Origin of the sequence: Actinomadura spongiicola (genome assembly GCF_003432485.1) — a bacterium.
GTDB classification, from domain to species: Bacteria; Actinomycetota; Actinomycetes; order Streptosporangiales; family Streptosporangiaceae; genus Spirillospora; species Spirillospora spongiicola.
The window spans coordinates 1-56,526 of record NZ_QVNQ01000004.1 but is presented as its reverse complement, the minus strand read 5'-3'; the positions used below and the strand labels follow the sequence as shown (position 1 = coordinate 56,526).

51 protein-coding genes and 1 rRNA gene (1 of these 52 only partly in view) are annotated in these 56,526 nt (G+C 72.4%); 28 read left to right on the top strand and 24 right to left on the bottom strand.

The features are described 5' to 3' along the window. On the bottom strand, window positions 1–1,235 hold the 5' portion of the coding sequence (locus D0T12_RS13055; protein WP_117399843.1) for an aldehyde dehydrogenase family protein. It extends 196 nt beyond the left edge of the window; 1,235 of the gene's 1,431 nt are visible here — the first part of the coding sequence; the start codon lies at window positions 1,233–1,235; its stop codon lies beyond the left edge, outside the window. A 2-nt stretch (window positions 1,236–1,237) separates the two neighbouring features. After that, window positions 1,238–2,167, bottom strand: a complete 930-nt coding sequence (deoC, locus tag D0T12_RS13050) for a deoxyribose-phosphate aldolase (RefSeq protein ID WP_233526022.1) — start codon at window positions 2,165–2,167, stop codon at window positions 1,238–1,240. Between the two features lie 95 nt (window positions 2,168–2,262). Between deoC and D0T12_RS13045 the strand changes: the two genes are divergently transcribed. From D0T12_RS13045 to D0T12_RS13035, 3 genes are read left to right on the top strand one after another with little or no spacing between them, the layout of a single operon-like run. Continuing rightward, window positions 2,263–2,667, top strand: a complete 405-nt coding sequence (locus D0T12_RS13045) for a GntR family transcriptional regulator (RefSeq protein WP_199487437.1) — start codon at window positions 2,263–2,265, stop codon at window positions 2,665–2,667. Next, entirely contained in the window at window positions 2,664–3,545 is an 882-nt protein-coding gene (locus D0T12_RS13040) for an ABC transporter ATP-binding protein (RefSeq protein WP_117399841.1), read from the top strand. Before D0T12_RS13045 ends, D0T12_RS13040 begins: the two co-directional genes overlap by 4 nt. Next, window positions 3,542–4,594, top strand: coding sequence for an ABC transporter permease subunit (locus D0T12_RS13035; protein ID WP_117399840.1), 1,053 nt, complete (start codon window positions 3,542–3,544; stop codon window positions 4,592–4,594). The genes D0T12_RS13040 and D0T12_RS13035 overlap by 4 nt, the downstream gene beginning before the upstream one ends. A 75-nt stretch (window positions 4,595–4,669) precedes the next feature. Here D0T12_RS13035 and D0T12_RS13030 read toward each other — a convergent pair whose 3' ends face one another. Further along, window positions 4,670–5,428: an IclR family transcriptional regulator gene (locus D0T12_RS13030; RefSeq protein ID WP_117399839.1), complete on the bottom strand. Its 759-nt coding sequence runs from the start codon at window positions 5,426–5,428 to the stop codon at window positions 4,670–4,672. 199 nt (window positions 5,429–5,627) lie between these two features. Here D0T12_RS13030 and D0T12_RS13025 point away from each other — a divergent pair, with 199 nt between their 5' ends. Continuing rightward, entirely contained in the window at window positions 5,628–7,637 is a 2,010-nt protein-coding gene (locus D0T12_RS13025; RefSeq protein WP_117399838.1) for an acyl-CoA dehydrogenase family protein, read from the top strand. Window positions 7,638–7,767: 130 nt separating this feature from the next. Continuing rightward, entirely contained in the window at window positions 7,768–8,592 is an 825-nt protein-coding gene (locus D0T12_RS13020; protein WP_117399837.1) for a class I SAM-dependent methyltransferase, read from the top strand. Between the two features lie 283 nt (window positions 8,593–8,875). On the opposite strand, the gene D0T12_RS37150 is transcribed toward D0T12_RS13020, so the two are convergent. Next, entirely contained in the window at window positions 8,876–11,821 is a 2,946-nt protein-coding gene (locus D0T12_RS37150) for a helix-turn-helix transcriptional regulator (protein ID WP_325050786.1), read from the bottom strand. Window positions 11,822–12,010: 189 nt separating this feature from the next. Further along, window positions 12,011–12,748: a hypothetical protein gene (locus tag D0T12_RS13010; protein WP_117399835.1), complete on the bottom strand. Its 738-nt coding sequence runs from the start codon at window positions 12,746–12,748 to the stop codon at window positions 12,011–12,013. 125 nt (window positions 12,749–12,873) lie between these two features. On the opposite strand from D0T12_RS13010, the gene D0T12_RS13005 reads away from it, so the two are divergent. The 9 genes from D0T12_RS13005 (at window position 12,874) to D0T12_RS12965 (ending at window position 19,839) form a co-directional block, all read left to right on the top strand. Further along, a complete protein-coding gene (locus D0T12_RS13005; RefSeq protein WP_117400397.1) occupies window positions 12,874–13,701 on the top strand; it encodes an endonuclease/exonuclease/phosphatase family protein in 828 nt (275 codons plus the stop codon). Between the two features lie 36 nt (window positions 13,702–13,737). After that, complete coding sequence (locus D0T12_RS13000) at window positions 13,738–14,166, top strand: MerR family transcriptional regulator (protein WP_117399834.1); 429 nt, start codon at window positions 13,738–13,740, stop codon at window positions 14,164–14,166. Window positions 14,167–14,214: 48 nt separating this feature from the next. Further along, window positions 14,215–14,583 (top strand): ArsR/SmtB family transcription factor, encoded by a 369-nt coding sequence (locus tag D0T12_RS12995; protein ID WP_117399833.1) that lies wholly within the window; start codon window positions 14,215–14,217, stop codon window positions 14,581–14,583. After that, a complete protein-coding gene (locus tag D0T12_RS12990; RefSeq protein WP_117399832.1) occupies window positions 14,580–15,083 on the top strand; it encodes an SRPBCC family protein in 504 nt (167 codons plus the stop codon). The genes D0T12_RS12995 and D0T12_RS12990 overlap by 4 nt, the downstream gene beginning before the upstream one ends. 141 nt (window positions 15,084–15,224) lie before the next feature. Then, on the top strand, window positions 15,225–15,758 hold the full coding sequence (locus D0T12_RS12985; protein ID WP_117399831.1) for a 2,4'-dihydroxyacetophenone dioxygenase family protein: 534 nt from the start codon (window positions 15,225–15,227) through the stop codon (window positions 15,756–15,758). Window positions 15,759–15,761: 3 nt separating this feature from the next. Next, window positions 15,762–17,075, top strand: coding sequence for an MFS transporter (locus D0T12_RS12980; protein ID WP_117399830.1), 1,314 nt, complete (start codon window positions 15,762–15,764; stop codon window positions 17,073–17,075). Beyond that, window positions 17,072–18,088: a 2,3-butanediol dehydrogenase gene (locus tag D0T12_RS12975; RefSeq protein WP_117399829.1), complete on the top strand. Its 1,017-nt coding sequence runs from the start codon at window positions 17,072–17,074 to the stop codon at window positions 18,086–18,088. The genes D0T12_RS12980 and D0T12_RS12975 overlap by 4 nt, the downstream gene beginning before the upstream one ends. Further along, window positions 18,085–18,819: an SDR family NAD(P)-dependent oxidoreductase gene (locus tag D0T12_RS12970; RefSeq protein ID WP_117399828.1), complete on the top strand. Its 735-nt coding sequence runs from the start codon at window positions 18,085–18,087 to the stop codon at window positions 18,817–18,819. The genes D0T12_RS12975 and D0T12_RS12970 overlap by 4 nt, the downstream gene beginning before the upstream one ends. A gap of 60 nt (window positions 18,820–18,879) precedes the next feature. Continuing rightward, complete coding sequence (locus D0T12_RS12965) at window positions 18,880–19,839, top strand: helix-turn-helix domain-containing protein (protein WP_117399827.1); 960 nt, start codon at window positions 18,880–18,882, stop codon at window positions 19,837–19,839. Here the strand turns inward: D0T12_RS12965 and D0T12_RS12960 are convergent. From D0T12_RS12960 to D0T12_RS12950, 3 genes are all read right to left on the bottom strand, one after another. Then, window positions 19,823–20,968, bottom strand: coding sequence for an acetyl-CoA C-acetyltransferase (locus D0T12_RS12960; RefSeq protein WP_117399826.1), 1,146 nt, complete (start codon window positions 20,966–20,968; stop codon window positions 19,823–19,825). The two genes, D0T12_RS12965 and D0T12_RS12960, sit on opposite strands and share 17 nt — an antisense overlap. Window positions 20,969–21,033: 65 nt before the next feature. Next, a complete protein-coding gene (locus D0T12_RS12955) occupies window positions 21,034–23,052 on the bottom strand; it encodes an MFS transporter (RefSeq protein WP_117399825.1) in 2,019 nt (672 codons plus the stop codon). A 65-nt stretch (window positions 23,053–23,117) separates the two neighbouring features. After that, on the bottom strand, window positions 23,118–23,519 hold the full coding sequence (locus D0T12_RS12950) for a hypothetical protein (protein ID WP_233526021.1): 402 nt from the start codon (window positions 23,517–23,519) through the stop codon (window positions 23,118–23,120). A gap of 108 nt (window positions 23,520–23,627) precedes the next feature. On the opposite strand from D0T12_RS12950, the gene D0T12_RS35900 reads away from it, so the two are divergent. Both D0T12_RS35900 and D0T12_RS12945 read left to right on the top strand, forming a co-directional pair. Beyond that, complete coding sequence (locus D0T12_RS35900) at window positions 23,628–23,789, top strand: hypothetical protein (protein ID WP_199487436.1); 162 nt, start codon at window positions 23,628–23,630, stop codon at window positions 23,787–23,789. A gap of 162 nt (window positions 23,790–23,951) precedes the next feature. After that, the gene (locus tag D0T12_RS12945) at window positions 23,952–24,800 is read left to right on the top strand and encodes a class I SAM-dependent methyltransferase (RefSeq protein WP_117399823.1); all 849 of its coding nucleotides are present in this window, start codon (window positions 23,952–23,954) and stop codon (window positions 24,798–24,800) included. Between the two features lie 27 nt (window positions 24,801–24,827). Here the strand turns inward: D0T12_RS12945 and D0T12_RS12940 are convergent, their stop codons facing one another. From D0T12_RS12940 to D0T12_RS12930, 3 genes are all read right to left on the bottom strand, one after another. Next, a complete protein-coding gene (locus D0T12_RS12940) occupies window positions 24,828–25,823 on the bottom strand; it encodes a zinc-dependent alcohol dehydrogenase family protein (RefSeq protein WP_117399822.1) in 996 nt (331 codons plus the stop codon). A 6-nt stretch (window positions 25,824–25,829) separates the two neighbouring features. Further along, entirely contained in the window at window positions 25,830–28,202 is a 2,373-nt protein-coding gene (locus tag D0T12_RS12935; RefSeq protein WP_117399821.1) for a SpoIIE family protein phosphatase, read from the bottom strand. 324 nt (window positions 28,203–28,526) lie between these two features. Then, entirely contained in the window at window positions 28,527–29,228 is a 702-nt protein-coding gene (locus D0T12_RS12930) for a metal-dependent transcriptional regulator (protein ID WP_117399820.1), read from the bottom strand. 98 nt (window positions 29,229–29,326) lie between these two features. On the opposite strand from D0T12_RS12930, the gene D0T12_RS12925 reads away from it, so the two are divergent. Further along, complete coding sequence (locus tag D0T12_RS12925; protein ID WP_117399819.1) at window positions 29,327–29,980, top strand: UdgX family uracil-DNA binding protein; 654 nt, start codon at window positions 29,327–29,329, stop codon at window positions 29,978–29,980. Between the two features lie 3 nt (window positions 29,981–29,983). Here D0T12_RS12925 and D0T12_RS12920 read toward each other — a convergent pair whose 3' ends face one another. Both D0T12_RS12920 and pdxH read right to left on the bottom strand, forming a co-directional pair. Next, complete coding sequence (locus tag D0T12_RS12920) at window positions 29,984–31,309, bottom strand: MFS transporter (RefSeq protein WP_233526020.1); 1,326 nt, start codon at window positions 31,307–31,309, stop codon at window positions 29,984–29,986. Next, complete coding sequence (gene pdxH / locus D0T12_RS12915) at window positions 31,306–32,001, bottom strand: pyridoxamine 5'-phosphate oxidase (protein ID WP_117399817.1); 696 nt, start codon at window positions 31,999–32,001, stop codon at window positions 31,306–31,308. Before pdxH ends, D0T12_RS12920 begins: the two co-directional genes overlap by 4 nt. Before the next feature lie 128 nt (window positions 32,002–32,129). On the opposite strand from pdxH, the gene D0T12_RS12910 reads away from it, so the two are divergent. From D0T12_RS12910 to serC, 3 genes are all read left to right on the top strand, one after another. Beyond that, window positions 32,130–33,242, top strand: coding sequence for a citrate synthase 2 (locus D0T12_RS12910; protein WP_117399816.1), 1,113 nt, complete (start codon window positions 32,130–32,132; stop codon window positions 33,240–33,242). 115 nt (window positions 33,243–33,357) lie between these two features. After that, window positions 33,358–33,630 (top strand): hypothetical protein, encoded by a 273-nt coding sequence (locus D0T12_RS12905; protein WP_147339490.1) that lies wholly within the window; start codon window positions 33,358–33,360, stop codon window positions 33,628–33,630. A 10-nt stretch (window positions 33,631–33,640) separates the two neighbouring features. Beyond that, a complete protein-coding gene (gene serC / locus D0T12_RS12900) occupies window positions 33,641–34,777 on the top strand; it encodes a phosphoserine transaminase (RefSeq protein WP_117399814.1) in 1,137 nt (378 codons plus the stop codon). A gap of 45 nt (window positions 34,778–34,822) precedes the next feature. On the opposite strand, the gene D0T12_RS12895 is transcribed toward serC, so the two are convergent. Beyond that, entirely contained in the window at window positions 34,823–35,758 is a 936-nt protein-coding gene (locus tag D0T12_RS12895; RefSeq protein WP_158581485.1) for a class II glutamine amidotransferase, read from the bottom strand. Between the two features lie 213 nt (window positions 35,759–35,971). Here D0T12_RS12895 and D0T12_RS12890 point away from each other — a divergent pair, with 213 nt between their 5' ends. Both D0T12_RS12890 and D0T12_RS12885 read left to right on the top strand, forming a co-directional pair. Next, window positions 35,972–37,030: a hypothetical protein gene (locus D0T12_RS12890; RefSeq protein WP_147339489.1), complete on the top strand. Its 1,059-nt coding sequence runs from the start codon at window positions 35,972–35,974 to the stop codon at window positions 37,028–37,030. Between the two features lie 171 nt (window positions 37,031–37,201). Beyond that, complete coding sequence (locus D0T12_RS12885; RefSeq protein ID WP_117399811.1) at window positions 37,202–39,373, top strand: hypothetical protein; 2,172 nt, start codon at window positions 37,202–37,204, stop codon at window positions 39,371–39,373. Here the strand turns inward: D0T12_RS12885 and thpR are convergent. The 3 genes from thpR to D0T12_RS12870 form a co-directional block, all read right to left on the bottom strand. Beyond that, entirely contained in the window at window positions 39,313–39,933 is a 621-nt protein-coding gene (gene thpR, locus D0T12_RS12880) for an RNA 2',3'-cyclic phosphodiesterase (protein ID WP_117399810.1), read from the bottom strand. The genes D0T12_RS12885 and thpR overlap by 61 nt on opposite strands. A gap of 52 nt (window positions 39,934–39,985) precedes the next feature. Beyond that, window positions 39,986–41,257: an MFS transporter gene (locus D0T12_RS12875; RefSeq protein WP_117400396.1), complete on the bottom strand. Its 1,272-nt coding sequence runs from the start codon at window positions 41,255–41,257 to the stop codon at window positions 39,986–39,988. Between the two features lie 347 nt (window positions 41,258–41,604). Further along, window positions 41,605–42,144 carry a MarR family transcriptional regulator gene (locus tag D0T12_RS12870; RefSeq protein WP_325050785.1) on the bottom strand — a complete coding sequence of 180 codons (540 nt, stop codon included), beginning with the start codon at window positions 42,142–42,144 and terminating at the stop codon, window positions 41,605–41,607. Between the two features lie 129 nt (window positions 42,145–42,273). On the opposite strand from D0T12_RS12870, the gene D0T12_RS12865 reads away from it, so the two are divergent. Continuing rightward, window positions 42,274–42,534, top strand: coding sequence for a DUF2530 domain-containing protein (locus tag D0T12_RS12865; RefSeq protein ID WP_117399808.1), 261 nt, complete (start codon window positions 42,274–42,276; stop codon window positions 42,532–42,534). Here D0T12_RS12865 and D0T12_RS12860 read toward each other — a convergent pair. Both D0T12_RS12860 and D0T12_RS12855 read right to left on the bottom strand, forming a co-directional pair. After that, window positions 42,531–45,491 (bottom strand): sacsin N-terminal ATP-binding-like domain-containing protein, encoded by a 2,961-nt coding sequence (locus tag D0T12_RS12860; protein WP_117399807.1) that lies wholly within the window; start codon window positions 45,489–45,491, stop codon window positions 42,531–42,533. The two genes, D0T12_RS12865 and D0T12_RS12860, sit on opposite strands and share 4 nt — an antisense overlap. A gap of 2 nt (window positions 45,492–45,493) precedes the next feature. Continuing rightward, entirely contained in the window at window positions 45,494–46,360 is an 867-nt protein-coding gene (locus D0T12_RS12855) for a DUF3027 domain-containing protein (RefSeq protein ID WP_199487435.1), read from the bottom strand. Between the two features lie 172 nt (window positions 46,361–46,532). Here D0T12_RS12855 and D0T12_RS12850 point away from each other — a divergent pair, with 172 nt between their 5' ends. Continuing rightward, on the top strand, window positions 46,533–47,993 hold the full coding sequence (locus D0T12_RS12850) for an MFS transporter (protein ID WP_233526019.1): 1,461 nt from the start codon (window positions 46,533–46,535) through the stop codon (window positions 47,991–47,993). A 133-nt stretch (window positions 47,994–48,126) separates the two neighbouring features. On the opposite strand, the gene D0T12_RS37145 is transcribed toward D0T12_RS12850, so the two are convergent. The 3 genes from D0T12_RS37145 to D0T12_RS12835 all read right to left on the bottom strand — a co-directional run bounded on the left by D0T12_RS37145 (window position 48,127) and on the right by D0T12_RS12835 (window position 50,044). Next, window positions 48,127–48,525 carry a cold-shock protein gene (locus D0T12_RS37145; RefSeq protein ID WP_117399806.1) on the bottom strand — a complete coding sequence of 133 codons (399 nt, stop codon included), beginning with the start codon at window positions 48,523–48,525 and terminating at the stop codon, window positions 48,127–48,129. Window positions 48,526–48,683: 158 nt separating this feature from the next. Next, window positions 48,684–49,304 (bottom strand): HAD family hydrolase, encoded by a 621-nt coding sequence (locus D0T12_RS12840; protein WP_117399805.1) that lies wholly within the window; start codon window positions 49,302–49,304, stop codon window positions 48,684–48,686. A gap of 257 nt (window positions 49,305–49,561) precedes the next feature. Next, entirely contained in the window at window positions 49,562–50,044 is a 483-nt protein-coding gene (locus D0T12_RS12835) for a GNAT family N-acetyltransferase (protein ID WP_233526018.1), read from the bottom strand. Window positions 50,045–50,346: 302 nt separating this feature from the next. Here D0T12_RS12835 and D0T12_RS12830 point away from each other — a divergent pair, with 302 nt between their 5' ends. The 4 genes from D0T12_RS12830 to D0T12_RS12815 all read left to right on the top strand — a co-directional run bounded on the left by D0T12_RS12830 (window position 50,347) and on the right by D0T12_RS12815 (window position 55,681). Next, window positions 50,347–50,958: a TetR/AcrR family transcriptional regulator gene (locus D0T12_RS12830; protein ID WP_233526017.1), complete on the top strand. Its 612-nt coding sequence runs from the start codon at window positions 50,347–50,349 to the stop codon at window positions 50,956–50,958. A 41-nt stretch (window positions 50,959–50,999) separates the two neighbouring features. Next, a complete protein-coding gene (locus D0T12_RS12825) occupies window positions 51,000–53,390 on the top strand; it encodes a helicase-associated domain-containing protein (RefSeq protein ID WP_117399803.1) in 2,391 nt (796 codons plus the stop codon). An 89-nt stretch (window positions 53,391–53,479) separates the two neighbouring features. Further along, window positions 53,480–53,917, top strand: a complete 438-nt coding sequence (locus D0T12_RS12820; RefSeq protein ID WP_117399802.1) for a hypothetical protein — start codon at window positions 53,480–53,482, stop codon at window positions 53,915–53,917. A gap of 111 nt (window positions 53,918–54,028) precedes the next feature. Beyond that, the gene (locus D0T12_RS12815; RefSeq protein WP_117399801.1) at window positions 54,029–55,681 is read left to right on the top strand and encodes a DNA repair helicase XPB; all 1,653 of its coding nucleotides are present in this window, start codon (window positions 54,029–54,031) and stop codon (window positions 55,679–55,681) included. A gap of 52 nt (window positions 55,682–55,733) precedes the next feature. Here D0T12_RS12815 and D0T12_RS12810 read toward each other — a convergent pair whose 3' ends face one another. Continuing rightward, window positions 55,734–56,270, bottom strand: a complete 537-nt coding sequence (locus D0T12_RS12810) for a dihydrofolate reductase family protein (RefSeq protein WP_117399800.1) — start codon at window positions 56,268–56,270, stop codon at window positions 55,734–55,736. A gap of 136 nt (window positions 56,271–56,406) precedes the next feature. Next, window positions 56,407–56,523, bottom strand: a 5S ribosomal RNA gene (rrf, locus tag D0T12_RS12805). Window positions 56,524–56,526: the final 3 nt, after the last annotated feature.

Genomic DNA, 56,526 nt, shown 5'->3' with positions numbered 1-56,526 from the left:
GGGGTGTTGTTGGCCTTGGTCACGGCCTCGTCGGGCGTCCGGAACGTCAGGACCGACAGGACGGGCCCGAAGATCTCCTCCCGCGCGATCCGGTGCGACTGCGCCACGTCGGTGAACACGGTCGGCGCGAACCAGAAGCCCCGCGCGGGCAGCTCGCACGGCGGCGACCAGGCGGTGGCGCCCTCGGCCTCCCCCGCGGCCGACAGCTCCCGGATCTTGGCGAGCTGCTCGGCGGAGTTGATCGCGCCGATGTCGGTGTTCTTGTCGAGCGGGTCCCCGACGCGGAGCGTCGCCATCCGCGCCTTGAGCCGTTCGAGGACCTCCTCGGCGACCGATTCCTGGACGAGCAACCGCGACCCGGCGCAGCACACGTGCCCCTGGTTGAAGAAGATGCCGTTGACGATGCCCTCGACGGCCTGGTCGAGGGCGGCGTCCTCGTAGACGATGTTGGCGGCCTTGCCGCCGAGTTCCAGCGTGAGCCGCCTGCCGGTGCCCGCCAGGACGCGGGCGATCTCCCGCCCCACCTCGGTGGACCCGGTGAAGGCGACCTTGTCGATCCCGTCGTGCGCGACGAGCGCGCGGCCGGTGTCGCCCGCGCCGGTGACGATGTTGACGACGCCGGGCGGCAGGTCGGCCTGCCGGCAGATGTCGGCGAACAGCAGCGCGGTCAGCGGCGTGGTCTCGGCGGGTTTCAGCACGACGGTGTTGCCGCACGCCAGCGCGGGCGCGATCTTCCAGGCGAGCATGAGCAGCGGGAAGTTCCACGGGATGACCTGCCCCGCGACGCCCACCGGTCGCGGGTCGGGTCCGAACCCGGCGTGGGCGAGCTTGTCGGCCCATCCGGCGTAGTAGAAGAACCACGCCGCCACCAGGGGGACGTCCACGTCCCGCGACTCGCGGATCGGTTTGCCGTTGTCGATCGACTCCAGCACCGCCAGCTCACGCGACCGTTCCTGGACGAGACGCGCGATGCGGTACAGGTACTTGGCGCGTTCCCGTCCCGGCATCGGGCCCCACACCGTGTCGTAGGCGGTGCGGGCGGCCTTGACCGCGCGGTCGACGTCGCTCTCGTCGGCGCGGGCGACGTCGGCGAGGACGCTCTCGTCGGCCGGGTTGATGGACTTGAACGGTTCGCCGTGCCCGTCCACGAACTCGCCGTCGATGAACAGCCCGTAGGAGGCGCGGATGTCGACGACGGCGCTCGACTCGGGCGCGGGGGCGTACTCGAAGACCATGGTCAGTCCAACGTGAAGTAGTCGGGACCGGAGTAGACGCCGGTGGACAGTTTGCGGCGCTGCATGAGCAGGTCGTTCAGCAGGCTGGACGCGCCGAGCCGGAACCATTCCGGCGTCAGCCAGTCGGGCCCGGCGGTCTCGTTCACCAGCACCAGGTACCGGACGGCGTCCTTGGTGGTGCGGATGCCGCCCGCCGGTTTGACGCCGACCTGCCGTCCGGTGGCGGCCCGGTAGTCGCGGACGGCCTCCAGCATCACGAGCGTGACGGGCAGCGTCGCCGCCGGGGAGACCTTGCCCGTCGAGGTCTTGATGAAGTCGGCTCCGGCCCGCATCGCCAGCCATGACGCGCGCCGGACGTTGTCGAGCGTGGCCAACTCGCCCGTCTCCAGGATGACCTTGAGGTGGGCCGTGCCGCACGCCTCCTTGACGGCCGTGATCTCGTCGAACACCTTCCCGAGGTCGCCGGCGAGGAAGGCGCCCCGGTCGATCACCATGTCGATCTCGGCGGCGCCCGCCGCGACCGCCGCCCGCGTGTCGGCGAGCTTGGCCTCCAGCGGGGCCCGGCCGGACGGGAACGAGGTCGCGACGCTCGCCACCCCGATGCCGGTGCCCGCGAGGGCCCGGACGGCGACGTCCACCAGGTCCGAGTACACGCACACGGCCGCGACCTTGGGCACCGTCCCGTCCGAGGGGTCGGGACGGGCCGCCTTGGCGCACAGGGCCCGCACCTTCCCCGGCGTGTCCGCGCCTTCCAGCGTGGTCAGGTCCACCATCGAGATCGCTAGGTCGATGGCCTCGGCCTTCGCCGTGGTCTTGATCGACCGGGACGCGAGCCGCGCGGCCCGCTCCTCGGCTCCCACCCGGTCGACGCCGGGCAGCCCGCGCAGGAAGGCGCGCAACTCGGCGGCGCCGTTCAGAGTCTCCGTTGACACCTCCCCAGCATCGCCGAACCGGGCGGTACGCACAAAGCGAATGGTCGTTGACATCCGACAGTGCCATACAGCTAAAGTACTAACATGATAGTTCAATGGAGGTGCCGGTGATCGAGTTCCATCTGGACTCCGGGTCGGGGGTATCGCCGTACATGCAGATCGTCCGGCAGGTGAAGCACGCCCTGCGGCTCGACCTGCTGCACGAGGGCGACCAGTTGCCGACCGTCAAGGACGTGGTCGCGCAGCTCGCCATCAACCCCAACACCGTCCTGAAGGCGTACCGGGAGCTGGAGCGGGAGGGTCTCGTCGAGCCCCGGCCCGGGGTCGGCACCTTCGTGACGCGCACCCTCGCGGGCGACTCGCTCGCCGCGCACGGCCCGCTGCGCAAGGACCTGGAGCGCTGGCTCGTCAAGGCGCGGATGGCCGGAATGGACGACGAGAGCATCGAGGCGCTGTTCATGACCACATTTCGGTCCGCCCGCCAGGAGGACATAGCATGACCGCCGCTCTGGAGGCCCGCGGGCTGGGCAAGAAGTACGGGAAGCGGTGGGCGCTGTCGGACTGCACGCTCGACCTTCCGGCCGGACGGGTCATCGGCCTCGTCGGGCCGAACGGAGCCGGGAAGACGACCCTGCTGAACCTCGCCGTCGGGCAGCTCGCCCCCAGCGCGGGCAGCATCCGCGTGCTGGGCGGGCGTCCCGCCGACGGACCGGGCCAACTCGCCAGGGTCGGATTCGTCGCGCAGGACACGCCCACCTACGCCGGGTTGAGCGTCGCCGACCATCTCCGGCTCGGCGCGCGGCTGAACCCGGGCTGGGACGACGCGATCGCCCGTGAGCGCCTGGAGCGGCTCGGGCTCGACCCCGCGCGCCGGGCCGGGAAGCTGTCCGGCGGGCAGCGGGCCCAGCTCGCCCTCACGCTCGGCATCGCGAAGCGGCCCGAGCTGCTGATCCTCGACGAGCCGGTCGCCGCGCTCGACCCGCTGGCCCGCCGCGAGTTCCTCCAGCATCTGATGGAGGCGGCGGTCGAGCACTCCCTCAGCGTCGTGCTGTCGTCCCACCTGGTGTCCGACCTGGAGCGGACGTGCGACTACCTGGTCGTGCTCGTGGACTCCCGGGTCAGGGTGGCCGGGGACGTCGACGACCTGCTCGCGACCCACCACCGCCTGACGGGCCCGCGCCGCGACCCGGCCACGCTGCCCGGTGACCAGCAGGTCGTGTCGGAGAGCCACACCGACCGGCAGAGCACCCTCATCGTCCGGTCGGAAGGCGCGATCCACGACCCCGCGTGGACGGTCGGCCAGGTCGGGCTGGAAGACCTCGTCCTCGCCTACATGAGCGACACACCCACCCGTTCCACGCTGGAGGCCGTTCGATGATCTGGCTGACGCTACGGCAGTTCCGCGTCCAGGCCGCGGTGGTGTTCGGCGGGCTCGCGGTCCTCTGCGCCGCTCTCGCGATCACCGGCCCCGGCATGGCGGACGAGTTCAACAGCGGGTTCGCCTCCTGCACCGCGCAGGGTGACTGCTCGCGGTTCACCCGGCGGTTCTTCGAGGACCACGAGATGGCCTTCGGCGCGGTGATCCTCATCGTCGCGTTCCTGCCCGGCCTCATCGGGATCTTCTGGGGCGCGCCACTGATCACCCGCGAGATCGAGCAGGGCACGCACCGGCTCGTCTGGAACCAGAGCATCACGCGGACCCGCTGGCTGGCCGTCAAGCTCGCCGTCGTCGGCGTGGCCGCCATGGTCGCCGCCGGGCTCGCGGCACTGGCCGCGGACTGGTGGTCCGATCCCATCGACAAGGCCGCCAGCGACGACATCTCGCGGATCACGCCGCTGGTCTTCCTCTCGCGCGGCATCGTCCCGATCGGCTACGCGGCGTTCGCGTTCGCGCTCGGCGTCACCGTCGGTGTTATCGTCCGCAGGACGCTGCCGGCCATGGCGATCACGTTGGCCGTCTTCGTCGGCCTCCAGGTCGCGGTGCCGATGTGGATCCGTCCCAACATCATCCCGGCCGAGAGCAAGATCGTGGCGATCACGTCCGAGAACCACGGGGAGATGATGATGATGCGGGAGGAGGGTGACAAGGCGTTCCTCCAGGTCGAGGTGGAGCCGGAACCGAGGGCCTGGACGTTCACGAACGAGACGGTCGACTCGTCCGGGAAGAAGGTCGGCCGGCTACCCGTCTCCGTCGCCGCCGGGGCCCCGTGCGCGCCGCCGCCACCGGGTCCGGACGGCGAGCCTCCGGAGGGTCCGTCGCAGGCGTGCTTCGACGACCTCGCCAAGAAGGGCTACAAGCAGAAGGTGGCCTACCATCCGGCCGATCGTTTCTGGCCGCTCCAGTGGGCCGAGACCGGTCTGTTCGTGGTGCTGGCCCTGGGGCTGACGGGCCTCTGCTTCTACTGGACGCGCCGCCGCCTTTCCTGACCACCGTCCTGGCCCTCTCCACCGACGGGGGCGAGGGCCAGGGAGCGCGGTGATCCAGCGGGTCAGGGGGCAGGGTCAGGGGGTCAGGGTGAGGGCGCGTTCGAGTCGTTCGGCGGTCGCGCGCAGCCGGTGCGCCGATCCCGCGATCCGGGGGAGCCTGCCGGGTGGGCACGAGATGGCGAGGGCGCCGACGACGGTGCCGGTGGCGTCGGTGACCGGGACGGCGGCGCAGCCGGTGCCGAGGGCGTACTCCTCGCGGTCGAACAGCAGCCCGCCGCAGGGTTCGAGCGAGCGGAGCAGCCGTCCCGGTTCGGTGATGGTGTTCGGGGTCAGGTCGACCAGCGGATGCCGGGACAGGTAGTCGCGACGGCCGTCGTCGTCGAACTGGCTGAGCACGCATTTGCCGATGGCGGTGGCGTGCGCGGCGTCCTCGAAGCCGACCCACAGGTCCACGCGTGGGGTGCGGGGGCCGTCGGCGATGTCGATCAGGCGGATCTCGTCGTCCTGGAGCATGGAGAAGTAGCTGGCGGCGCCCAGTTCGTCCCGCAGGGACGCAAGGGCGGGGCGAATGCTCGCGAGCAGCCGTTGCCTCCGGCTTTGCCCGTGCAGGGCCCCGATGCGCTCGCCGAGGACCCACACGCCGTCCGACAGCCGGGCCGCGTAGCCCTCGTGGGCGAGGGTGCGCAGCAGATGGTAGGTCGTGGCGAGCGGAAGATCGGCCTCGCGGGCGAGCCGCTTGGCGGGCGCTCCGTTCGGATGCGCCGCCACCGCCTCCATGAGACGCAGAGCACGCTGCACCGAGGCGATAAGAGTGGGCCTGCGTATCTCACTCATCACGCACAGCGAACCCCTCTGGCCCGGTCGTATCAAGGCCTTCGGTGACGGTTGAGCCCATTGCATCATTTCCGGCGCGACTCCGGGCGGGGTTTCCGGATCCGGACTTGGGAAAAGCCGTGCTCATGACCAGGACTACTCGGCAGTACAACTGGGGAGTAACTGCGGGAAACGGGCATGTCTCCCACAAGGAGCGCGCATGAGCCAGACGGAGCGGGCACAGCAGACCCGGCGGCAGACCCACCGGCGGACCGGACGGCAGACGCAGCCGGAACAGGGCCGCGGGCACGTCGACGAGCGGACGGCGCGGAAGGTCGCCGAGGAGGCGCGCGAGACCGAATGGCGGCTGCCCAGCTTCGGGCGGCAACTGTTCCTCGGTGACCTGCGCCTCGACCTCGTCCACCCCCATCCCCGGCCTGACGAGGAGTCGCGCCGCAAGGGCGAGGAGTTCCTCGCCGCCCTCACCGAGTTCTGCGCCTCGAAGATCGACGGGACGGCGATCGAGCGGGAGTCGCGCATCCCGGACGACGTCATCACCGGGCTGCGGGCCCTCGGCGCGCTCGGCATGAAGATCCCGGAGAAGTACGGCGGGCTCGGGCTGAGCCAGCTCTACTACGGCCGCGCCCTGATGGTCGTGGCGTCCGCCAGCCCCGCGATCGCCGCGCTGCTGTCGGCGCACCAGTCCATCGGCGTCCCGCAGCCGGTCAAGCTGTTCGGGACGCGCGAGCAGAAGGACCTGTGGCTGCCGCGCTGCGCCACCGAGATCAGCGCGTTCCTGCTCACCGAGCCCGACGTCGGCTCGGACCCGGCCCGGCTGCGCGCCACCGCCGTCCCCGACGGCGACGACTACGTCCTGAACGGCGTCAAGCTGTGGACGACCAACGGCGTCGTCGCCGACCTCGTCGTCGTCATGGCGCGCGTCCCGAAGTCGCCGGGCCACCGCGGCGGCATCTCCGCGTTCGTCGTCGACATGTCCACGCCCGGTATCACCGTCGAGAACCGCAACGCGTTCATGGGGCTGCGCGGCATCGAGAACGGCGTCACCCGCTTCCATGACGTCCGCGTGCCGGGGTCCGCCCTGATCGGCGCGGAGGGCGCGGGCCTGAAGATCGCCTTGACCACGCTCAACACCGGGCGGCTCTCGCTGCCCGCGACCTGCGCGTCCGCCGGGAAGTGGGCCGCCAAGATCGCGCGGGAGTGGTCGCGGGAGCGGGTGCAGTGGGGGCGGCCGGTCGGCGAGCACGAGGCCGTGTCCAGGAAGGTCGCGTTCATCGCGGCGACCGCGTACGCGATGGAGGCGATGCTGGACCTGTCCGGCCAGCTCGCCGACGACGAACGCAACGACATCCGCATCGAGGCCGCGCTGGCGAAGCTGTGGTCGTCGGAGATGGCTTACCGGGTCGCCGACGAGCTGGTCCAGTTGCGCGGCGGACGCGGCTACGAGACCGCCGAGTCCCTCGCGGCGCGCGGCGAGCGCGGGGTGCCCGCCGAGCAGTTGCTGCGCGACCTGCGCATCAACCGGATCTTCGAGGGCTCCACGGAGATCATGCATCTGCTGATCGCGCGGGAGGCGGTGGACGCGCACCTGTCGGTGGCAGGCGACATCATCGACCCGGACGCGACCGCCGCGCAGAAGGCGCGGGCGGCGATGAAGGCCGGCGGCTTCTACGCGCGCTGGCTGCCGACGCTGGTCACCGGCGCGGGGCATCGCCCGACCTCGTACGGCGAGTTCGGGCCGCTCGCCAAGCACGTGCGGTACGTCGAACGCGCGTCCCGCAAGCTCGCCCGGTCGATCTTCTACGCGGCGGGACGCTGGCAGGGCGGCCTCGAACGCCGGCAGGGGTTCCTCGGCCGGATGGTCGACATCGGCGCCGAGCTGTTCGCGATGAGCGCGGTGTGCGTCCGCGCCCACGCCGACGCGTCCGAGGCGGGCCCGCCGGTCAGCACCAGCACGCCCCACCCCGGTGAGTCGGCCGTGCTGCTCGCCGACGCGTTCTGCCGCCAGGCGCGCGTCCGCGTCGAGGAGCTGTTCGACGGGCTGTGGCGCAACACCGACGCGATGGACGTGAAACTCGCGCGGGCCGTGCTCGCGGGGGAGTTCGCCTGGGTGGAGGACGGCGTTCTCGACGCGTCCATCCCCGGTCCGTGGATCGCGTCGTCCGAACCGGGGCCGAGCGAGCGGGAGGACGTCCACCGCACCGTCGGCTGACCCGCCCGTGCCGAGCACTCGTGTCGGGCGTCACTGGCGAGGGTCTACGCGGCGGTAGACTGGCGCACCTTCGTGCCGGAGATCAAAGGTCCCGGAAGCCGAACGCCAACGCACCGAGCGAGCGGGAAGTATGCAGTCACCTGGTCAGAAGAAGTCCATCGCCGGAACCCTCCTCAACCTCGTCGGCAGCCGCCAGAAACGGCGCGAGCCGGAGCCGGGGGGGCCCGAGCCGGACGGGGACGTGGTCCAGCCCGCCGCCGGAGAAGGGGCGCTGGAGAACCATCTGGGCGGGGACGAGGCCCGCAACTACCGCAAGTACGAGTACGACACCGTCGCGCCGCACGTCGGGCGGTCCATGCTGGAGGTCGGCTCCGGGCTCGGGCACTTCTCCGAGCAGTTCGCCGGACGCCTCGACTACCTCGTCGTCAGCGACAACGACCCGTACTGCGTCGGTGAGCTGCGCAAACGCTACGAGGGCAACGACGACGTCGAGGTCATCGACCTGGCACTGCCCGCGGACATCGAGATCCGGCAGAAGGTCGACACCGTCGTGATGATGAACGTCCTGGAGCACATCAAGGACGACGCGCAAGCACTGCGGGACCTCGCCGCCGTCACCCAGCCCGGCGGCCGGATCGTGATCTGGGTTCCCGGCTACATGCAGCTCTACGGGGACTTCGACCGCAAGGTCGGCCATGTCACCCGGTACACCCCGGCGACGCTGGAGGAGACCGTCCGCGCGGCGGGTCTCGTTCCCGAGGTGCTCAAGCCGATCAACTTCCTCGGCGGCATCGCCTGGTGGTTCGCGGTCCGTCGCGGCGGCGCGGGCTACCCGGACCCGAAGCTCGTCAAGATCTACGACCGGACGGTCGTGCCGCTGACCCGCGTCATCGAACGGTTCGTCCGGCCGCCGTTCGGCCAGACGGTCTTCTGCGTCGCCCGCGTACCGCGCTGACCTGCGACGACCATGGTTCACGGAGACCGGTAACCGCGCACGGTCAAGCGCCGTCACCAAATTCCGTCCGCCGATCGGTATGTCGTCCGCCGCTTCGGGGCCTCCGTGCCGCGACACTGTGTAGTGGCCGGAACGGTCCCGGGACGCCTCTCCAGGCGGCGAAGCACCGCCTGCTTCCGCGGGCCGGGGCCGCGACGGCCGGCCACGTAGTTCCCGTGTGGTCCGACGGTTCGGAGGCGGGGGTCCTGGGAGGGGAGATCCCCGCCGCCGGATCAGGCACGGATCAGGCACCCACCCGGGTACCGGCCGTGCCGGGCTCGAACCCGGAACGGAACAGCGCCAGCCGGTGCGCCTTCGCGGCGGCCTCGCCGCGGCTCGTCACGTCCAGCTTCCCGAGGATGTTGGAGACGTGCACGCTGGCCGTCTTCACCGAGATGAACAGCGCCTCGGCGATGTCGCGGTTGCTGCGTCCCTCCGCGACCAGCCGCAGCACCTCGTACTCGCGGGGCGTCAGGCCGAGTGGCGCGGTCGTGTCGCTCCGGCGCGGGGACCGGGTGCGGCGCAGCAGGTCGGCCACCTGTTCGGCGAGCGGCGCGGCGCCGAGTTCGCGGGCCAGCTCCGCCGCGGCGCCCAGCCGGTCGGCGGCCGCGTCGTGGTCGCCGCCCACCAGCGCAGCTTCTGCCGCGCGGTACAGGGCCCGCGCCCGGTAGTACGGGTTGCCGAGCCGCTCCCACGCCGCAGCGGCCTCGTCCCACGCGGCCCGGTCGAGCACGCCGCGGGCACGGCCCAGCTCGGCGGCGAACGTCAGGCTGTAGGCCAGTTGGAGCGGCCCGCTGTTGCGAAGCCCGTTCGCGCGCTCCTCGATCCGCCGCAGCCAGGCGGCCGACGCGTCGAGCGCGCCGGGCGCGCCGGCGGGAGTGGCGGCGGCCAGTTCCGCGCAGGCCGACGCACCGGCGATCAGCGCGGGCCAGGCGTAGCGGGCGTCGTCCGGGAGACCGCCGTGGTCGAGGACGGGCCCGACCGAGTCCAGCGCGGCCTCGGGACGTCCTTCGGCGAGCGCGATGTTGGCTTCGAGCCAGAGCATGGTGAAGTAGTCCTGGGTCTTCAGCCACCGCATCTTGAGGTTCAGGATCTCCCGGGCCATGACCAGCCGCGCCCGGGCCGTCTCAAGGTCGCCGCGCGCCAGCGCCACCCAGCCGGACAGGACGAGCAGCGACGTGCGCGTCGTCACCGCCGGGTCCTGTTCCATGGCGTGGTTCAGGACGGCGAGTGCCTCGTCCCAGCGGCCGAGCGACACCAGCGGCTCGGCCTCGTTGATGGACATGAACGTGCCCTGCGTCCGCGCCACCCCGTACTGGCGGGCGAGTTCCTTGCCGCGCGCCGCGACCGCGACGGCCTCCTCGTGGCGTCCCGCGCCCTCCAGGAAGTGCGACTTGATCACGTGGTAGCGGAGCAGCACCCGCTGGTTGCCACTGCGTTCCACGGTCTCCTGGACCTGGAGCAGCTGGGCGTCGCTCGAGTACTTGATGTCGGCGCAGAACCCGGTGATCAGCGCCTCGGCCTCGGTGACGGCGTCCCCGACCCGCCGCGCGGTCGCGAGGGACTCGGCCGCCGCCTTGAGGGCCTCGTCGATGTGGGTGGTGATGCGGACGTAGTTCCCCAGCGTGGCCAGGGTCCGCGCCCGCGCCGCGGACGGCGGGTCGGTGGGCAGCGCGTCCACCGCGGCGCGCAGGTCCTCGACGAAGCCGGGACGGGCCATCTGGTAGCGCATCCGGCCGCGCAGCTCCAGCAGCCCCGCCCGGCGCTCCGGGTCGGGGTCGGGGTCGTCCTCCAGCTCGCGGAGCGCGGCGGTGGCGAGCTTGATGCCGCGGTCGAACTCCCCCGCCTGGTCCGCGGCCGCCGCCGCGTCCTGGAGGACCTTGACGTGCGTGGCCTCGATGCGCTCCCCCGCGTCGGGCACCTGGTCCCACAGTTCCAGGACCCGCGACAGCATCGCCAGGCACTCGGCGTAGGCGACGGCCTTGCGGGCCTCGGCGGCGGCGCACCAGGACGAGACCAGCGCCGATGTGCTGTCGTGTGCCGCGTTCCAGTGGTGGCTCAGCTCGACCCACAGCCGCCCCGCCGGAACGAGCCCGGGGTCCTCCTCCAGGGCCTCCGCGTAACGCTTGTGGAGCCGCGTGTACTCGCCCGGCAGCAGATCCTCGTGGACGGCCTCGCGGATCAGCGCGTGCCGGAACGCGTAGCCGTCTCCGTCCACGACGAGCACGTTCGCGGCGACCGCCGGGCGCAGCACCCGGGTCAGCGCCGCGTCCCCGAGCCCGGTCACGGCCGACAGCAGCGCGTGTTCGATCCGGGTGCCGCCGCCGCTGGCGTCGCGCAGGACGTCCTGGGTCTCCTCCGGCAGCCGCTGCACGCCGGCCAGCAGCAGGTCGCGCAGCGATTCGGGCAGCTCGGACGCGAGCGTGCCGTCATCGTCGAGCAGCGCCTCGATGAACAGCGGGTTGCCCTCGCTGCGGGTGGCGACACGGTCGACCAGGCTCATGGACGGCGGCGCGCCGAGCAGTTCGGCGACGAGCGCGGCGACCTCCGTGCGCGACAGCCGCTCGATCCGTACGCGGCGCACCCGTTCGGCCCGCTCCAGCCCGGCGAGCAGCGGACGCAGCGGATGGGTGCGGTGCAGTTCGTCCGTCCGGTAGGTCACCACGATCAGGACCGGCGCGGTGCCGAGGTTGCGGACCAGGAAGGACAGCAGGTCACGGGTGGACCGGTCGGCCCAGTGGGCGTCCTCGATGACCAGCAGGACCGGTTCGCGCTCCGCCAGCCGTTCCAGCAGCACGAGCATGACCTCGAACAGCCGGGCGCGCTCCTCGTCGGACGCCTCGTCGGACTCGGGCTCCCCGAACTCGGGCAGCAGCCGGGCGAGGCCGCCTGTGTCGCCGCGCGGCACGAGCCCCGCGACGCCGTCGATGCCGATGTCGCGGACCAGGCCCCGCAGGACGGTCGTGAACGGCGCGAACGGCAGACCGTCCGAGCCGAGTTCCAGGCAACCGCCGACGAGTACCTTCGCCCCTTGCACGCCGCCGGTGAACTCGCGGATCAGACGGGTCTTGCCAAGGCCCGCGTCACCGCCGACGAGCACGGCCCCCGGTGCGGTCGCGAGCGCGTCCGCCAGCTCCGCCAACTCCGCCGACCGCCCGACCAGGACAGGACTCATCGCACGTGCGCTCACGTACCAAGCATGCCAAACAGATCAGACAATCCCACCTGAATTTCCCGGCGCGCGGCATGGGTCGCGCGCCGCGACCGGTCGGCTGCCGGTGAGGTTCGTGTGGTGGCCGTGGTCCCCCGATGGCCACGGCCACCACACAGTCAGACGTCTACACCCCCGGAAATAGTTCGCGGTCTTTCCAGAAAAGATTCACCGCCTGGAGGGCCGTCCGGCGACGAGGTCGCTCACCCGGTCCCCGAACCGTTCGAGCGGTTGCCGGTACCTGCGTTCACGCGCCTTCGCCCGGCGCTCCTTGCGCGACCCCTTCGCGTACCGGCGCCGCGCCCACGGGGAGCCCGGCCGCGCCAGCCGGACGGCCCCGACGATGGCCAGCACCCCGACGAACAGCCCGAGGAGGCCCGTCCAGATCTTGCCCTTGAGCAGCGCGACGACGGCCACGCACAGGTTGAAGATCAGCGCGAACGCGATCGTCCACCATCCGTCCCCGGCGACCTCGTCCGCCCCGAGGGGCCGCAGCCCGAGGAGCAGCAGGCCGCAGAGCGCGATCGTGATGAAGACCACTTCGACCGACAACCGGCCCTGTTCGCTCCAGTACACGTCCTTCAGATGCAGGACCAGCGCGAACTCGTCCAGAACCAGGGCGGTGCCCACCCCGAACAAGGCCGCGGCCCCCGCCGCCCACGCCGACGAGTCCTCCTCGATCGCGAGCCCGCCCACCCCGCCGACGCACATGAACACCAGCCCGAACACCACGTGGTGGACGTGATGTCCGCCCGGCGTGACGTTCCCGGGCCACCACCGCACCTGCGCCCGGATCATCCGGACGCTGAACCGGATGAACAGGAACCCGGCGATGAACGCGACGAAGAAGCAGAACAGCCGCAGCCGTCCGGCGTCCGCGATCTCGCGCGAGAACCACTCCCCCACATCGCAGACCTTCCGCTTCCCGCACCACCCCACACCCAACGGTTGGTTACCGGAACATCGTTTTCGCGGGCCGAGGTTCCGCGACAATGATCGCGATGGGCGGCCTGTGCGGCGAGCGGGGAAACATGCGAATTCTGACCTGGAACGTGTGGTGGCGGTTCGGGCCGTGGGAGGCGCGCCGGGAGGCGATCGCGTCGACCCTCGCGGGCCTCGATTGCGACGTCGTCGGCCTCCAGGAGGTCTGGGGCGACGGCGAGGAGAACCTGGCCGGGTGGCTCGCCGACCGGCTCGGGATGCACTGGACCTGGGCGGCCTCGGACCGTCCCGGCCGCTGGCACGCCCGGCTCGACGGCTCGACCGCCGATGTCGGGGACGCCGTCCTCAGCCGGTGGCCGATCGTCGACCGCGACGTCCTGCGGCTGCCCACCGAGGGCGGGCGCGACGACGGTCATCAGGCCCTGTTCGCGCTGGTGGACGCCCCCGTCCACCCGGTGCCGTTCTTCACCGTGCACCTCAACTCCGCGCCGCACGAGTCCGCCGTGCGATGCGCCCAGGTCAGGGCCCTGGCCGGTTTCGTCGCGGCCCACCAGGACCACGGCCCCTTCCCTCCCGTGGTCACCGGCGACTACAACGCCCTGCCCGACTCGGACGAGATGCGGCTGTTCGGCGGGTACCGGACGGCGCCCGCCGTCACCGGTCAGGTCCTGCTGGACGCCTGGGAGTACGCAGACCCGGCGGCGCCCGCCGCCACCTGGGATCCGGCCAACCCCTACGCGGCCCGGACCCTCGAACCGGCGGGGCGCATCGACTACGTCCATGTCGGGCCGCCGGGGCCGGGTGGGATCGGCCATGTCCGCTCCGTCCGCCGGGTGGGCGACCGGCCCGTCGACGGGGTCTGGCCGTCCGACCACGCGGCCGTGCTCGCCGAGCTGGCGGTCCCCGCTTCTTCATAGGGTCATCCCAAGGGCTCACGTACGCTTGACGCCACGATGGCGGACGAGCGTTTGACGATCGGCGAACTGGCGAGCCGGACGGGTGTCGCCACCTCGGCGCTGCGCTACTGGGAGGAGTTCGGCCTGCTCCCGCCCCCGGACCGGGTCTCGGGGCAGCGGCGGTATCCGCCGTCGGCGGTCGGGCTGGTCGGCGCGATCCTGGCGTTGCGGGACGTAGGTTTCCCGCTGAACGACATCAGGGCGTTTCTCGGCCCGCACGCGTCCGCCGCCGACGGCTGGCGGGACACGGCCCGACGCAAACTCGCCGAGCTGGACGAGCACATCGCGAGGGCCCAGACGGCCCGCACCGCGGTCGCCCATGCCCTGGCCTGCCCGCACGAGGACCTCTTCGACTGCCCGACCTTCGCCATGGTGATCGCGGCGCGGGCGGCAGGGGCGCCCATCGAGGAGGTCCACGGACACTGAGAAGCCCGAACTGGACAAACGCGTAACACATAAGTTACATATTTGGCCATGGACGTGTTCGACGCCGTGGCCGACCCCGTGCGCCGGCGGATCGTGGTGCTGCTCGGCGGCGGCCAGCGCACCGCCGGTGCGCTGGCCGCCGCGTTTCCCGACATCAGCCGTCCCGCGGTCAGCAGGCACCTGCGGGTGCTGCGCGAGGCGGGCCTGGTCACCGCGGAACTGGTGGGGCGGGAACGCCACTACCGGGCCGAACTCGGCGCCCTCGCGGAGATCGACCGGTGGCTGGCCACCGTCCGCGGGCAGGTGTGGGATCGGCGCCTCGACGCCCTGGAGACCGAGGTGCACCGCGCTCGGCGCGACCGGCGCGCACGTCCGGACAGCGAAGGACCATCCGAGAATTCGAGGAGCGCGGGATGACACCCACACCGACCGGCAGGCTGCTCGCCACCGCGACCGGCAGCGACCTGCGGATGACACGCCGGTTCAAGGCGGCGATCGAGGACGTCTGGGCCGGCATCACCGAACCGGAGCGGACGGCCCGGTGGTTCGCGCACTGGAGCGGCGAAGGGGGCGCCGGCACCACGGCGAAGCTCACGCTGACCCACGAGGAGGGGCAGCCGCAGAGCGACCTGACGATCATCGCCTGCGAGCCGCCGCGGCGGCTGGAGGTCGAGGCCGTCGACGAGTACGGCCGCTGGCACCTGGAGGCGCACCTCGCGGAGGCCGACGGCGAGACGACGCTGACCTTCGTCCACCATCTCGACCCCGACACCGACGCCTCCACCACCGGGCCGGGCTGGGAGTACTACCTCGACCGGCTGACCGCCGTGATCTCGGGCGGGCCCGAACCGAGCTTCGATGACTACTATCCGGGGCAGGCCGCCTACTACAAGGGTCTGACCGCCGAGGAGCCGTAGAGGAGCCCGCCGAGATCCCGTCGAGGGCCGGTCCCGCGGGCGATGTCTGAGATCTGCAAACCGTGGCGTCCGCCACAGGAAAGACGCGGAGGCCGGGCAGGAGGTTCACTCACGGCAACACGATGTGAGAGGAGCGTTCACATGCCGGAAGCCCCTGGTTCAGAGTTCTGGAAGGACCTCAAGCCGATCGAGAACTCGCTGAGGCCGGACGCCCTGCCGGAGGTGTACATCCCGAATGTCGCCACCGACGACGACCGGTACTACGTGCCGTTCACCGAGACGGTCGGGTCGCGGCCCCTGTGGATCAACGTGAAGGACAACACGTGGTCCGACATCCTGCGGTCCAAGGAGGCCGGGCTCGTCAACCGGCACTACCACCCGCACGAGGTGTTCGCCTACACCATCTCCGGCAAGTGGGGATACCTGGAGCGGCCGTGGACGGCCACCGCCGGTGACTTCGTCTACGAGTCGCCCGGAGAGGGCCACACGCTCGTCGCCTACGAGGACGAAGAGCCGATGAAGACGCTGTTCATCGTCAAGGGCCCCCTCATCTGGCTGGACGAGAACGGTGAGGCCGAAGGGTTCTTCGACGTCCACGACTACATCGACATGTGCCGTAAGCACTACGAGAAGGTCGGCCTGGGAGCCGACTACATCGACTCGCTCTTCCGTTAAACCATGACCAACCTCCTCACGCGGGCCAAGCCCGCGACCACCTCCGACCGGTACGAGAACCGGCTGCTGGTCATCCTTTTCCTGGCCTTCGGCTTCGTGTTCTTCGATCGGCAGGCCCTGGCGTTCCTCGCGCCCTACATGGACGACGACTTCGGGCTGTCCAACTCGCAGCTCGGGTTCCTGTCCGGGGTGCTGGCGCTGACCTGGGCGCTGGCCGGGATGTTCGCCGGGAGCCTGTCGGACCGGTTGGGACGGCGCAAGCCGATCCTGATCGCGGCCGTCGTGCTGTTCTCGCTGTTCTCCTCGGCGTCCGGGCTGATGACCGGGTTCATCGGGCTGCTGGCGGCACGCGCGCTGATGGGCACCGCCGAGGGCGCGGTGCTGCCGATGGCGCAGTCGCTGATGGTCGAGGCGTCCCGGGAGTCACGGCGCGGCCTCAACATGGGGCTGCTCCAGGGCTCGTCGGCCGGGCTGCTCGGCGGGATCGTGGCGCCGGTGGTGGTCGTGTGGCTCGCCGACAGCTTCGGCTGGCGGACGGCGTTCTTCGTCACGATCGTGCCCGGTCTGATCATCGCCGGGTTGATCGCGAAGTACGTCCTGGAGCGCGCGCCGCGTCTGCGGGAGACCCCGTCCGGGGTCGCCGAGGAGGTTTCCGCGGGGGTCTCCGCACAGGACTCCGCGAAGGTCAAGGTCGCTCCGGCGGCTCCGAAGGTCCCGATCCGGGACGTGCTGCGCCTGCGCAACGTCGTGCTCTGCATGCTGATCGCGCCGTGCTACCTCACCTGGTTCGTCACGCTGATCACCTTCACGCCGAAGTACCTGACGGACGAGAAGGGCTGGGGCTCGGGGACGATGAGCGCCGTCATGACGTGCCTGGGCGTCGCCTGGGTGCTGTGGGGGTTCGCGACGCCCGGGATCTCCGACCGGATCGGGCGCCGGAAGGCGCTGATCGGCTTCACCTCGGTGGCGGTGTTCTGCCCGATCGCCGTCGTGTACGTGGAGAGCCCGGTGCTGCTCGGCACCCTGATGATCTTCACCTACACCGGGCTCGGCTGCTTCACGCTGTTCATGGCGACGATTCCGGCCGAGACCGTACCGCGCGCCGCGCTCGCCACCGCGCTCGGCGTGATCATGGGCGTGGGCGAGCTGGCCGGGGGTTTCCTCGGCCCGCTGGTCGCGGGGCGCGCGTCCGACATCTGGGGACTGGAGGCTGCCATGTTCATCGCCGCCGGAGGCGCGGCGCTCGTCGTGGCGCTGTCGTTCGGGCTTCGTGAGACGGCCCCGGCCGTTCTGCGACGGAAAGAGGTGCACGCGTGAGAGCGGCGGTCTGGCATGGGGCCCGGGACGTCAGGGTCGAGGACGTTCCGTCCCGCGACCCCGGTCCCGGCGAGGTCACGATCACGGTCGCGTACTGCGGGATCTGCGGCAGCGACCTGCACGAGTACGCCGACGGGCCGCACGCGATCCCGGTCGGGACGCCGCATCCGGAGTCGGGGCGGGCCGCGCCGCTGACGCTCGGGCACGAGTTCAGCGGGACGGTCACCGCGGTCGGCCCGGACGTCACCGGGTTCGCGCCCGGCGACCGGGTCGCGGTCGAGCCGCACTACCGCTGCGGCCACTGCGCGCGGTGCCTCGCCGGTGAGTACAACCTGTGCGACCACTTCGGCTTCGCGGGCCTGATGGGCGACGGCGGCCTGGCGGAACGGGCCGTCGTCCCGGCCTACATGCTGCACAAGCTGCCGGACGGGGTCTCCCTGAAGCAGGCGGCCGTGTTCGAGCCGGCGGCGGTCGCGCTGCACGGCGTACGTCGCTCCGGGCTCCGGGACGGTGAGACGGTCGCGGTCGTCGGCCTCGGACCGATCGGGCTGCTCGTCGTGCAGCTAGCCGTCCGCTACGGGGCGGGCCGGGTGATCGCGTGCGATCCTTCGCCGAGCCGCCGTGACCTGGCGGAGCGGCTCGGCGCGACCGAGACCGTGGACGCCGGTGAGCTGCCCGTCGGGGTCGCCGACCTGACCTTCGAGGCGGTCGGCACCGAGCGGACCCTGAACGACTGTCTCGCCGCGACCCGGCGCGGCGGCCGGGTCGTGCTGCTCGGCCTCGGCGGCACGTTCTCCGTGGACGCCTTCGCCCTGGTCAACAACGAGCAGTCGATCATCGCCTCGGTCGGGTACCGCGACTGCCATCCCGAGCTGATCCGGCTCGTCGCCGAGGAGGGCATGGACTTCACGCCCATCGTCACCTCCGTCGTGGCCCTGCCGGACGTGGTCCGCGACGGGTTCGAGACGCTGATGAACACCATGGAGGAGATCAAGGTGCTGGTGCGGCCATGATCGAGGGATTCGAGCCGGGCCTGTTCGCGGGGCGCCGCGCGTTCGTCACCGGCGGCACGTCCGGGATCGGGGCCGCGACCGCGGCGATGTTCGCCGAGCTCGGCGCCGAGGTCATCGCGCTCGGGCTGCGCCCGGCCGACGCGAACGAGCTGCCCCGGCACGCGGGCGTCCGCATCGTGGAGCACGACGTGCTGGACGGCGGCGGCCTGACCGAGCTGATCGCGGAGACGGACCCGCTGGACGTCCTGGTGAACTGCGCCGGGGTCAGCCACGACCGCGACGAGTACGACCTGGAGCGCTGGCGCCGCGTCCTGGACATCAACCTGACCGCGACGATGGTGGCGTGCCAGGCGGCCCGTCCGGCGCTCGCCCGCCGCGGCGGCGCCATCGTCAACGTGTCGTCGATGTTCGCCTTCTCCGGCAGCCGGGACCGTCCCGCCTACAGCGCGAGCAAGGGCGGGATCTCGCAGCTCACCCGGTCCCTCGCGGCCGAGTACGCCGCCGACGGCGTCCGCGTGAACGCGGTCGCGCCCGGGTTCGTCGTCACGCCGCTGGCACGCGGCCTGCTGGACGACCCGCCCGCGGCGGAGGCGGTCCGGGCCCGGATCCCGGCCGGACGGTACGGGCGGCCGAGGGAGATCGCGTCCGTGGTGGCGTTCCTGTGCTCGCCCGGCGCGTCGTACGTCACCGGGGCCATCCTGCCGGTGGACGGGGGTTACCTGGCCGTATAGCGTCGAACACCGCATAGCCTCCACATGAGGGGGTTCGGCCGACCCGGGGAGGAGCTCACCATGCCGGCACCTGCACAAATGATCTCCCAGGCGAGCACGGAGGACGTCGACCCGCGCGAGCGCATCGAGTTCTGGGAGGACTACAACCGCAGAGCGCTGGTCGGGCTGTCCTGTTCCTCCTACTCGGACCGGGGCCTGCTGGCACGGCAGGCCAACTTCAAGCTCGGGGACGTCGAGCTGGCCGACATCAGCGGCAACGCGCACGCCATCGAACGCACCCCGAAGGTGGCCCGGTCGGCGCCGAAGGACTCGGTGTTCGCGTCGCTGCTGGTCACGGGCGAGGCGGTGTTCCTCCACGAGAACGGCTGTCTGTCCGCGACGTCCGGTGACCTGGTCGTGTACGACACGCGGCGGCCGTACCTGTTCGGGTTCTCCTCGTCCATGCGGCAACTGCTGGTCGACATCCCGCGCGACCTGTTCGCCGAGTCGTGCATGCCGGGCGGCGTCCCGGCACCGATGCTGTTCGGGCGGGGCACGGCCCGCGAGGGCGAGCTGGTCGTGGCGCTGCGCTCCGTCCTGGAGAACCCGCGCGGGGGCGACCCGGCGGGCGCGGGCGACACCGTCCTCGACCTGATCAGGCTGCTGGCCACCGAGCGGTCCGGCGGGCGCGCCGCGCCCGCCGCGTACCAGACCCAGCGCATCGTCGCCGAGGACTACATCGAACGGCACCTGCACGACACCTGCCTCACCCCGAGCCAGGTCGCGGGCGTGATGGGGGTGTCGGTCCGGCATCTCGGCCGGATCTTCGAGTCGGCGGGCACCACGCCGTCCCGGCACATCCTGGAACGGCGCCTCCAGCGCGCCCACGACGACCTGACCGGGCCGGGCGCCGCGGACACGACCATCGCCGACATCGCCTACCGGTGGGGGTTCTCCAGCCAGGCGCACTTCGCGCGCCACTTCCGCGCCCGGTTCGGCCGCACCCCCACCGAGACGCGGGCCGCTACAGCCGCTCGATGATCGTGGCGTTGGCCTGGCCGCCGCCCTCGCACATGGTCTGGAGCCCGTAGCGGCCGCCGGTGCGCTCCAGCTCGTGGAGCAGCTTGGTCATCAGGACGCCGCCGGTGGCGCCGAGCGGATGGCCGAGCGCGATCGCGCCGCCGTTCGGGTTGGTCTTCTCCAGCGACGCGCCGGTGTCACGGGCCCAGGCCAGCGGGACGGGCGCGAACGCCTCGTTGACCTCGAAGACGTCGATGTCGCCGACCTTCAGCCCGGCGCGGTCCAGGGCCTTCTCCGTCGCGGGGATGGGCCCGGTCAGCATGTAGACGGGGTCGGATCCGCACATGGCGAGGGTGTGGACGCGGGCGCGCGGGGTGAGGCCGTGCCGCCTGACGGCCTCCTCGGACGCGAGCAGCAGCGCGGACGCGCCGATCGAGATCTGGGACGCCACGGCGGCGGTGATCCGGCCGCCGTCCCGGAGCGGCTTGAGGCCCGCCATCTTCTCCAGGGACGTGTCGGGGCGGGGCCCCTCGTCCCGGGTCAGCCCGGCGATCGGCGCGATCTCCCGGTCGAAGTAGCCCGCCTCGATGGCCTTGGCGGCCCGCCGGTGGCTCTCCAGGGCGTAGCGCTCCAGGTCCTCGCGGCCGTAGTCCCACTTCTCCGCCATCAGCTCGGCGCCGCGGAACTGGGAGATCTCCTGCCTGCCGTACCGTTCCGTCCAGCCCTCGCCGAACGGGAACGGCATGCCCTTCTCCAGCGCCATGGTGACGGACGAGCCCATGGGGACGATGGCCATCTGCTCGACCCCGGCCGCGACCACGAGGTCCTGGGTGCCCGACAGCACGCCCTGCGCGGCGAAGTGGACCGCCTGCTGGGACGACCCGCACTGCCGGTCGATGGTCACGCCGGGCACCGACTCGGGCAACCCGGCCGACAGCCACGCCGTGCGCGCGATGTCGAGGGACTGCGGGCCGACCTGCATCACACAGCCCATGATCACGTCTTCGACGGCGGCCGGGTCGACTCCGGTGCGGTTGACGAGTTCCTTCAGCACGTGGGCCCCGAGGTCGGCGGGGTGGACGTCCTTCAGGGCGCCCTTCCTGGTGCCGACGGGGGTCCGGACCGCGCCGACGATGTACGCCTCGGCCACTGCGCCTCCAAGTTCTCCGGTTCCGTCCCGCGACCGAGCGAGATTCGGTGAGTTCCGGTTCGAGATTACATCGCGCGCAGGCAGGTCGCCCCGTCCGACTCGTCGCCGAGGGACGCCTCCGCGAGACCGCGCAGGACCTCGGTGAGCTCCGGGTGCTCGTCCGGCGACCATCCGCTCAGGTGGTGGGCCAGACCTTTGCGGCGGGCCGTGAAGAGACGCTCGGCGGCGGCCCGCCCCGGGTCGGTGATGGTGAGGGCGCCGTTCACCCGCCGGACGTAGCCTGCGTCGACGAGCCGGTCGACGTACGGGCGGCCCTGCTCGATCGGCACTCCGGCGCGCTCGGCGAGGGCCCGGCCGGTGACCGTTCCGTCCTTGGCGATCCGGCACAGCGCCCAGACACTGCCCGGCGGCAGCGCGACACCGGCCAGCCTGCTCAGCCGCGCGTACATCTCCCGGGCCTTCGGATCCTTCCGCATGAGTTCGCTCAGCGCGCGCTCGATCTCGTGCCTGGACGAACGGACGGTCGGTGCCGCGCCGAAGCCCTCACCGTAGTCACGCGCATGCGAGGTGGCCCGCAGCGGAACCTCACGCAGGAACCACGTCAGGACGAACGCGACCAGCGCCACCGGAACGGCCCAGAAGAACACGGCGTCGATCGACTGCGCGTAGGCGTGCAGGACCTCGTCCTTCACCTCGGTCGGGTACCTGTCGAGCAGGCCGGGATCCCCCTGGACGGCCGACGGGTTGAACCCGGGCGGCAGCACCCGCGCCAGATCCGCGATGTGGTCGGCGAGCTGGTTACTGAAGATCGAACCGAACACCGCGACGCCGAACGACCCGCCGATCTGCCGGAAGAACGTCACGCCGGACGTGGCGGAGCCCAGATCGCCGTACGGCACGGCGTTCTGCACGGCGATCACGAGGACCTGCAACACCAGGCCCAACCCGAAGCCGAGCAGCGCGAACCGCTGGCTCATCGTCACGGTGGACGCGTCCTCGTCCAGCCGCGAGCACAGGTACATGGCCAGCGCGATCAGCGGCGTCCCGATCACCGGGAAGACCTTGTAGCGGCCGGTGTGGGTGATCAGCTGGCCGGAGCCGATCGAGGCGACCAGCATGCCGAGCATCATCGGCAGCAGATACACCCCGGACAGCGTCGGCGACACGCCGTGCACGACCTGAAGGAAGATCGGCAGGAAGGTCAGCGCGCCGAACATCGCGAACCCGACCGCGAAGCTGATCGCCGCGCCCAGCGCGAACACCGAGTTCGCCAGCAGCCGCGGCGGCATGATCGGCTCGGCCGCGCGACGTTCGACCAGCAGCCACACCACGATCAGGGCGACCGACCCCGCGGCGAGCCCGACGATCGGCGCCGACAGCCAGTCGTAGGTCGTCCCGCCCCAGGTCGTCATCAGGACGAGGCCGACGGCCCAGCCGACGATCAGCAGGGTGCCGAGGTAGTCGATGCGGTGCCGTTCCCGTTCCCCCGTCGCGCGCAGCACCGCCGCGATGACCAGCAGCGCGACGACGCCGATCGGCAGGTTGATGTAGAACACCCAGCGCCACGACAGGTTGTCGACGAACCAGCCGCCGAGCAGCGGGCCGCACACGCTCGCCACGCCGAAGACCGCGCCGAACAGGCCCTGGTAGCGGCCGCGTTCGCGGGGCGACACCACGTCCCCGACGATCGCGACGACCAGCACCATCAACCCGCCGCCGCCGAGGCCCTGGAGGGCACGGAAGACGATCAGCTCCGTCATGTCCCGCGCGAGACCGCACAGCGCCGAACCGACCAGGAAGATCACGATGGACGCCTGGAACAGCCGTTTGCGCCCGTACTGGTCGCCGAGCTTGCCCCACAGCGGCGTCGAGGCCGTGGCGGCGAGCAGGTACGCCGTCACGACCCACGACAGATGGTTCAGGCCGCCAAGATCACTGACGATCGTCGGCAGCGCCGTGGACACGATCGTCTGGTCCAGCGCGGCCAGCAGCATCGCCAGCATCAGCGCCCCGAGCACAACGTAGAGGTCCCTGCCCTGGGGCATGGTCCGCTCGTCCGCTTCCGGCGCCGTCCCAGCCGTCATGCCCCGCCCGTACCCGATCACCCGGCGGGCACGCCCGTGCCGCCCCCGTGACGGGCGGCGGGACGTCAGCCGAGGACGTCGTGGGCGGCCTTCGCGGCGCCGAGACCCGCGGCGGTCCCCGCGATGCCGACGACACCCGCGGTGACCCACAGCGGAAGCCGGGAACGCGTCCGCAGGGCGCTGAACGCGTCGAGTGCGTCCACGGCGAGGCCGATGCGCGCCCACTGGCGGCGCGCGGCTTCCTCGCCGCTGAGCAGGTATCCGGCGCCGAGGGCGATCTCCCGGGCGGCGTACAGCCGGACCATGAGGTCGCGGCCGGTGTCGGTACCACGGCTGATTCCGGTGACCCGCATGGACAGCCCAGGGGCCGCGAACGCCGCGAGGCCGAGCCCGATCCGCGCCCGCGCCAGGGCCGTCATCATGCCGTCAAGCCCGTCCCGGCCGTCTGTTTCCTTCACATCTGCCACGCAGGGGAGGGTATCCGGGCGACCCTCCGCCGCGCAGTCGCGGGTGACCCCGGCCCGACAACGTCTATCGTTTCCAGGAGGCGGCACTCCCCCCGACGGAAGGTGACCATGGAAGGCATCCTCGCCCTCGTCGTCGTGTCACTCCTCGCCGCGTTCTGCGTGCGCTGGGCCGCGGTGCGGCTCCGCCTGCCGATGCCCACCCGCGTCGCGGTGATCACCGTGTTCGTTCTGGTCGTCCTGACCATGTACGGGAACTATCTGCGGGGCTGACGGGACGGCGAACCGAAACCCCGCAGAGAATTCCGAACTTACGCCCTCGACGGTGAGTCATAACTGACGAAACCGGATCCACGCCCCGTTCGACGCCCGATGGCGCCTCCGAGCGGTACCCCGTCCGGCGGAGCCGGTCCGAGCCGAGGGAGTCCGACCGCGATGCAGGAGAACGGCGGCGCGATCGCCCCGCACCTGAGGCGACTGCTGGAGTTCGTCGAACCCGACCGCGACGACGTCTGCCTGGACGTGGCGCGCGGCCGCGGCCCGATGCCCGCGGCGCTCGGCCCGCAGGTGCGCCATATGACCGCCGTCGACGCGATGCCCGCCCCCGTCACCGCGCCCGTGCCCGCGGGCACCGATTCCTCGTCCCGCGCTTCGGGCGGGTCCCGGCGGCGCATGTCCACCGTGGAGTTCGGGACCGGCCCGGTCCGCATCGCGGACGGCGACGCGCTCCCGGCCTCCCCGGCGGCCACGACGCGCGAGGAGCGCGTCCGGCATCCGGTGGGCCCCGACGGCGCCCGCATCCGCGCGGACGCCACCGCGCTGCCCTACAGGGACAACACGTTCTCCCTCGTCACCGCCCGGTTCTCGCTCTACAACCTGGGCCACCCCGATCATGTGCTGCGCGAGCTGCTGCGGGTGTGCCGTCCCGGCGGCCGGGTCGTCATCGCCGACCTGGTCCGCGGCAACCTCGCCGGACCGGACCGGGACCGCATCGAACGGCTCCGCGACCCCGACCATCCCGGCACCCCGACCATCGCCCGGCTCACCGAGATGATCACCTCGGCGGGTGGGAGCATCCGCCGCCTCGACGTGTTCACCGTGGAACGTCCGGTGGAACCGTGGCTCGCGGGGGCCTGCGACGACGAGACCGCCGACCGCATCCGCGTCGCCCTCATCGACGAGGTGGACGGCGGGCCCCGGACGGGCGCGAAGCCCCGCGTCATCGGCGGCGAACTGTGGTTCACCCAGACCTGGGCGCATGTCGCCGCCGAACCGATCTCCTGACCGGTCGGCGAGCCCCGGGGCGGCCCGTCAAGGGACGAGGACGGCGGCGCCCGTGAAGCGGTCGGCGGCGAGGTCGGCGAGGGCGCGGTCCGCGTCGTCCAGCGCGTAGGTGTGGGTCGTGACGGCGACGTCCAGCCGGGCGGCCAGGGTCAGGAACTCCTCGCCGTCCGCGCGGGTGTTGGCCGTCACCGACCGGACCTGGCGTTCCTGGAACAGGTGCCGCTGGTAGTCGAGGGATGGGACGTCGCTCAGATGGATGCCCGCGACGGCGCACGTCCCGCCGCGGTCGAGGCGTTCCAACGCGGCCGGGACCAGCTCCCCCGCGGGCGCGAAGATGATCGCCGCGTCGAGCGGGGCTGGGGCGGGGTCGAAGGAGTCCCCGGCCCAGGACGCGCCGAGTTCCCGGGCCAGTTCACGGGCGGCGGGGCTGCGGGTGTACACGTGCACGTCGGCGCCCTCCGCGAGCGCGATCTGCGCGGCGAGATGGGCGGAGCCGCCGAAACCCCAGATGCCGAGGCGCCCGCCGGGCGGGACCTCGGCGCGGCGCAGCGCCCGGTAGCCGATGATGCCCGCGCACAGCAGCGGGGCGGCGCGGACGTCGTCGAGTTCGGGCGGCAGCGCGTACGTGTAGGCGTCCACGGCCAGGGTGTACTCGGCGTAGCCGCCGTGCGCGTCCCAACCCGTGTAGACGGACGCGGGGCACAGGTTCTCGGCGCCCCGGCGGCAGAACCGGCACGCCCCGCACGTTCCGCGCAGCCACGCGACGCCGACGCGGTCGCCGGCGCCGCGCAGGCAGCCGGGGCCCGCGGCGACGACCTCGCCGACGATCTCGTGTCCCGGTGTCACCCCGGGCAGGTGGACGGGCAGGTCCCCTTCGGCGACGTGCAGGTCGGTCCGGCAGACGCCGCAGGCCAGCACGCGGACCAGCAGCTCCCCCGGGCCGGGGGCGGGCACGTCACGGTCGGCGCGCCGCAGCGGGCCCGAAGCGATCGGGGACGGCTCGTCGACCACCCACGCGCGCATGGCGGGTCAGGGCGCCAGCGGAAGCTCGAACCAGACGGCCTTGCCGTCGGACGTGGGCCGGGCGCCCCAGCGGCTCGCGAGCTGGTCGACGAGGTACAGGCCGCGCCCGCCCTCGTCGGTCTCCCCGGCGCTGCGGATGCGCGGCAGCCGCATGTCGGAGTCGAACACCTCGACCCAGATCGCGTCGGCGCCGCGGCGGAGCCGGAGCCGGAACTCCTTGGTCGGCGGCTCGCGGCGGCCGAGTTCGGCGCCGAGGTTCCAGTCGTCCTCGTCGAAGGCGCCGCCATCGAACGTCCCGCCGTCGAACGAGTCGGAACCGAACGAACCGCGGTCGAAGGGGGCGGCGTCGAGCCCGTTGCCGAAGTCGGTGTTGAACTGGACGGGCGGCGGCGCGCTCAGCGGCTCCCCGCCGCGGCCTGGCGACCCGGCGGCGACCGGGACGACCATCTCGTGGCGCGGCGCGGGCGTGGCCGTCGCGTGCAGAACGACGTTGGTGACGACCTCGGAGACCAGCAGGCACGCGAGTTCGGACTGCTCGTCCAGCATCCCCCAGGACGCGAACGCGTCGGCGGCCATCCGCCGCGCCTCCGACACCATGATCGGCTCGGCGGTGAAGGTGCGTTCCTCGACGGCGAGCTCGTCCCCGGCGGTGCGGATCACGACGATCGCGACATCGTCGTCGATGTCGCCGGGCACCGCCTCGTAGGCGGCGTTCGCGATCGCCTCGACACCGCCGCGGGCGGCCTTCGCGACGGCCGAGCGGACCAGTTCCCGGGACTCCTCGCGGGTGTAGTGGTCGCCGTCGTCCTTGGGCCTGCGGTCGATGAGCCCGTCGGTGTACAGGACGAGGGTGGAGCCGGGCTTCAGCTCCGTCGACTCCTCGTTGAAGAGGATCTCGCCGCCGAGCCCGGGGGCGCGCAGGCCGAGCATGCCGCCCTCGCTCTCGAACGGCAGCTCGTCGACCTGACCGTCGACGACCAGCAGCGGCGGGTCGTGCCCGGCGTTGGCGAACTCCAGCACCCGCGACCAGGCGTCGTACACGAAGTAGGTGCAGGACACCAGCGGCGGACGGACGAGGTCGTCGCTGTTCCAGCCGGACCGCATCCGCTCCGGCCGCGTCATCGTGCGCACCCACTCGTCCAGCTTGCGCAGGATGTCGGCGGGTGGTTTGTCGTCCTGCGCGAAGGCACGCAGCGCGGCGCGGAGCTGGCCCATCACGGCGGCGGCGCGGGCGCCGCGGCCCTCGACGTCGCCGATGACGAGCCCGACGCGGCCCGCCGACAGCGGGATCACGTCGTACCAGTCGCCGCCGACCTGGGTCTGGATGCCGTGCCCGTGCGACTCCAGCGGGCGGGCCGGCTCGTACCGCCACGCGATCTGGAGGCCGTCCAGGCGGGGCGGCCGGTCACCGGGCAGCAGATGCTTCTGGAAGGCGAGCGCGGTGTCGCGCTCCTCCTCGAACAGCAGCGCGTTGTCGACGGCGAGCGCGACGCGGCTGGCGATGGCGCCGAGCAGGTCGCGGTCGAAGCCGTCGTAGTGCGGGTCGGGCCGCTTGGACAGGTTCGACAGGGCGAGGCTCATCACGCCGAGCAGCTCCCCGCGCACCAGCAGCGGCGCGGAGATCACCGAGGTGACGCCCATGGAGTCGCCGAGCCGCTGGGTCGACTCGTTCGGCGCGGCGAACCGGTGCTGGATCATGTCCTCGACGAGGACGGCGTCGCGGCGGCTCATCGCCTTCTCGCTGGGATGCCCGGACGGGTAGGACACGGGCTCGCCGACCTCGGCCCAGGTGCCGGGCGGCGGCTCCCAGCCGCCCGCGTGCCGCGACACCCGCCGGTAGAGCCGGTCGCCGCTGTACAGGTCGATGAAGCAGTGGTCGGCGAACTGCGGGACGAGCGTGTCGGCCACGCGGCGCAGTGTGCTCTCCAGCTCCAGGGACCCGGCGAGCCGCTCCCCGATGCGCTCCATCAGGCCGTAGCGGTCCTGTTCGCGCTGGTTGGAGCGGAGCGCCTCGCGGGCGAAGATGACGACGCCGTCGACCGCGCCGGACGGGTGGCGCAGCGGCACGGCGTGGGCCCGGGTGTAGACGGTGGTGCCGTCCACGCGCAGGTTGCAGAACGTGCCCTCCCACACGCCGCCCTTGAGGACGTGCCGGGCCAGTTCGGTGGCCTGCTCGTGGTCCTCCTCGGCGATGCCGAGGGAGAGGATGGAGTGGCCGATGATCTCGTCGCCGCCGAATCCGAAGAGCTGGCGGGCGAAGGCGTTGCCGTAGATGACGTTGCTGAAGCGGTCGCAGACGATGACCGCCATCTCCATCTGGTTGAGGACGGTCTCGGGTGGCAGATGCGCCTCGTCGGGCGCTTCCCCCCAATGGCTCATGTCCCCATCCCGATACCCTGACCCGGCCGCCCGGCGACCACGGTGTCCCGGCGCGGCCACCCACCGCCGCCCGGACCGGCGGTCACCCGGCGTCGCGGCACGGATGCCGCGCGTACCTCTCCCGTCGTATTGAACGACGAACACGTCACGGGGATACGCTCGAACGGCCCGCCACTATGGAGATCTTCGGTATAGACCGTCGAGACCCCACCCCGTACGTCACCCCGCACGCAGGCAGCCCGGACGAAGAGTCCCCGTGCATGGGCATCCCGGGCAAAGGCACCCGGACCCGTACGCACCCCCGTAGCACGCACGCCGATCGAGTCAGCGCCTGCTGACGAAAACGTGTTCGGCGATGTCGCGCGGCAGTTCCGTCGCGGGACTGTCGGCATCGTCGTCACTGATCACCTGCACCCCGTCATCGGTCGCCCGAAGCGTCACCTCTCGTCCCGGTTGTATCCCTATTTGCTTGAGTCTAAGCATCAGGTCGCTGTCGCTCTGCACCTGCTCGCTGATCCGTCGGATCACCGCTCCCGCGCCACCGGGGGTGGCCACGACGGTCATCACCGACAGCGGGCCCGAGTCGGCGTAGGCGCCGTGTCCGCCCAGCTCGTCGAGGCCGGGAATCGGGTTTCCGTGCGGGCAGGTGGTCGGATTGTCCAGCAGCGCGACGAGACGGCGTTCCACGTCCTCGGACATGACGTGCTCCCACCGGCACGCCTCGATGTGGACGTCTTCCCAGGGCAGCCCGATCACGTTGACCAGGAGACACTCGGCGAGCCTGTGCTTGCGCATGACGCGCGTGGCCAGCCCGCGACCGTTCTCGGTCAATTCCAGATGCCGATCGCCCTCGACCCGTAGGAGACCGTCGCGCTCCATCCGCGCGACCGTCTGGCTCACCGTCGGGCCGCTCTGGGAGAGCCGCTCCGCGATGCGCGCACGGAGGGGAACGATCCCCTCCTCTTCAAGCTCGAAAACCGTCCGGAGGTACATCTCCGTGGTATCGATCAGGCCGTGTGAGGTCACAGCTCCCTCCACTCTTATGAGCAGGAGTCTACTTGCTCGGACCTCGCGTCGCCGGGCCCGGCGAATATCCCCCTGAAGCCGGGTAGGGACAACGAACGATGAGCGCGAAAACTTCCCGATCCGCGGCGCCTTTTCTACCTGAGACCCCCGAGAAGCGGTCAGATCTGGACGAACTGCGCAGCGCGGCGTCCGGGTGCCGAGGCTGCGGCCTGTACGAGAACGCCACCCAGACCGTCTTCGGCGAGGGCTCCCCGGCCGGGCGGGTCATGTTCGTCGGCGAGCAGCCCGGCGACCAGGAGGACCGCAAGGGCCACCCGTTCGTCGGCCCGGCAGGGCGAATCCTCGACCGGGCGCTGGAGGAGGCGGGCATCGAGCGCGGCGACGTGTACGTCACCAACGCCGTCAAGCACTTCAAGTTCAAGCGGCGGGAGGGCGGGAAGCGGCGCATCCACGAGCCGCCGAGCGCGGGCGAGATCCGCGCGTGCCGTCCCTGGCTGCTGGCCGAGTTGCGGGCGGTCGACCCGGACGTCGTGGTGACGCTGGGCGCCACGGCGGGCAAGGCACTGCTCGGGCCCTCCTTCCGCGTGACCAAGGAACGCGGGCGGCTGCTCTCCCTCCCGGATGAGGAGACGCCCGACGCACGGGTCGTCGCGACGATCCACCCGTCCGCCGTGCTGCGGGCCGAGGACCGGGACGCCGTCTACGCCGGTTTCCTCGACGACCTCAAGGTCGTCGCCTCGGCCCTCCGGTAGGCCTCACTTCGTCATCCGGACCGTTTCGGCCGACACCGTTTCGGCGGTGCGTGTGTCGTAGCGCAACAGCGCGGGGACGGCGAACCCGACCAGCACGACCAGAACCGCGCAGGCCAGGCCGCCGCCCACCCAGGACGCGGTGACGCCGGTGACGCTCGCGGTCGCACCGGCCCGGACGTCCCCCAGCCGCGGTCCGCCCGCGACGACGACGGTGAAGACGCCCTGGAGGCGGCCGCGCATCTCGTCCGGCGCGTACGTCAGAAGCATCGACTGGCGGAACACCGACGACACCAGGTCGGCCGCGCCGCCGACGGCGAGCAGCGCCACCGCGAGCCACAGGTGACCGGTCAGCCCGGACGCCGCCACCGCGAGACCCCAGATCGCGATGGACACGACCAGCGCGATCCCCTGGCGGTGCACGCGCCCGATCCAGCCGGACGACAGCCCGCCGAGGAACGCGCCGACGGCGATGGCGGCGAAAAGGTACGCGACCGCGTCCTCGCCGCCGAACCGGGTGTCGGCCACCTCGGGGAACAGCGCGCGGGGCAACGCGACCCCCATCGCGATGACGTCCACGACGAACGACATCAGCAGGACCGGTTGCCTCACCAGGTAGCGCAGGCCGAGGAGCACCGACCGCATGCCCGGGGCCCCGACGACGTCGTGGAGCGGCGGCATCGCGGGCAGGCGCGCCGCCGCGTACAGCGCGACCGTGAACAGGACGGCGTCCAGCGCGTACGCCGCGCCGTAACCCCAGCGGACGAGGATCACGCCCGCGAACAGTGGACCGGCCAGCGCGGCGCCCTGGAGCACGGTGAAGTTGAGGGTGTTGGCCGCCGGCACGAGCGGCGCGTCGATCAGCCGCGGGATGATCGCGCTGCGGGCGGGCGAGGACACCGCGAACCCGATGGACTGGATCGCCACCACCGCCATGATCAGGCCGAGGTTCTCGATGCCGAGCGACGCCTGGACGAACAGCAGCAGGGTCGCGGCCCACGAGACGCAGGACGCGATGAGCAGCAGCCTGCGCCGGTCCATGTGGTCGGCGATCGCACCGCCCCACAGCCCGAACACGATCAGCGGGACGAGGCCGGCCACGCCGAGCGCGCCCACCCAGAACGACGACCCGGTCATCTCGTACACCTGGACGGGCACGGCGACGGCGGTGACCTGGTATCCGATGAACGACACGCCCTGCCCGACCCACAGCCGCCGGTACGCCGGGTGCGCCAGCGGCCGGGTGTCGATCGCCAGCCGCCGCAGCCCGCCGCGCCGCTCCCTGGGGGTGTCAGTACCGTACTGGGGGGTTGACTGCTGTTCCTCCGTCACGGAGACAGTCTCTCCACCACCCATTCCTCCGTGTTCGTCCGGGTCACCAGCCGGTACCTGATCCGGTCGTGGAGGCGGTCGCGGCGGCCCTGCCAGAACTCGACCGACTCGGGGACCAGGCGGTAGCCGCCCCAGAAGTCCGGCAGCGGGACGGCGCCCTCCAGCGGCGCCGCCGCGTCCGGGGATTCCTCGGGCCAGCGTTCGGCCAGTTCGGCGAATCGCCGCTCCAGGACGTCCCGCCCGGGGATGACGCCCGACTGCCGTTCGCTGGCCCACGCGCCGATCCGCGACCCGTGCGGCCGCGTCTGGAAATAGGCGGCGACCTCGTCCCGTGTCAGCTCGACCACCGGCCCGGCGACCCGGACCTGCCGGTGTATCGCGTGCCAGGGGAACACCAGCGCCGCCCGCGGGTTCTCCGCGAGTTCACGGCCCTTACGGGACGTCAGGTTCGTGAAGAAGCGGAACCCTCGGGGCCCGTACCCCTTCAACAGGACCGTCCGGGCGCTCGGGACCCCGTCGGCGGACGCCGTGGCGAGCACCATCGCGTTCGGCTCCGGCAGCCCGTACGCGTGCACGTCGGCGAACCACGCGGCGAACAGCGCGAACGGGTCGGGCGGGAGGGACCGTTCCGACAGTTCGCCTCCCTCGTAGGAACTGCGAAGCCGCGCGGGGTCGGGCTTTGGGGAATCCACAGCGTCTGAGCCTCTCACCTGGCCGTTGTGCAACTCGCACGCACCCTGGGTACTGGACGGTAAAGCCGACAGGGTTCAATGGCACGGCACCGCCTTATCACTCCTGGAGACGAAAGGCAGGACGAAACATGTCCGACTTCAAACCCGGGCTCGAGGGGGTCGTGGCCTTCGAGACCGAGATCGCCGAACCGGACAAGGAGGGCGGCGCCCTCCGCTACCGGGGAGTCGACATCGAGGAACTCGTCGGCAGCGTCTCCTTCGGGGACGCCTGGGGACTCCTCGTCGACGACAGCTTCGACCCGGGCCTCACCCCCGCCGAGCCGCACATCCTGCCGGTCACCTCCGGTGACGTCCGGGTGGACGTGCAGAGCGCGATCCCCACCCTCGCCCCCGCGTACGGGATGCGGCCGCTGCTCGACATCTCCGACGAGGAGGCCCGCGCCGACCTCGCCCGGGTGTCGGTGACGGCCCTGTCGTTCGTGGCGCAGTCGGCGCGCGGCATCGGCGTCCCGATGGTCCCGCAGGACAAGATCGACGCGGCGACGACGATCACCGAGCGGTTCATGGTCCGGTGGCGTGGCGAGCCCGATCCGAAGCACGTCCGGGCCATCGACGCGTACTGGGTGTCGGCCGCCGAGCACGGCCTGAACGCCTCCACCTTCACCGCCCGCGTGATCGCGTCCACCGGCGCGGACGTGGCCGCCGCCATCTCCGGCGCGATCGGCGCCATGTCGGGGCCGCTGCACGGCGGCGCGCCCGCCCGCGTGCTGCCGATGATCGAGCGGGTGGAGCAGCTCGGCGACGCCCGCAAGGTCGTCACCGACATCCTCGACTCCGGCGAACGGCTGATGGGCTTCGGGCACCGCGTGTACCGCGCCGAGGACCCGCGCGCCCGCGTCCTGCGCCGCACCGCCAAGGAACTGGGCGCGCCGCGCTTCGAGGCCGCGAAGGCCCTGGAGGACGCCGCCCTGTCGGTGCTGCGCGAACGCCGTCCCGACCGTCCGATCGAGACGAACGTGGAGTTCTGGGCGGCGGTCGTCCTCGACTTCGCCGAGGTCCCGACCGCGATGATGCCCGCCCTGTTCACCTGCGGCCGCACCGCCGGGTGGGCCGCGCACATCATGGAGCAGAAGCGCACGGGACGGCTCGTCCGCCCGAGCGCCAGGTACACCGGCCCGGGAAGCCGCTCCATCAACGACGTCCCCGGGGCCGCGAAGGTCGTCAAGCCGCAGGCCGGCTGATCGGCCGCACGTCCCCCTGCACCCCCATCCCCCGAACAGACGTATCGGCCCCCGGGTCCGGCCGGGGGCCTGGTTCGGCGCCGGACACCCGCCCGCCCTTGGCATGATGGGCGGCGTGAGCCAGGACCGCGACGAGGCTCTCGAAGAGCTCAGACGGCACGAGGCGGAGCGCGAGACGCGGCGCCGCCGTGCCAACGCCGCGTCGGGACGGGTCGCCGCCGTGGCCTCCGCCGCGTTCCTGGCGTTCCTGACCTACGACTCCGCGCACACGGCCGTGCGGGCCCACGCGCGGGGCGACGACTGGATCTACCCGCCCACGGTGGTCGGCGCCGTCTGCGCGGTCGCACTTGTGACCCTGCTGACCTGGGCCATACGGCGGGTCAAGTAGCCTTTCGTGAGTGACCGAAAGCGCGAACCCCACCATTGACATTCCCGCCGACATCAGGCCCGCGGACGGCCGCTTCGGGTGCGGCCCGTCGAAGGTCCGTCCCGAGCAACTGGCGGCGCTCGCGGAGTCCGGCTCCACCTACATGGGCACCTCGCACCGGCAGAAGCCGGTGAAGTCCCTGGTCGGACGTGTCCGGGAGGGCCTGTCGCAGTTGTTCTCGCTGCCCGACGGGTACGAGGTCGTGCTCGGCAACGGCGGTACCACCGCGTTCTGGGACGCGGCCGCGTTCGGGCTCGTCCGGCAGCGGTCGCAGCACCTGACGTTCGGCGAGTTCTCCAGCAAGTTCGCCAAGGTCACCACCACCGCGCCGTGGCTCGGGGAGCCGACGGTCATCACCGGCCCGCCCGGGACGCACCCGGAGGCGTCGGCCGAGGAGGACGTCGACGTCTACGCCCTCACCCACAACGAGACCTCGACCGGCGTCGCGATGCGGATCGCGCGCCCGGCGGGCACCACGGCCCGCGAGGGGCTCGTGCTGGTGGACGCCACCTCGGGCGCGGGCGGCCTGCCCGTGGACGTGTCCGAGACGGACGTGTACTACTTCGCGCCGCAGAAGTGCTTCGCGGCCGACGGCGGTCTCTGGGTGGCGCTGGCGTCCCCGGCGGCGCTGGAGCGGATCGACGAGATCGCCAATTCCGACCGGTACGTCCCCGAGTTCCTCAACCTGAAGACGGCGGTCGACAACTCCGCCAAGGACCAGACGTACAACACCCCCGCCGTGGCGACGCTGCTGCTGTTCGCCGAGCAGATCGAGTGGATGAACTCGCGGGGCGGGCTCGCGTGGACGACGGCGCGCACGGCCGACTCGTCCCAGCGGCTCTACACGTGGGCGGAGAAGACCTCGTACACGACGCCGTTCGTCGTCGACCCGGCGCAGCGTTCGCAGGTCGTCGGGACGATCGACTTCAACGACGACGTGGACGCGGCGGCCGTCGCGAAGACGCTGCGGGCCAACGGGATCGTCGACACCGAGCCGTACCGCAAGCTCGGCCGCAACCAGCTCCGCATCGGCATGTTCCCGGCGATCGACCCGGACGACGTCGAGGCCCTCACCGCCTGCGTCGACCACGTCGTCGAGCGCCTGTAACCGAGCGCCTTCCAGAGCGCCTTCAACCAGAGCGCCTGTGACCGGTCAGGCGACCGAGAGGACGGAACCGTCCGGGCCGCCCGGACGGTTCACGACGCGGTGGAGCAGGCCCGCGCGGTCGCATTCCTCGTCGTCGGCGGTGAAGCCCGTCCAGACGCGGTCGTCCATGTCGGTGTCCCTGGCCGTCGGGAGGAACGTGGCCGTCGCGAGCACGTCGGGCACGTCGCGGCGGCCGGGACGGTGCTCCATGCCGACCTTCAGGTAGGTGCCCTCACGGAGCATGACGACGGTGACGAACGTGACCCGCGTGTGCTCCTGCACCTCCCGGAACCAGCGCGGGTTGGACGCCCAGTAGATGTTCTGGTCGGTGTCCACGGCCACGGTCAGCGGGCTGAGCGCGGCGCGGGCCAGGTGCACCTCGGTCGGGCGGTCGCGGTCGACCCAGACGAGCGCGGCCCGTCCGACCAGGGCCTCCAGGACCCCGGTCACGTCGGACGGGCCCTCGCAGCCCGCGAGGGCCTGGAAGATCGGTTCGCTGTCGGTCGTTCCGGCGGCGGGCGGCAGCGGGAAACGCGACCGCAGCCCGGCCGCGTCGATGTCGCCGTTGTGGGCGGCGACGACGATCGCCCCGCCGGTCGTCGAGGGGCCGTCCGCCCCCGCGACGACGAGCGGGCCGGCGTTGTTCGGCTCGGCCGTCGATCCCTGCGTGGCCCAGCGGGTGTGCCCGAGGACGACCGGCGCGCGGTCGAGCTCGGGCAGGAACTCCGACCGCCAGACCCCCGAGAAGCGGCCGCGTCCCTTCACGACGCGGCAGCCCCCGCCCGGCTCGGGCCGCTCGCCGCCCGGTCGCCCGGCCAGGCCGGGCCACCCGCCGAGGAGCGCCAGCCCCGCCGAGTCCGTCCCGCGTTCCTCCGCGAGCGCGCCCAGCGCGACGAAGACGTCCGACGCCCTCCCCGGGTCGTCGGCGAACGGTGAACGCACCACCCCGAACAGTCCGCACATGTTGGGTGAGATGCACGCGGGGGGCGTGCGGTTCGACCCGCTCACGGCGCCGAATAAGCTCAGAGGGTGAACCGCGCGCCCCGCTGGCTGCTTCCCACCGTGTTGACCGCGCTCGTCCTTGCCGCGGTGCTCGGCGCGCTGCTGAACTGAGGACGGGTGATCGACGGGGTGCGGAACGGGGATGATCACGGGATGTCCGGCAGGGGGGCCGTCCGGTCCGTCACCGCGCTCGTTCTCACCGGCGGCCTCGTCGGCGGCTCGGTGTGCCTCGGCGGCCCCGCCGTCGCGACGGCCGGGGGCGCCGCCCGGGACGACAAGGTGGCGTTCACGATCGACGACCCGCGGATCACCGAGTCCAGCGGCCTGGCGGCCAGCACCCGGCATCCCGGCGTCGTCTACACGCACAACGACTCCGGCGGCGTCCCGAAGGTCTACGCGCTCGACCAGGGCGGACGGATCCGGGCCGTGCTGACGGTCGGCGGCGCGGGCGCCCGCGACTGGGAGGGCATCGCGCTCGGCCGGGACGGGCGCGGCCGTCCCGCGATCTTCGTGGCGGACATCGGCGACAACCTCGGCGGCGCGTGGCCCCATGTGACCCTGTACCGGATTCCGGAGCCGGCCAGGCTCCGCAGCCAGACCCTCCGCGCCACCACCTTCAAGATCAAGTACGCGGACGGGCCACGGAACGCCGAGACCTTCATGATCAATCCGAAGACGAACCGCGTCTACATCGCCAGCAAGGTGTTCGGCGGCAAGCTCTACGAGGGCCCGGCACGGTTGCGGACCAGCGGTCACAACGTGATGCGGAAGGTCGGCGACGCGCCCGCCATGGCCACCGACGGCGCGTTCTCCCCCGACGGGCGCACCTGCGTCATCCGGACCTACTTCGGCGCGCGCCTGTACGCGGTGGACGCGGACGGCAGGCCCGGCAAGGCCCTGAAGTCGATCGACCTGCCGTTCCAGCCGCAGGGCGAGTCGGTGACGTACACGGCGGACGGCATCGCGCTGCTGGCGGGGTCCGAGGGGACGAACTCGCCGGTCTACCGGGTGCCGCTGCCGGACGAGGCGCGGCCGTCGCCGTCCCCGTCCGGGCGGAACGGTCCGAAGAACTCGGGGACGTCCGCCGACATCGAACAGAGCGACCGGGACACCGGCGGCACCAGGATGGGCCTGTTCCTCGCGGTCGCGATCGCCGCCGCCGTCGGCTACGGGCTGCTGCGCAGGCGCGGCGGCTCGTCGAGGGGCCGATGACGGGCCGATGACGGGCCACGGCGCGAACGGGAGCGCGTACGGGAGCGGGAACCGGTGGGGCGCCGCGAGGCAAGGCCGACCTGACCGGCACGATGGAAGTCGGTTCCGGACGGCGACGGGATCCTGGAAGGGGGAGACGGGCCCGCGGGGACCCGTGTGAGGATGCGGACTGTGGAGCATGAGCTGGTGGGCCTGGCGGGACCCGGCGGCCGGTGGCGCCCTGTAGCCGTCGGCCCTTTCGCCCTGCTCGCGGTGGTGTTGGCGCTGTTGCCGATCCGCCCGGTATGGCTGTGGGCCGCGCTGATCGGTGTCGTCGGCGCGATTCCGTGGCTGCTCGGCGCCGCCCCGGACGCGCGGCGGCGGCGTCCCCGCCCGTACTGGCGGCTGTCCGCCGACGGTCTGGAGCGGATCGGCCCGGGCGGGCTGAGCATGGTCTCCTACGAGCGGTCGCGGATCGACGCTTTGGCCCTGACCACCGGCGACGGGGTCCTCACGGTGTTCCACCGGTTCGGACGCACCGCGGTCGGCGGGATGACCTCGATGGGGCTGGAGCCGCTCGCCGTGTTCGTCACGGCCCGGCGGCTCGGCATCCCCATGCACATCCTTGACGGCGAGGCGACCGACCTGCTCGATCCGGCGTTGGACGACGCGCTGCGCGTCCCGGGGCTTGACGACGGCGACCCGGCGGGCAGCGCGCTGCCCCGCGACCACGCGACGGAGAAGCGGCTGCTCGACCAGGAGGCGGCCCTGCTCGCCGCGGCGCACGAGCCGCCCTCGACGGACACCGTGCGCGCCGCGGGCGGCGGCGCCCGCGGCCGGGCGGGCGGCGCGCAGCGGCTGGACACGCCGGAGCCGCTGCCGAGCCGCCGCCGGATCGTGCTGCTCGGCGCGCTGACCGCCCTGCTCGGCGCGATCATGATCGCCAAGATCGCGGCGGACGGCACCGGCGAGTTCGGCGCCCGGCTCGCCGCGGGCTGCTGGGCGCTCGCCGCGATCTTCGGGGTGCTGGCCGCGCGCCGCCGCCTGCTGCGGGCCGCGCAGGTCCGCTGGACGATCACGGCGGAGCGGCTGCTGGTGCGGGTCCGTCCCGGCCGCCGCCGCGAGGCGCAGGACCTGCGGGCCGGGGACGTCGCCGCGGTCGTCGTCGGTCCCGGGCTGCGGCTCGACCCGGTGAGCGGCGAGCCGCGCCGCGCCGAACTGGCCGCGCTGGCGTTCGGGCACCGGCTGGAGCTCGTCGCCCGGCTGCCCGCCGACGGACTGGACGGCTTCCAGCTCGCGCACGCCCTCGACGACCACGGCTACCGGGTGATCACTCCGGCCACGCGGCCGCCGCGCCGCGCCTCCTACGGCCTGGAATGGCTGCCGGAGATCTTCGCCCGGGTGCCCGGCGGCCGGCTGGTGGTCGCGGAGGGCGGGCTCGGCTGGGCGGACGCGGCGGGCGACGTCGTCGTCACCATGCCGGAGGACCGCATCGGCGGCATCGAGCTGCTGACCATCGCCGGGCACGCCTGGGTCCGGTTGTACGACACCGACGGCGACGAGTTCCTCGCCGCGCCGCTGTCGGCGCTGCGGATCTCCCGGACCGACCTGCGTGACGCGGCCCGCCGCGCGGGGCTGCCCGTCAACGACGCCGAGTACGACGCGTATCTCAGCGCCGCGTTCCACTCCGCCGTGTCGACGCTCACCGACACCTCCGCCGACCCGGAACCGGCGACCGCGTCCGTGACCTCGCAGAGCGCCGCCGGGCAGGACGCGGGCCCCGACACCGGGCAGGGGACGGAGCAGGAGGCGGCGGCGCGGCGTGGGGACCGTCCCGGCGAGCACGATTTCACGCTGGAGGCGTCCGCGCCGCCCGGCCCCGTCACCGCGCCGGGCGCGCTGCTGGACGCGCCGCGCCGTTCCCGGGCCGGAACGTACGGCATGAGCGTCCTGCTGTGCCAGGCCGTGGCGCTGCTCGGCGCGGTCTGGCTCGGCCCGGAGCTGGGCGGTTTCAACGCCACGGCGTCCTGGTCGGTGCCCGCCGGGCTGGTCGTCGGCCTCGTCGGCTACTGGCTGTACGACCGCAACCGTTCGCAGCTCCGCGTGTCGTCCGCCGGGCTCGCGGTCGTCACCCGGCGCGGCCGGGTCGAGTGGGACCTCGGCCGCGACCGCGTCGGCGGCGTCGGCATCGACGAGGCGGCCGAGCGGATGCCGCCGCTGGTGGTGTGGAGCCCGTCGGGGCGGGTCCTGCGGCAGGTGGGCTTCCCGCTCGACGCGGACGAGCTGCGCCGCGCCTGCGAGCGCTACGGCCTTCCGTGGGGGCCGCCGGACGACCGTCCCGCGCCGCCGCCGCCCGAGCTCTGACGCAGCGACCACGTCTTCAGCGACTCGTAGGTCAGCTCGCCGTACTCCTTGCCGGGCAGGTGGCTGCGCATCAGCTGGACCGACTCGGCCGTCCACGGCGCGCTCGCGAACGCCGACAGCGCCTCCAGGAGGGGGCGGACGTCCACGGGCCTCCTGGACCGCGCCAACGTCAGGTGGGGCCGGAATCCCCGGTGCTTGTCGGGCAGCGTCCCGACGCGGCGCCCGGCGGCCGTGGTCGACGCCGCGAGCCGCGCCATGCCGCGACGGTCGCCGAACAGTCCCGTCCACAGGACGCGGGCGTGCGTTCCGCTGCCGGGGAAGGCGCCCGCGCCCGCCAGCGACAGCGACATCCGCTCGTGCCGGGCGACGGCGCGTTCGAGCCGGGGCAGCAGCCGGGCCAGGGTGCGGTCGTCGACCTCGCCGAGGAACGTCAACGTGACGTGCAACAGCTCACGCCGTACCCATCGCAGTCCGGGCACCGCGTCGCGATGCGGGCGGACGGCCTCCTCAAGCTCGTCAAGCACGTCCGGTGGCGGTACGAGCGCCACGAAAAGCCTCATGGGAGCGTCCGGAGGGCCACCCGGTCAGCATTTCAGCAGATGGCACCCGTTGTCACGCGGATCGAGCACCGGAGGCGCGGGAAGCCCGCGACACGCGGGAGGCGAGGGCGCCCCGCCGGAGACGGGCGAGCGCGGGATGGTCCCGCGCGGCCAGCGCGCCGACGGCGAGCGAGGCGAGGGCGGAGATCAGGCCTCCGGCGACGATGCTCGTGCGCGCGCCGAAATGCTCGGCCATCCAGCCGACCGTGGGGGCGCCGAGCGGGTTCGACCCGAGGAACACCAGCATGTACAGGCCCATGACCCGGCCGCGCATCTCGGGCGCGACGCCGAGCTGGATGCTGGAGTTGGCCGCCGTCATGATCGTCATCATCGCGACGCCGGTGGGGACGAGCAGCGCCAGGAACGACCAGTACGTCGGCATCAGACCGGTGATGATCTCCAGCACGCCGAACGTCAGGCCCACGGCCACCAGCAGCCGCAGCCGCGGCCTGGCCACCCGCCGCGCGGCGATCAGCGCGCCGGCCAGCGCGCCGAGCGCGAGCATGCTGGACGCGAGGCCGAACGCGGACGCGTCGGTGTGGAAGACCTCCTTGGCGACGAGCGCGACCGTGGTGCCGAAGTTCATGCCGAACATGGCGAGGAACCCGATCAGGATGATGATCAGCATCAGGTCGCGCCGTCCGCGGACGTAGCGCAGGCCCTCGCGGAGCTGTCCCTTGGCGCGTTTCACCGGGTCGGCGGGGTGGAGCTCGTCCGTCCGCATCGCGTAGAGGCCGAACAGGACGGCGCCGAACGACGCCGCGTTCACCAGGAACACCGGGCCCGTGCCGATCAGCGCGATCAGCACACCGGCGACGGCGGGGCCGAGGAGGCGGGCGCCGTTGAACGTGGCGCTGTTCAGCGCGATCGCGTTCGGCAGGTCGCGTTTGCCGACCATCTCCACGACGAACGACTGTCTGGCCGGGTTGTCGATGACGGTCGCGAGGCCGAGGCCGAACGCCAGCACGTAGACGTGCCACACCTGCGCGGCGCCGGTGATCGCGAGGAAGCCGAGGATGAGCGCGAGGACGCCCATGGCCGTCTGCGTGAGCATCAGCAGGAGCCGCTTGGAGTAGCGGTCGGCGATGACGCCGCCCCACAGGCCGAACAGCAGCAGGGGCAGGAACTGGAGGCCGGTGGTGATGCCGAGCGCGGTGCCGCTGCCGAGCGTCAGTTCGAGGACGAGCCAGTCCTGCGCGATGCGCTGCATCCACGTGCCGGTGTTGGAGACGACCTGGCCCGCGGCGTAGAGCCGGTAGTTGCGGACGCGCAGGGACCGGAACATGCCCCCGGACCGCGGGGCCTCCGGCTCCTCGTCGGCGGCGAGCACGGCGTTCTCGCTCGGCTCGACGGGTTCGACCGGCTGGGGGACGTCGGTCCGCTCCGGCTCCGTCACGTCCGCCTTGGTGATGACGGCGGTCGGGGCGATGTGGCCGGTCGGCTTGGAGGGGCTGGAGGGGCTGGAGGGGCTGGTGGGGGTGACGGGGGGTACGGCCGCGTGGTGGACGCGCACGGGCCGTCGGCCGTGGGGGCGGCTTCTCGTGGCCCCCTCGGCCTCGTCGGGTTTTTCCTTAGCAGAAGTCATTAACCCTGCTAACGGTATCCGGACCTCCGGCATTCCGGCAAGCGCGCTCAGGAACGGCTGAGTTTGTCGATGATCGGCGCCGCCCGGCGGAGGATCTCCCGCTCGTCGTCGGTCAGCTCGGTGAGCCTCCTGGCCAGCCACGCCTCTTTGCGGCGCCGCTCGTCCGCCAGCAGCTCGGAGCCCGCCTCGGTCGCGTTCAGCACGACCTGGCGGCCGTCCGTCGGGTGGGGGCTGCGCGCGACGAGGCCCCGCTCCTCCAGGAACGCGATCACGCGGGTCATCGAGGGCGGCTGGACCTTCTCGTGGTCGGCCAGTTCCCGTGGCGTCATCGACCCGTGCCGCTCGATCGCGGCGAGCGCGGCGAACTGGGTGAGCGTCAGCGGCGCCGGGCCGTCCGCGCCCGAGGCTCCGCCCGCCGGTCGACGCAGGGTACGCAGGCGCCTCGACAGTCGCGCGATCGAGATGCGCAGCTCTTCGGCCAGCCCCGGCGCGGACTCCCCCCGGCCTCGAATCTTCGGCTCGGTCTCCGGTTCGGTGGCCGGCTCAGTGGCCGGCTCGGTCTTCGGCCCTGTCATTGGCGCTGTCATCGTCATTGGTCTCCTGTCTGCCATGCTGCCATGCGGATTCGGCCCGCCGAAGGCCCGGTCGCCGGTTTCCGGCTGGTCATCGGCGGGGTCGTACGGGACGGCGGGGCGACCGGCGCGTAACCTGACCGCATGACGCGACCGCGCCGCCCGGATCCGCCGCCCATGAAGACCAACGACGTCCGCATCGCGGCCGCGGGCGCGGCCGCCTGGGCGGTGGCGTTCGTCGTGCTGCTCATCGTCGGGTTGCCGTCCGAGGACCGCTGGTGGTTGTGGGTGTGCGTGACGGGCTTCGCGAGCGGCATGTTCGGCGTCTGGTACGTCCCGAGGCTCCAATCCCAGCGCGCCCGCCAGGAGGCCGCCCGCGCCGAACGGCGCGAGCACGCCGGTTAGTGCTCCCCGGCGAGGGGGTCCAGGTCGGTCTCGGCCAGGAGGTCCGGCAGCGCGTCCGGGGCGCGCAGGACCGCCTCGACGATCAGCCGGGACGCCCAGTTCCCCGTGGACCACGCCAGTGCGCGGGCCAGGCCCGCGGTCCCGCTCGCGCGTACTTCGCCGTCTCTGGTCCACCACGGCACTTCCTGGCCGTCCACGACGAGCCGATCGTGGGCGAGGTAGTCGGCGGGCGCGTCCGATAGGACGGACCTGACCGCGTCGGGCACGGGTCGTTTCTCGCCCTCCGACTGGACGACGCCCGGTACCTCTTCACCGGCCAGGGGCAGGTCGAGGAGTTCGGCGAGCCGCACGTCCCGTCCTTGGGCGGCGATGACCAGCGGTTGGCCCCGCAGGAGCGGGAGAAGGTCGGGGGCGTCCAGGACGAGGGCGTCGGCGGCGTCCACCACCTCGGCCTCACCGTCCACGACCGTCCGCACACGGTCGGGTGGTTCGACGGTCACGTCCGGAGTGTCGGCCAGGGCCGTGTACAGCCCGCCCAGTCGCGCCCGGGTGACAGACCGTTCCGGGTCACCGAGCCGGTCGAGCAGCTCTTGGGCGCCTCCGGGTTCGTCGAGCAGATCCTCCAGGGACGTGCGGACGCCCAAAGCGAGAAGGAATCGCTCGTCCAGACCTTCGGGCGCGACGTCGTAGAGCCCTTCCAGGGCCTCGTCCCCGTGCAGGGTGTACTCGCCGGGACGGCGCCCGTCCAGGACGCGGTGACGGCGCAGCCACCACGCCGTGTAGGACGGAACAGTCACTCGCCGACCGTCGTGCAACGCCACATGAACCGGATCGACGATCGCGGCCCGCAAGGGCGGCTCCGCGAGAACGCGCAACGCCGCGGACCAGTCGTCGACGAGTTCGAGGTCACGGACGGCCACGAACTCCGGGACGAGCGGCGGAAGGTCGGCCGGGCCGGTGCGCCGCAGGACGTCCTCTGCCCACAGGTCCTCGTCATCGAGGTCGAGGGTCTCCGCCTCGTCGGCGAGCCCGGCGAGGTTCACGTCCTCGGCCCTCGCGAGGGCGAACCCGTCCAGGACGCCGACGGCGGTGAGCGTGTCCGCGCCCCACTTTCGGAGCAGGTCGCCGTCCACCACCCCGAACGGCGCGTCCTCGGCCATGAGGGCACGCAGCGGACTCTCGGGCAGGAGCAGCTCGCCCGCCGGGTAGAGGTCGCCGTCGTCGCCGGGCAGGGCCAGCTCCGCGAGCCAGGGCTCCTCACCGGGGTCGATCCGCGCGGCCGCGACCAGCCCCAGGACCGCCTCGGCGACCGCGTCGGGGTCGTCGGACTCCAGCGACTCCCGGACGGCGGCGCGCACGGCGTCGTCGGCGAGGACGGCCCGCGGCCCCGCCTCGACGGCGCCGAGCCGCGCCAGCAGCGGATGCACCGCCTCCGGGTGGACGAACCGCAGGCCCAGCGCGTCCAGACCGCCGGGATCGACGCCGTCGGCGATCAGCAGCCCGCGCGGGCCGCGCACCGTCCTCCCGGCGGTCCCGGCCAACGGCACCGGAAGGGCCCCCAGAGCGTCTGTGGCGGCCCCGGCGAGCGTCCCGTACATCTGGTGCCACCACGCCGGTTCGCGGTCCACAGCGGCCAGCTCGTCGATGACGTCGGCGAGTTCGACCCGGCGGACGCCGAGCGCGGCGAGCGCCGGGCTCCGCGCCGGCCATTCCGGCGGCAGCAGCCCGGCCACGACCTCGCCCAGGAACTCGACGAACGCGGCGGGCGCGTCCACGGTGACCGCGTCGCGTCCGCGTGTCCGGTCGGGCAGCAGCGGCGCGTCCGGGAGGCGCTCCCTGATCGCGCGCCGCACCCGGGCGTCGAGTTCCCCGGCGCCGACCGGGCCGGGGACGAGCCCGAGCACGCGCGGCGAGACCGGAAGTTCCTCCAGCAGCCGCACGTAGGTGTCCGCGACCCGGTCGACGAGGAAATCGGTCAGCGGCCCGGTCGCGACGTGACGCCGGTCGGGTGCCAGCGGAAACGACGCGATGAGCAGCGCGGGCAGGCCCAAGCGTTCGTCACTGGGTGTGGGCGCGTGCAGGACTTCCGGGGTGCCCTCGGGCAGACCGTCCTCTGGCAGTGCCCACCGCACCTGCCAGAACGGCCGGGCGCGCTCCTCCACGGGACGGTCTTCCAACAGCGCCGAGGGCGTTCCCCCGTGCGCCTCCACGGTTCGCCACATCGACCCGTTGATGACCGTCTCCCCGGACGGACGATGCTCGGCGGTCAGCTCGCGGACGTCACCGTCCACGTCGATCTCGACGTTCTCCAGCGCCGGAAGGGCCAGCATCAGCGCCGCGCCCGCCTGCGCGAGCTGCCGCCGGACGGGCTCCACCGCCTCGGCCCGCAACGGCAGCCGCACCACCGTGTCGAACCCCGGCGGGACCTCGGGCGGCTCGTCCAGGGCGAACGGCAACCGCAGCAGCGGCACGTGCCCGCCGCGCCGCCGCAGCTCGTCGGCGAGCGCCGCGGTCCCCTCCACGAGTTCCCGGGCCCGCTCACGCGACCACATCACGCCCGCCCCGCCCGAGACGATGGAGGGCCGATCGCTGACGGCGGCGACCGCGGCGAACCCGACACCGAACCGTCCCGTCGCGCCGGCGTCGTCCCGCTTGGCCGACGCCCGCAGCGTGGACAGCGCCTCCACGCCCGCCGCGTCCAGCGCCGCACCGACGTTGGCGGCCGTCAGCACGGCCTCCGGCGGGGACGTGCGGAGGGTCAGGCGGAGCCGCCCGGGGACGGCGGCGCGCAGCGCGGCGTCGGCGGCGTTCTGCGCCAGCTCGATCACCACGCGGTCGCGGTAGCCGCCGAGGGCGAAGTCCTCCTCGGCGTTGGCGTCCTCACGGAACCGGGCGGGGAACTCGCTCCAGGCGCGCAGCACCCGCTCACGCAGGGCGCTCGTCCCGAGATCCGGCATGGTCAGCTGTGGCCGAGGGCCTCGTCGTCCAGGGACGCGGCGTTCTCGTCCACGGACACGGGCGCCTCGTCGGGAGCGACGGCCTCCGCCGTGAGCGACGGCAGGACCTCGTAGCCCAGCTCGTCGACGACCGGCGGGCTGTGCTCCGACAGGGCCGGGATCGTGACCGCCTCGGAATGCGCGCCGCAGCCGTGGTCGGCGGAGACCACCCGGCCGTCGTCGGGCGCGTACTCGTTCGCGCACACCCCGAACATCTGCCGCAGCTCGCCCGCGAGCACCAGGAAGAACCCGCAGGTGGAGCACTGCGCCGGGGCGGACGCGGCGATCGGCGCACGCGGGCCGCCGACCCCGTCGTACCAGCGCGCGGCGGCCTCGTCCCGTCCCTCCCGGGACAGGACCCGGACGCGGCCGAGCCCGAGCTCCCACTGCGCCTGGCGGTCGGCGGAGTCGTCCACCTGCGCGTAGCCGGGCGCGAGCCGGACGTCGTCGGGCGCGGTCGGCAGCAGGTCGCCGGGGCCGAGGTCGCCGGGCCGCAGCCGGTCCAGCCACGGCACCCACGGCGGCGCGAGCAGCGCGTCCTCGCCCGGCAGCAGGACGCACTCGCTGACGGTGACGACCTTGGCGCGGGACGCCCGCGTCACCGTGACCGCCCAGCGCCACCCCTCGTAGGCGGCGTCGAAGCACTCGAAATAGTGCGTGACCACCCGGTCGCCTTCGGCGCGCAGGCCGAGATGCTCGCCGACCGGGCCGGGCCGGGCTGTCTCCTCCGCGGCCTCGCGGGCGAGGGCGACGGCCTCGGCGCAGGCGGTGTCGACGACGGGCGTGCGGGTCCGGCGGGTCGGCCGGGGCGACTGAGGCAGTGGGCTCACGTGTCAATTCTCACCCATGAAACGACGTGGCCGGGCACTCAGACGACCCGTCCCAGGGAAAACGACCACCGGCGCCTCATGGGTGAGCAGGCCTCCCAGCAGGGAACGTACTCTCAATCAAAGGCCGGGGCGCCGGTGGGATCCAGGAGACCGCGGGGAGAGATCAGGGCGCATGGGTGACCGGACACTGTTCGGGCGGTCCGTACGCGCCGGTGCCGGAGGTGCGGCGCGGGCGGCGCGCGGCACGCGTGCGGCGATGGCGCGCACCGGCCGACTCACCCGCCGCGTCACGCACGCCCAGGGCGCGGGACGCAGCGGCCTCGGCAGCCTGATCGAGGCGTCCGCGTTCAACTCCGCGGGCGACGCGCTGGTGACCGTCGCCCTCGCCGGAACGCTGTTCTTCGGCCTGGACGTCAACCAGGCGCGCGGCCAGGTCGCCCTCTACCTCGTCGTCACGATGGCGCCGTTCGCGCTGGTCGCCCCACTGATCGGCCCGGCGCTCGACCGGGCGCGGCATGTCCGCCGGTACGCGATCGCCAGCACGTTCGTGCTCCGCGCGCTGCTGTGCTGGGCGATGGCGAGCGCGCTGCCGCACGGCGACCAGGTCACGTTCCTGCCCGCCGCGTTCGGCGTGCTCGTGCTGTCCAAGGCGTACGGGGTGCTGCGCGCGGCGGTGACCCCCCGCGTCCTGCCGGACGAGATCACGCTGGTGACGGCGAACGCGCGGTCCGCGTTCGCGGGGTTGATCGCCGCGTCGGTCACCGCGCCGATCGGCGCCGGTCTCGCGTTGCTCATCGGCGCGGACTGGGTGCTGCGCATCGGCACGGTCGTGTTCCTGCTGGGCGTCGTGTTCACCATGCGGCTGCCACGGCACGTGGACGTCCCCGAGGCCGAACTCGCCGAGATGGCCGAATCGGCGGCGACATCGAAGCCCGACGGCGCACCGGACGCGGCATCGGACGGGGTTTCGGCTGAGCGGGGCGCACGGCGGCGGCGGTGGCGGACGCTGCCGCGCGTCGGCCCCGTCGTGGCGGAGGCGATGCAGGCGAACGCCGTCCTCCGCGCGCTGTCCGGCTTCCTGATCATCTATCTGGCGTTCCTGTTGCGGCAGGAACGGTTCGACCCGGTGTCCAACAACGTCGCGCTCGGCCTGCTCGCGGCGGCCGCCGGAGCGGGCGGCCTGATCGGCACGACGCTCGGCGCGTGGATGAAGGCCCGCGCGCCCCGGCTGATCGTCTCGGCGACCCTGGCGTCCGTCACCGTGGTCTCCGCCGTCAGCGCCGCGTTCTTCGGCCTGTGGGCGGCGCTGGCGGTGGCGGCCGCGGCGGGGCTCGGGCAGGTCCTCGGGAAGCTGTCCATGGACGCGGTGGTGCAGCGCGAGATCGGCGAGGAGATGCGCTCGTCGACGTTCGCGGTCTCGGAGACCCTGCACCAGCTCGTCTGGGTCGTCGGCGGGCTGCTCGGCCTCGGCATGTCGATCGTCGCGGACGGACGGGTCGCCCTGGCGATCGTGTCCGCGGCGCTCGCCGTGTCGCTGGCCCTGCTGCTGCGGCGGCAGGCGACGACCCGCCGCCGCGCGCACCCGCCCCCGCCGCCCACGATCAAGGACGCGCATCCCGAGATGCACAGCTGACGAAGGACAGGTTCACCTGGAACGGAGGCCACCTGACTCAGGCGTTCGGGACAGGGCGTTCGGGACAGGGCGTTCGGGACAGGGCGTTCGGGACAGGGCGTTCGGGACGGGGCGGCCGGGACGGGGGCGTCCGTCAGGAGGCCGCGAGGTCGTCGGCCACGGCCCGCAGCACGGTGGCGATCTTCTTGGCCTCCGCCGGGGCCGGGTGCTTGCCGCGCCGGTAGGTGTTGGAGATGCCGTCCAGCAGCTTGATGAGGTCCTCGGTGATGACGACCATCTCGTCGGGCTTCTTGCGCCGCTGCTTGGCCATGGTCTTCTCCACCGACGGCAGCGTCTCCAGCACCCGCACCTGGAGGGCCTGCTGACCGCGGCGCCCCTCGACCACGCCGAACTCGATGCGCTGGCCCGGCCTGAGCGACGTGACCCCGCCCGGCAATGCCGATGAGTGCACGAAGACCTCACCGCCGTCATCGCGCGTGAGGAAGCCGAACCCCTTGTCGGAGTCGTACCACTTGACCTTGCCAGTCGGCACGGGAAACCTCGTTCGGTAATCGTCCTGAATCGACCTCAAGATTAGTGCCTCGCCACGGGCCGATGTACACACCAGGCACCCTTCGCGACGCCCACGGGGTCGACGTTCAGAAGCTATCCCGGACGTCCGACAACGGCATCCGAATATCGATTCGCAGCTCAGGACGGCCGGAACCCGCCGAGCCATTCGGGAAAGGTCAGAAGATCCGGCAGGACGACGTCCGCGCCGTACGCCGAGAGCGCCGCCGAGTCGTACGCGCCCGTCGCGACCGCCACGGCGACCGCGGACGCCGCGCGGGCCGCGTCCACGTCGCCGGTGTGGTCGCCGATGTAGGCGCCCGCGGCGTGTTCGCGCAGCGCGGCGCCCTTGTCCGCGCCGAACAGGCCGCCGACCACGACGTCCACCTCAAGGCCGAGGAACCGGACGGTCCGTTCGGTGTCGGCCTGGTTCTTGCCCGACACGACGATCACACGCCCACCGCCGCGCCGCACCGCGTCCAGCGCCGCCGCGGCACCCGGCATCAGCACGGTCGCCGGGACCGCGATGTCGGCGTAGATCGCCCGGTAGCGGGCGGCCATCGAGGGCACGTCGACCGCGGGGAACCAGTACGCCAGCTCCACCTCCAGCGGGGGCCCGATGCGCCGCACGACGAGGTCGGTGTCGATGGGAACTCCGGTCTCCGCGGCCAGGGCGGCGTACACGGCGCCGATCCCGGCCCGGGTGTCGGCCAATGTCAGGTCGAGGTCGAAGCCGACGGCTTCGAAAGCGAGATCGCGCACGTCCCCCAGGGTAAAAGGGTGCGAACGCACGCGAGTACCCGCGCTCCCCTGGTAGTGGCGATGCGACGGGATCCGAGTAGGAGAGCGCGGGCCTATCTCGCGGGGACCGTTCCGCAGTGACCGGATCTGGCGTGCCCGGTGCCGGATCGGCCGCCCGTGACCTCCCTATACCCGACCCCCCGCCCACGAACCACCTGACCAGGGAAAACGCAGTACTTGAACACGCCACCCGGAGCAAAAGCCGCGTCCGGTACGAACTAGTCCCGGCCGGGGAAGCGGACGTTGTCGAACGGCCAGGCCGTCGTGACCCACTCGCGGACGAACTCCTCCAGCTCCTTGTCCAGGGCGGAGTTCTCCTCGTCGGCCCGGACCCAGAACACCACCACGGCGTCCGCGGCGGGATCGTCGGACGGGGCGACATGGATGCGCCCGAGCTGCCGCTCCCCGTCCGGGGTGATCACGACATAGCTGAACGAGCGCCGCAGCTGGCTCTCCTTCTGCAGCCACGCGACGTCGATCAGGGCCTGCTCGAAGGTGAACTCCCGATCCGGCCACCCCCACTCGGGGCCGAACCGCCCGGCGAGCCGGTCCAGGCTGCCGATCACGGCGCCGTAGTCCTTCACCACGTCGTGCACGGTGATCGGACGGATCTGGAACCGGGAACCGGCCACCAGCGTGGGCACCACGAAGTCTTCGGGCAGGAACGTCCCGTCGGTCGCCTTCCGCGGAGACTCGAACATCGCCGACCTTTCCGACGACGCCCCTTTCGGCGACGGGGCGCGGGCACCGAAACTCTATCCGCACCCGGGAGTGAAGCGAGGCGTAACACACGGTGAAGACGCCACGGTCCCGTCACCGAAGGCCCCTGACATGCGGCCTGCCGGACAGCGCACGACGAACCGCAACGCCTGGTAGGCGCGGCGGTAGGCTCAGGCGGCGCGGTCCCCGCGGAACGGGGCACCGGCGCCTCACTTCGTGCGTCGAAACCGTGCGGCGGGCCCATTGAGGGGGCGGGGCCCTTGGAGGTTAGGAGCAGATGCCGATGTCCACGCGCGAGCGGATCGTCGCCGAGTCGCTCCGGCTGTTCGCCGAGCGCGGTTACGCGGCGACGTCGGTGGCGGAGATCGAGGCGGCCGCCGGTCTGTCACCGGGCGCGGGCGGCCTGTACCGGCATTTCCGGTCCAAGGAGGAGGTCCTCGCCTCCGCCGTCCGCGAGCACATCGACCTGACCCGCCGGCAGATCAGCGACGTCCTCGACCAGGCGCCCGTCCACGCGGACCGTCCGTTGGAGACCCGCCTGCGGGCGACGTGCGAGGCGGGGCTGGCGAAGATGCGCGAGGAACAGGACCTCATCCGGGTACTGTTCCGTGACCTCGACCAGTTCCCGCACCTGGTCACGGAGATGCGCGAGGGCATCGTCAACCCCCTGTACGAGGGGATCTCCACCTGGCTGGCGGCGCAGCCCGAGTTCGAGGGCACCGACGAGGACTGGCCCGCGATCGCGGCGGTCCTCGGCGGCGCGGTGGTGAACTACTGGCTGGCGAACGAGTCGATGTACGAGCCGCCGACCCGTATCGACGAGAAGAGGTTCGTGGACGGCTGGGCGCGGCTCGGTCTCGGGCTGGTGCGCATGGAACGCGCACCGGCACCCTGACCCGCGACCGCCATGGACGCCACCTAAGGTTGAGGAACGGCATGGAAACGTTTGCGGACTGGCTTCGCGCGCAAGACGACGACGGGCTTCGCGCGCTCCTCGCCGCGCGTCCGGAACTCCTCGCGCCCGTCCCCGCCGACCTGACGGCACTCGCCGCCCGCGCCACCACGCCCGCCGCCGTGTCCCGCGCCCTCGACCGCCTCGACCGGTTCACCCTCGCCGTCCTGGAGGCGCTGCTCGTCCTGTCCGCCCCCGCCGACCCCGAACCGGCCGGCGGGGAGTCGCTCGCCGCCGCGATGGACGCGCCCCCGGACCGGGTCGACGACGCGCTCGGCACGCTCCGCCGGTACGGGCTGGTCTGGGGCGACGGGGCACCGGCCGTGGCGCCCGGCGTCCGGCAGTCGCTGCCGCATCCGGCGGGGCTCGGCCCGCCCGTCCGGGAGGTGTTCGCCGGATACTCCCGCGAACGGCTCACCGACCTCGTCACCGACCTCGACGGCGAGGCGCCGCGCGGCTTCGCCGACTCGGCGCGCCTGCTCCAGCGGCTCGCCGAACTGTTGAGCGACCCGGCGCCGCTGATCGACGACGCCGGCCCCGAGGCGCGGACCGCCCTCGACCACCTGATCTGGGGCCCGCCGGTCGGACGTGTCTCCGACGCGCGCCGACCCGTCCGGATCGACACCGCCGCCACCCCCATCGAGCGGCTCCTCGCCCGCGGTCTCCTCGCCGCCGAGGACGACCGCACCGTCACCCTGCCCCGCGAGGTGGCGCTGCACCTGCGCGGCGGGCGGCTGTTCCGCGACGTCCCGGCGGACCCGCCGCCGCTCACCCCCGCCCAGCGCGAACCGCGTCCCGAGGACGTGGTGGTCCGGGCCGCGGCGGGCGAGGCGTTCAACGCCGTCCGGCTCATCGAGGAGCTGCTGGAACGCTGGGGCCTCGACCCGCCGCCCGTGCTGCGCAGCGGCGGCCTCGCCGTCCGCGACCTGCGCGCCGCCGCCACGCTGCTGGACGTCCCCGAGTGGAAGGCGGCGCTGCTGACGGAGGTCGCGTACGCGGCCGGGCTGCTGACCCGCACCGGCGACCTCGACGGCGAATGGCTGCCGACCCCCGCCTACGACCTGTGGCTGATGCGCGACGCCGCGGGCCGCTGGACGGAACTCGCCCACGGCTGGCTGAAGTCGGGCCGGGCCGCGGGCCTCGCCGGGGAACGCGACGACCGCGACCGGCTCATCAACGCGCTCAGCGAGGCGATGGTCCGCGGCGGCGCGTCCACCACCCGGCGGGCGACACTGGACGTCCTCGCCGACGCGGGCCGCGGCGCCGTCACCGAGGACGCGCTCCGCGACCGCATCGCGTGGCTGCGGCCCCGCCGCGGCGGCCCCAACCGCGACCGGCTCATCGGCTGGACGCTGCGGGAGGCCGCCGCGCTCGGCTTCACCGGCTTCGGCGAACTCGCCCCGTTCGCCCGCGACCTGCTCAACGGCGCCGACCCGGAACCCGCCCTGGAGAAGCACCTGCCCGCCCCGGTCGAGGAGATCCTCATCCAGGCGGACCTCACGGCGATCGCGCCCGGCCCGCTCGTCCCGGAACTCGCCCGGGAGATCGCGCTGGCCGCGGACGTCGAGTCCACCGGCGGCGCCACCGTCTACCGTTTCACCCCCGAGTCGATCCGCCGCGCCCTGGACGCGGGCCGGACCGCCGCCGACCTCACCGGCCTGCTGACGCGGCATTCGGCGACGCCGCTGCCGCAGCCGCTCACCTACCTGATCGACGACGTCGCCCGCCGCCACGGGCAGTTGCGCGTCGGCGCCCTCGCGTCCTATGTCCGGACCGACTCCTCCAGCACCCTCGACGAGATCCTCGCCGACCGCCGCTCCGACGCGCTGCGGCTGCACCGCCTCGCCCCGACCGTCCTGGCGTCGACGTTGCAGCGCGCCGACCTCCTCGACGGCCTGCGCGCCATGGGCCTCGCGCCGGTCGCCGAGTCCCCCGGCGGCGGCGTGATCGTGACCCGCCCGGACGCGCAGCGCGCCGACCCGCCGCCGACCGCCGAGATCGTCCGGCTGCGGCCCGCGGAACGCACCGACGCGTCCATGATCGACGCCGCGGTCCGGGCGCTGCGCGCCGGTGACGAGGCGGCCAGGCACGGCGCCGCGCAGGCCCGGCTGCGGGCGGACGCCCCGCCCGGTGAGCCGCCCCGCTCCCCCGCGATGGCCACCATCGAGCGGCTCCGCAGCGCCGCCGACCGCGGCGGGCGCGTCTGGATCGGCTACCTCGACCAGCAGGGCCAGGCGTCCAGCCGCATCGTCCAACCCGTCCGCGTCGAGGGCGGGTTCCTCACCGGCTACGACGCCACCCGCGCCGCCGTCCACCGCTTCGCGCTGCACCGCATCACCGGAGTGTCGGAACTGACCGACGACCCCACGCCGTGAACCTGGGAACCGACGAACCACACATACGGTCAAAGCGAGACCCATCGGACCGATAGCGTGTCCGGCGAACAGTGTGAGGAGGGCTCCCGATGAGCGGATACGGAGGTGCTCCGCCGTCGGGCTGGGAGGACCCCTACGGTGGCGGCTCCCAGGGCTGGGACCCGGGCGGCGCGTACGGCGGCGGAGGCGCGTACGGCGGCCCCCAGGGCGCCTGGGACCCGCACGGATACGGCTACGGCCCTCCGGGAGTGCCGCACGGCACGGCGAGCAACGGCTCCGCCATCGCCGCCCTCGTCTGCAACGCCCTCGCCCTGTCGCTGTGCTGCAACATCTTCGCCATCCCCGGCATCGTCACGGCCGGGGTGGCCCTCGGCCGCGTCCACACCGACCCGCGCTCCGCCCGGAACCTCACCATCTGGAGCTGGGCGATCTTCGCCGCCTCCATCGTGATCGCGATCACCCTGCTCGTGATCTTCGCGATTCTCGACACCGCCGAGCCGGACTACGGCTCGTCCGGCGGAGTCTGACCCCGGGCAATAAACGGCGCGGTGGTGGACGTTGAACTCTCGCGCCGGCACCTCGGGTAACGTGCACGAGCGCGCTGCCTCGAACATCCCATCTCGACGGGGGCTTTCGCCTTGACCGACGGTCCGCTCATCGTCCAGTCCGACAAGACGCTGCTGCTGGAGGTCGACCACGAACTGGCCGACGCCTGCCGCAAGGAGATCGCGCCGTTCGCGGAACTCGAACGGGCGCCCGAACACGTCCACACCTACCGCGTGACGCCGCTCGCGCTGTGGAACGCCCGCGCCGCCGGCCACGACGCCGAGCAGGTCGTCGACACGCTGATCAGGTTCTCCCGGTACCCGGTCCCGCACGCGCTGCTCGTGGACGTCGCCGACACGATGGCCAGGTACGGGCGGCTGCGGCTGGAGAAGGATCCCGCGCACGGCCTGGTCCTCGCCTCCTCCGACCGGTCCGTCCTGGAGGAGGTCCTCCGCGCGAAGAAGATCAAGGGCATGATCGGTGAGCGGATCGGCGAGGACGCCGTCGCCGTCCACCCGAGCGAGCGCGGCGCGCTCAAACAGGCCCTGCTGAAACTCGGCTGGCCCGCCGAGGACCTCGCCGGGTACGTGGACGGCGAGGCCCACCCGATCTCCCTCGTCGAGGACGGCTGGCACCTGCGCTCCTACCAGCGCGACGCCGCAGAGACGTTCTGGCACGGCGGCTCCGGCGTCGTCGTCCTGCCGTGCGGCGCGGGCAAGACCATCGTCGGCGCCGCCGCCATGGCCCGTGCCGAGGCCACCACGCTCATCCTCGTCACCAACACCGTGTCGGCGCACCAGTGGAAGCAGGAACTGCTCCGGCGCACGTCCCTCACCGAGGACGAGATCGGCGAGTACACGGGCACGAAGAAGGAGATCCGTCCCGTCACGATCGCCACCTACCAGATCATGACGACGCGCCGGAAGGGCGCCTACACGCACCTCGAACTCTTCGACGCCCGCGACTGGGGCCTCGTCGTCTACGACGAGGTCCACCTGCTGCCCGCGCCGATCTTCCGCATGACCGCCGACCTCCAGGCCCGCCGCCGCCTCGGCCTCACCGCGACCCTCGTCCGGGAGGACGGCCGCGAAGGCGACGTGTTCTCACTCATCGGCCCGAAACGCTACGACGCGCCGTGGAAGGACATGGAGTCCCAGGGTTGGATCGCGCCCGCCGACTGCGTCGAGGTCCGCGTCACCCTCACCGACTCCGAACGCCTCGCCTACGCCACCGCCGAACCCGAGGAGCGGTACCGCTTCTGCGCCACCACCGCCACCAAGACCAAACTCATCCAGGCCCTGGTCGACCGGCACAAAGGCGAACAGACCCTCGTGATCGGGCAGTACATCGACCAGCTCGACGAGCTCGGTGCCCTCCTCGACGCTCCCGTCATCAAGGGAGAGACCCGCATCCGCGAACGCGAACGGCTCTTCGACGCGTTCCGCTCAGGCGAGATCAGCGTTCTGGTGGTGTCGAAGGTCGCGAACTTCTCCATCGACCTACCGGAGGCGTCCGTCGCCGTCCAGGTGTCCGGCGCGTACGGTTCACGCCAGGAGGAGGCCCAACGCCTCGGCCGCCTCCTGCGTCCCAAGGCGTCCGGCATGGGCGCCCGCTTCTACGCCGTCGTCGCCCGCGACACCCTCGACCAGGACTACGCCGCCCACCGCCAACGCTTCCTCGCCGAACAGGGCTACGCCTACCGCATCGTGGACGCCGACACCGTCCTCGCGGGCGACGAAATCTGACGACCGCACCCGCTCTCGCTTCCGCCGCCGACCCCATTGAGCGGGGGCGGGCCTACCTCCGCACGCGGAAGCGGAGCATCGTGACAGCGCCCACCTGGGTGTTGTCGAAGGGTTCCAGGTCGATCCTTCCCAGGCTCGGTGGCGAGAAGCGGACGCCATCGCCGAGAAGCACCGGAAGGACGTACACGAGGATCTCGTCGACGAGCCCGTGACGCAGGCACTGCGCGGCCAGGTCGGCGCCGAGGATCTCCAGGTTCTTGCCGGCCGCGGCGGTGCGCGCCGTGGCGACGGCCTCCTCAAGCCCACAGGTGAGGAACGTGACGGCAGGGTCCGGCTCGGCGGGAGGCTCGTGGGTGAGGACGAACTGTGCTCCACCCTCGTACTCGGGGCCCTGCTTGGACATGCGCTTGCCGACCTCGTACGTGCCTCGGCCGATGAGCATGGCACCCGTGGCCTCCATGACCTCCGGGACCGTGTCCGAGGTCATGTAGTCGAAGATCCAGTCCATCGCGTGGTCGCGGCCGGCGATGAAACCGTCCAGCGACATCGCCCTGTTCACGACCACCTTGCCCGCGCCCACGTCACTCATGCGTGATCTCCCCCCGAGGTCGGAAGCATGACGCCGAATCATAGTGCGCCCGGCGGGGGGCGGACCCGTCCCGTCGCCTAAGTCGCAAATGAGAAAGGCCCCGCCGATAAACGGCGGGGCCCTCCCTGTAAGAAATGTCCGGCGGTGTCCTACTCTCCCACACAGTCTCCCATGCAGTACCATCGGCGCTGAAGAGCTTAACTTCCGGGTTCGGAATGGGACCGGGTGTTTCCCCTTCGCCAAAACCACCGAACGC

What these genes read in the sequence shown, in the direction of transcription:
- D0T12_RS13045 (WP_199487437.1), top strand. Translation starts at nt 2,263, where the DNA reads ATGGAGGTGCCGGTGATCGAGTTCCATCTGGACTCCGGGTCGGGGGTA.
- D0T12_RS13040 (WP_117399841.1), top strand. Translation starts at nt 2,664, where the DNA reads ATGACCGCCGCTCTGGAGGCCCGCGGGCTGGGCAAGAAGTACGGGAAG.
- D0T12_RS13035 (WP_117399840.1), top strand. Translation starts at nt 3,542, where the DNA reads ATGATCTGGCTGACGCTACGGCAGTTCCGCGTCCAGGCCGCGGTGGTG.
- D0T12_RS13030 (WP_117399839.1), bottom strand. Translation starts at nt 5,428, where the DNA reads ATGAGTGAGATACGCAGGCCCACTCTTATCGCCTCGGTGCAGCGTGCT.
- D0T12_RS13025 (WP_117399838.1), top strand. Translation starts at nt 5,628, where the DNA reads ATGAGCCAGACGGAGCGGGCACAGCAGACCCGGCGGCAGACCCACCGG.
- D0T12_RS13020 (WP_117399837.1), top strand. Translation starts at nt 7,768, where the DNA reads ATGCAGTCACCTGGTCAGAAGAAGTCCATCGCCGGAACCCTCCTCAAC.
- D0T12_RS13005 (WP_117400397.1), top strand. Translation starts at nt 12,874, where the DNA reads ATGCGAATTCTGACCTGGAACGTGTGGTGGCGGTTCGGGCCGTGGGAG.
- D0T12_RS13000 (WP_117399834.1), top strand. Translation starts at nt 13,738, where the DNA reads ATGGCGGACGAGCGTTTGACGATCGGCGAACTGGCGAGCCGGACGGGT.
- D0T12_RS12995 (WP_117399833.1), top strand. Translation starts at nt 14,215, where the DNA reads ATGGACGTGTTCGACGCCGTGGCCGACCCCGTGCGCCGGCGGATCGTG.
- D0T12_RS12990 (WP_117399832.1), top strand. Translation starts at nt 14,580, where the DNA reads ATGACACCCACACCGACCGGCAGGCTGCTCGCCACCGCGACCGGCAGC.
- D0T12_RS12985 (WP_117399831.1), top strand. Translation starts at nt 15,225, where the DNA reads ATGCCGGAAGCCCCTGGTTCAGAGTTCTGGAAGGACCTCAAGCCGATC.
- D0T12_RS12980 (WP_117399830.1), top strand. Translation starts at nt 15,762, where the DNA reads ATGACCAACCTCCTCACGCGGGCCAAGCCCGCGACCACCTCCGACCGG.
- D0T12_RS12970 (WP_117399828.1), top strand. Translation starts at nt 18,085, where the DNA reads ATGATCGAGGGATTCGAGCCGGGCCTGTTCGCGGGGCGCCGCGCGTTC.
- D0T12_RS12965 (WP_117399827.1), top strand. Translation starts at nt 18,880, where the DNA reads ATGCCGGCACCTGCACAAATGATCTCCCAGGCGAGCACGGAGGACGTC.
- D0T12_RS12955 (WP_117399825.1), bottom strand. Translation starts at nt 23,052, where the DNA reads ATGACGGCTGGGACGGCGCCGGAAGCGGACGAGCGGACCATGCCCCAG.
- D0T12_RS35900 (WP_199487436.1), top strand. Translation starts at nt 23,628, where the DNA reads ATGGAAGGCATCCTCGCCCTCGTCGTCGTGTCACTCCTCGCCGCGTTC.
- D0T12_RS12945 (WP_117399823.1), top strand. Translation starts at nt 23,952, where the DNA reads ATGCAGGAGAACGGCGGCGCGATCGCCCCGCACCTGAGGCGACTGCTG.
- D0T12_RS12940 (WP_117399822.1), bottom strand. Translation starts at nt 25,823, where the DNA reads ATGCGCGCGTGGGTGGTCGACGAGCCGTCCCCGATCGCTTCGGGCCCG.
- D0T12_RS12935 (WP_117399821.1), bottom strand. Translation starts at nt 28,202, where the DNA reads ATGAGCCATTGGGGGGAAGCGCCCGACGAGGCGCATCTGCCACCCGAG.
- D0T12_RS12925 (WP_117399819.1), top strand. Translation starts at nt 29,327, where the DNA reads ATGAGCGCGAAAACTTCCCGATCCGCGGCGCCTTTTCTACCTGAGACC.
- D0T12_RS12910 (WP_117399816.1), top strand. Translation starts at nt 32,130, where the DNA reads ATGTCCGACTTCAAACCCGGGCTCGAGGGGGTCGTGGCCTTCGAGACC.
- D0T12_RS12890 (WP_147339489.1), top strand. Translation starts at nt 35,972, where the DNA reads ATGTCCGGCAGGGGGGCCGTCCGGTCCGTCACCGCGCTCGTTCTCACC.
- thpR (WP_117399810.1), bottom strand. Translation starts at nt 39,933, where the DNA reads ATGAGGCTTTTCGTGGCGCTCGTACCGCCACCGGACGTGCTTGACGAG.
- D0T12_RS12875 (WP_117400396.1), bottom strand. Translation starts at nt 41,257, where the DNA reads ATGTTCCGGTCCCTGCGCGTCCGCAACTACCGGCTCTACGCCGCGGGC.
- D0T12_RS12870 (WP_325050785.1), bottom strand. Translation starts at nt 42,144, where the DNA reads ATGACAGCGCCAATGACAGGGCCGAAGACCGAGCCGGCCACTGAGCCG.
- D0T12_RS12865 (WP_117399808.1), top strand. Translation starts at nt 42,274, where the DNA reads ATGACGCGACCGCGCCGCCCGGATCCGCCGCCCATGAAGACCAACGAC.
- D0T12_RS12860 (WP_117399807.1), bottom strand. Translation starts at nt 45,491, where the DNA reads ATGCCGGATCTCGGGACGAGCGCCCTGCGTGAGCGGGTGCTGCGCGCC.
- D0T12_RS12850 (WP_233526019.1), top strand. Translation starts at nt 46,533, where the DNA reads ATGGGTGACCGGACACTGTTCGGGCGGTCCGTACGCGCCGGTGCCGGA.
- D0T12_RS12835 (WP_233526018.1), bottom strand. Translation starts at nt 50,044, where the DNA reads ATGTTCGAGTCTCCGCGGAAGGCGACCGACGGGACGTTCCTGCCCGAA.
- D0T12_RS12830 (WP_233526017.1), top strand. Translation starts at nt 50,347, where the DNA reads ATGTCCACGCGCGAGCGGATCGTCGCCGAGTCGCTCCGGCTGTTCGCC.
- D0T12_RS12825 (WP_117399803.1), top strand. Translation starts at nt 51,000, where the DNA reads ATGGAAACGTTTGCGGACTGGCTTCGCGCGCAAGACGACGACGGGCTT.
- D0T12_RS12820 (WP_117399802.1), top strand. Translation starts at nt 53,480, where the DNA reads ATGAGCGGATACGGAGGTGCTCCGCCGTCGGGCTGGGAGGACCCCTAC.
- D0T12_RS12810 (WP_117399800.1), bottom strand. Translation starts at nt 56,270, where the DNA reads ATGAGTGACGTGGGCGCGGGCAAGGTGGTCGTGAACAGGGCGATGTCG.